Here is a 57,671-nt window from a genome sequence, read left to right on the forward strand (position 1 = left end):
CGTTCCTTGACGGCGGCGGCCAGCTCCCTGGCCGCCGGCTTGGGCTGGTGGTCCACGGTGAACAGGCCGAGGTCGTACTCGCGCTCGGGGAAGTCGGCGAGCGAGCGGTCGAGGTCGTGGGAGCACCACCAGGTGACACCCCACAGGGCGGGGTTGGGGGTGACGGCGTCCAGCAGCCCGCGCACGAACGCGGGCGCGTCGGGCTCGGGCACGTCGGGCGCGGGCGCGCCGACCTCCTGGAGCCAGACCGGCCTGGCCGGGTCGGGAGAGGTGGCCGCGGCCAGCTCCACCAGGTAGTCGGCGTGGGTGACGGTGGCGGGACCGAGCGGGCCGTCGACGGCGGACACGCCGTTGAACACCCACGAGTGCACGGTCGTCAGGTCGCCGAGGTCGACGTTGTCGGCCGGGTGGAAGGGGTGTTCCGGGTCGTACCAGGTGGCGTCGTACAGGGAGTGCAGGTGGAGCAGGCGGGGGGCGGCGGCGCGGGCCACGCCGAGCAGCTCGGCGGCCCAGCTTCTGGAGTCGCCGAACGTGGTCGGGTTGGCCGGGTAAAGGTTGTTGACCTCGTTGCCGAGGGTCACCGCGAAGACGTTGTCGCGGGTGGCGGCCTCCCGGGTGAGCGTGTCCACGTACGACACCAGCCCCGCGCGTACGTCGGGGTCGGTGAACAGGCCGCGCCGGTGCCAGGTGAGCACCCACGACGGCAGGAAGTCGAAGCTGGACAGGTGGCCCTGCAGCAGGTCCACCGCCACGGACAGCCCGAACTCGGCGGCGGCGTCGATGACGGCGAGCAGGTCGTCGAGCCCACGCCGCCTGATGAGCGCGCGGTTGGGCTGGATCCACGGCCAGATCGGGAACACCCGGACGTGGTCGAGCCCGATCCCCGCGAGGTCCTCGAAGTCACGGCGGGCGGCGTCGGCGGGCTGGTCGAGCCAGCCGTAGAACCAGCCGGACGAGGGCACGTAGTTCGCGCCGAAGCGGAGCGGGCCGGGGCTGTGGTGCGGCTGGGGCACGCGGGTCCTCCATGGGGTGAACCGTCCCCGCGAGGACGTTCCCCCGGCGGAGGGGCGTCCCCGGCGGGGGTTGAGCCGATCATCGAGACCCTAAACCGCTTTAGTCCGCTTGCCAAGAGCGGGCGGCGCGGTGCTCTGCCGGACGACCAGCCGCGGCGTGCCGGTCTTGAGGTCGCGCCTGGCCCCCGGGTCGGCGATGACCTCGAGCAGCACCTCGGCCACCTGGCCGCCGAGCGCGAAGGTGTCGCGCGACAGCGAGGTGATGCTCGGGTGGGTGACCCGGGTCAGCACCGAGTCGTCGAAGGCGACGATCGACAGCTCGGCCGGCACGGCCACGCCCATCTCCCCCGACACGCCCAGCCCGGCCAGCGCCATCACGTCGCTGTCGTAGACGATCGCGGTCGGGCGGGAGGCGCGCGACAGCAGCGTCCTGGTCGCCGCCGCCCCTTCGGCGTCGCTGAAGTCGGTCGGCAGGGAGACCGCGTCCACCAGGCCGAGCCGCTTGACCGAGTCGCGCAGCGCGCGCATGCGGCGCTGGGTGTGGCGGAGGCCGGGCAGCCCCGCGACGTGGGCGACGCGGCGGTGCCCGAGCGCCGCCAGATAGTCGACGACCGACACCATCGCCTCGCGGTCGTCGGCCCACACGCTGGCCAGCGCCCCGTGCCTGCCGGGCCCGCCGAGCACGACGGCGGGCACGCCCAGCTCCTCCAGCGCGGCGAAACGGGGATCGCGGACCTTGGGGTCGACGAGGATGAACCCGTCCACGCGGTGCGCGGAGGTCCACTCCCTGTAGACCTCGATCTCGGCCTCGGAGTCCTCCACCACCAGCAGGTGCATCGCCACCTGCTGGCGCGACAACCTCGCCTGCAGGCCGGACAGGAGCTGGGCGAAGAACGGCTCGACGCCCAGCGTGCTCGCGGGCCTCGCGATCACCAGGCCCACCGCCTCGGCCCTGGCGCCGCCGAGGGCCCTGGCGGCGCTGTGCGGCCGCCAGTTCATCTCCCTGGCCACCTCGATGATGCGGGCCCTGGTCGCCTCGCTGACGCCGGGACGCCCGTTCAGCGCGAACGACACCGCGCCCTTGGACACCCCGACCCGCTGCGCGATGTCGGCGATCGTCGGTCGGCCCACGCGGCCGCTCCTTTCCTCACAGTCCGGCCACACCCTATTGACAGCGGAGTCTAGCCCGGTGGATAGTCCCGCAACTAGAGCGGTTTAGTACCCGCCGGCCACGAAGGAGAGCGCCATGCGAAGGTACTGGGCAGGACTGGCCGTGCTGGCCGTCACGATCGCGGGATGCGGGCTGGGTGGCGCCGAACCGGACCAGGCCGCGCCGGTCACGGGCGCCACCGGCGAGGTGAAGGGCAAGGTCAGCCTGCAGACCTGGGCGCTCAAGCCGAAGTTCACCGACTACGTGCAGGGCGTCATCGACGGCTTCGAGAAGGAGTACCCGGGCACCGAGGTCGAGTGGCTGGACCAGCCCGCCGAAGGTTACTCGGAGAAGGTGCTCACCCAGGCGGCCGGCGGCTCGCTGCCCGACGTCGTCAACCTGCCGCCCGACTTCGCCTTCCCGCTGGTCAAGCAGGGCGTGCTGCTGGACGTCGGCCCAGCCGACCAATGGGCCGATCAGCAGGCCGACCAGAAGCTGGCCGACGTCTACGTCCCCGGTGGCCTGGAGGCCTACCGCTACCCCGGCGTCCAGGGCACGTACGGCTTCCCGTGGTACCTCAACACCGACGTCAACTACTGGAACGCGGAGCTGCTCACCGAGAACGGCCTGGACCCGGAGAAGCCGCCGGCGAGCCTCGACGAGCTCATCGCCCAGGCCAGGACGGTGAAGGAGAAGTCGGGCGGCAAGGTCTATCTGATGAGCCGCAAGCCGGAGCTGGGCGACCTGGCCAACGCGGGCGTCCCCATGATGACGCCCGACGGGACCCGCTTCGCCTTCAACACCCCGCAGGCGGTCGCGCTGCTGGACCGGTATCGCGAGGCGTACAAGGAGGGGCTGCTGCCGCGCGACGTGCTCACCGACACCTACGCCGGCAACGCCAAGCTGTTCACCGAGGGCACGGTCGCCTGGACGACCGCCGGCGGCAACTTCATCACGAGCCTGGCCACCGACAATCCGACGCTCGCGCCCAAGGTGGTGCCGTCGCCCGCGATCGGCACTCCGCCGCTCTACGTGCAGGGCCTTTCGATCTCCAAGCGTACGGGGAACGCCCCGGCCGCGCTCGCCCTGGCCCGCTGGGTGACCAACGCCGAGAACCAGGCCGCCTTCGCCCATCTGGTCAACATCTTCCCCAGCACCAAGGCCTCGGCGGACGACCCGTTCTTCAGCAAGAGCGACGGCACCCGCTCGGGCGACGCCAAGGTGATCGCGTTCACCTCGCTCGCCAAGGCCAAGGTGCTCGAGCCGGTCCAGGTCACCGAGGCGATGAAGAAGTTCGTCCGGCAGCAGTTCGCGCTGGCGATCAGCGGTGAGGCCACCTCCGAGGAGGCGCTGGACGCCGCCGTGGCCAAGTGCGACGAGCTGCTCAAGAGCTGATGACCCACCACCGCTGGTTCACGCCGTGGCTGCTGGTGGCGCCCGCCGCGGTCTGGTTGTGCGTCTTCTCCGTCTTCCCGTCGATCAACACGCTGGTCCTGGCGTTCACCGACGCCAAGCCGCTCGGCGGCGGCCACTTCACCGGCCTGGCCAACTTCGGCCGCGCCCTGGACGACGACCAGCTCGCCGACGCGCTGGTCAACAGCATCGTCTACATGCTGGTGTGCCTGCCGCTGCTCACGCTGCTGCCGCTGCTGATCGCGATCCTGGTGGAGAAGAAGCTGCCCGGCATCATGTTCTTCCGCACCGCCTTCTACACCCCGGTGGTCGCCTCGGCCGTGGTGGTCGCGCTGATCTGGGGCTGGCTGCTCGACGACCGCGGGCTGGTGAACGGCTTCGCGCAGTGGCTGGGCGTGATCGCCGCGCCGGTGCCGTTCCTGACCGACCGGTGGCTGCTGCTGTTCAGCGCGATCAGCCTGACCGTCTGGAAGGGGCTGGGCTACTACATGATCATCTACCTGTCGGCGCTCGGCAACGTCCGGCGCGAGCTGCACGAGGCCGCTGCCGTGGACGGCGCGGGCCCGGTGCGGCGCTTCTGGAGCGTCACGGTGCCCGGCGTGCGCAACACGATGTTGCTGATCTCCGTGCTGGTGTCGGTCTCGGCGCTGCGCGTGTTCTCCGAGCTGTACGTGCTGTCGAACGGCACCGGCGGCCCCGGCGGCAGGGACATGTCGCTCGTGATGCTCATCCAGCTCTACAGCCGCGGCTTCACCGGCCACCTCGGCTACGCCTCCGCGCTCAGCCTGGTGCTGCTCGTCATCACCATCGGGCCGATGCTCCTGCTGCTGCGGCTCAACAGGAAGGCGGCCTGACATCAACACCGTCTCCGCCCGCGAGAAGGCGCTGCGTTACGTCCTGCTCCTGCTCGCGCTCGCCCTGACCGTCTCGCCGTTCCTGTGGCAGCTGTCCACCTCGCTCAAGAGCGTCCAGGAGGACATCTACACCCGGACGCCGAGCTTCCTGCCCCAGCAGCCGACGCTCGCCAACTACGCCGAGGTGGCCGAGACCGTCCCCGTGTGGTCGTACGCGGCCAACTCGCTGGTCGTGGCCGCCATCGTGGTCGCGGGCAACGCCGTGGGCGCCACGATCGCCGGGTTCGCCCTGGCCAAGCTCCGCTTCAGGGGCGCGAAGCTGCTGCTCGGGCTGTTCCTGGCGACGCTGGTGCTGCCCGGCGAGGTGACGATCGTCTCGCAGTACGTCACCGTCCGCTCGCTCGGTCTGGCCGACACCCTGCTCGGGGTGGCGTTGCCGGGCGCGATCGGGATGCTTAACGTGCTGTTGATGCGTACAGCGTTTCAGGCGATCCCCCGGGAGATGGACGAAGCCGCGATCATCGACGGGGCGACGGCGTGGCAGCGGCTGCGCCACATCGGCCTGCCGAACGTGCGCGGCATGCTCAGCGTGGTCACGATCTTCGCGTTCATCGGGGCCTGGGACGACTTCCTGTGGCCGCTCATCGTCCTGACCGACCCCGCCAACTACACTCTCACGGTCGGCCTGCAGTATTTGAACGGCACGTTCATCGCCAACCCGCGGTTGATCGCGGCAGGCACGATGATCTCCTTCCTGCCGATCGTGATCGTCTTCGCGGCACTCCAGCGCTTCTTCTTCAGGGGCGTGGAGGAAGGCGCCATCAAAGGCTGACAATCCCCCCTTTGTGTAAGGAGTCCCTGATGCACGACGACCGCGACCTGGTCGAAGCCCGCCTGAAGCGTGTGCTCAACGAGCGGATCCGCCCCGCCCTTCACCCCGATTCGGTGCCGCTGGAGGTGGCCGTCTGGCATGCGCCGGACGAGCCCGTACCGGTCGCCGAAGGGCTGGCCGCGACGCCTGAGCCGATCGCGGTGGGCGACGCGTGGGGCGCGCCGTGGGGCACCAGCTGGTTCACCGTCACCGGCACGGTGCCGGAGCGGTGGGCGGGCCGGACCGTCGAAGCCCTGCTCGACCTGGGCTTCGACGAGGACATGCCCGGTTTCCAGTGCGAGGGCCTGGTCTACCTCCCCGACGGCACCCCGGTGAAGGGGCTCAACCCGCGCAACCAGTGGGTCCGCGTCGGCGCCCCCGTCAAGGGCGGCGAGCGGGTGCGCCTGCACGTCGAGGCCGCCTCCAACCCCGTCATCCTCGGCCGCCACCCGTTCCAGCCGACCCGGCTCGGCGACAAGGAGACGGCCGGGAACGACCCCCTCTACCGGCTGACCCGCATGGACCTGGCCGTCTTCGACGAGACCGTGTGGCAGCTCGTGATGGACCTGGAGGTGCTCGGCGAGCTGATGCACGAGCTGCCCGTCGACGGCGCCCGCCGCTACGAGGTGCTGCGGGCCGTCAACCGGGCGCTGGACGCCGTGGACCTCCAGGACGTCAACGGCACGGCCGCCGCCGCCAGGGCCGAGCTGACCGGCGTGCTGTCGGCCCCCGCCGTGCCGTCGGCGCACCGCGTCAGCGCCGTCGGCCACGCCCACATCGACTCGGCCTGGTTGTGGCCGCTGCGCGAGACCGTGCGCAAGGTGGCCCGCACCGCGTCCAACATGACGGCGCTGCTGGAGGACGAGCCGGACTTCGTGTTCGCCATGTCGCAGGCGCAGCAGTGGGCGTGGATCAAGGAGCACCGGCCCGAGGTCTGGGCGAAGGTGACCAAGGCGGTGGCCTCCGGCCGCTTCGTCCCGGCGGGCGGCATGTGGGTGGAGTCCGACACGAACATGCCCGGCTCGGAGGCGATGGCCCGGCAGTTCGTGCACGGCAAACGTTTCTTCATCGACGAGTTCGGCGTCGACAACGAGGAGGTGTGGCTGCCCGACACGTTCGGCTTCGCGGCCGGGCTGCCGCAGATCATCAAGGCGGCCGGGTCGAAGCGGCTGCTCACGCAGAAGATCTCGTGGAGCCAGACGAACACGTTCCCGCACCACACGTTCCTGTGGGAGGGCCTCGACGGCACCCGGATCTTCACGCACTTCCCGCCCGTCGACACCTACAACTGCTCGATGACGGGCGGCGAGCTGGCCCACGCGGCCCGCAACTTCAAGGACAAGGGCGTCGCCCGGCACTCGCTCGCGCCGACCGGCTGGGGCGACGGAGGCGGCGGCACGACGCGCGAGATGGTCGCCAAGGCCGCCCGGGTACGCGACCTGGAGGGTTCGCCCGCCGTCACGTGGGAGACGCCGGCCGCCTTCTTCGCCAAGGCGGAGGCGGAATATCCCCACCCGCCTGTCTGGGCCGGCGAGCTCTACCTGGAGCTGCACCGGGCGACCCTGACCAGCCAGGCCAAGACGAAGCAGGGCAACCGCCGCAGCGAGCACCTGCTGCGGGAGGCCGAGCTCTGGGCGGCGACCGCGGCCGTGCGCGCCGGTGCGCCCTACCCGTACGCGCAGCTCGACCGGATCTGGAAGACGGTGCTGCTGCACCAGTTCCACGACATCCTGCCCGGCTCGTCGATCGCGTGGGTGCACCGGGAGGCGCGCAGGACGTACGAACTGGTCGCGGAGGAGCTGAACGCCGTCATCGACACCGCGCAGCGCGCGCTGGCCGGCGACGCCTCCGGCGGCACGCTCGTCTTCAACGGCGCCCCGCACGCCCGCCGCGGCGTCCCCGCGGGCGGCGCGGCACGGCCGGAGGCCGGCGTGCGGACCTCCGCGGGCGAGCGCGACGGCGGCGGTTACGTGCTGGACAACGGCCTGCTGAGGGTGGAGGTCGACGCCCGCGGCCTGATCGTGTCGGTCCACGACGTGGCCGCCGACCGGGAGACGGTCGCCCCGGGCCAGGTGGCCGGGCTGCTGCAGCTGCACCCCGACTTCCCCAACAAGTGGGACGCCTGGGATGTCGACGAGTTCTACCGCAACACGGGCACCGACCTGACCGAGGCCGACGAGGTGAGCCTGGCGGACGGCTCGGTCCGTGTCCGCCGCTCCTTCGGCTCGTCGAGCGTGACGCAGGTCTTCACGCTGTCCGGCCGGCGGCTCGACATCGACACCGAGGTCGACTGGCACGAGACGGAGAAGTTCCTGAAGCTGGCCTTCCCGCTGGACGTGCACGCCGACCGGTACGCCTCCGAGAGCCAGTACGGCCACGTCTTCCGCGCCACGCACACCAACACGAGCTGGGAGGCGGCCAAGTTCGAGGCCTGCAACCACCGCTTCGTGCACGTGGAGGAGCCGGGCTGGGGCGTCGCGCTCGTCAACGACTCGACCTACGGCCACGACGTCACCCGCACCGCCGGTGACGCGGGCACGACGACGACCGTACGCGTCTCGCTGCTGCGCGCCCCCCGCTTCCCCGACCCGGAGACCGACCAGGGGGTGCACCGCTTCCGCCACGCGCTGGTGCCGGGCGCCACGATCGGCGACGCGGTCCGCGAGGGCTATGTCGTCAACCTGCCCGAGCGCCGCGTGCCCGGCGACGCCGAGGTGGCGCCGCTGGTGACGGTGGACGACGACGCGGTGGTGGTGACCGCCGTCAAGCTGGCCGACGACGAGAGCGGCGACGTGATCGTGCGCTTCCACGAGTCGAGGGGCGGCCGGGCGCGGGCCACGCTGACGCCGGGCTTCCCGGTGGCGCAGGTGGTCGAGACGGACCTGCTGGAGCGTCCCACGGCCGAGCCGCGGCGCCACGACGGCCCGGTGCCGCTGACGCTGCGCCCGTTCGAGCTGGTGACCTTGCGGCTCAAGCGCGCGTGATCAGGCCGAGTGATCAGGCCGCGTGATCACGTCAGGGCCGCCCGGCGAGGGCCGGGCGGCCCGCTCAGCCGCTGAGCAGCGCCCCCAGGCGGGGCGCGTAGGTGGCGTGGAAGACCAGCGAGGCCGCGCCGATCGCGGCGGCGTCCGCCGCGATCGGCGAGGTCTCCACCTGGACCGCGTGCAGCCTCCTGGCCAGCGACCTGCTCGACACGGCCGCCGCGACCACCTCGCGGTAGATCCCGCCCACCTCCCTGAGCGCGGGCCCGCCGAGCACGAGCAGGTCGATGTCGAGCATGTTCACGACGCTCACGGCGGCGTCGGCCAGCCGCCCGGCCACGCGTTCGATCACGGCGCGGGCCTCGGGCTCGCCGCGCGCGGCCGCCGCGCAGATGGCGGCGTGGTCGGATCCGTTGCCCAGCGCCGCCTCGATGGCGCTCGGGCAGCAGACGGCCTCGACGCATCCCCGGTTGCCGCAGTAGCACTCGGGGCCGTCCGGTTCGACCGTCATATGGCCGAACTCGGCGGCGTTGAGCGACCGCCCGCGATAGACCTGGTTGTCGAGGAAGATCCCGCCCCCGATGCCCGTTCCCAGGTAGAGGTAGGCGAAGCTGGGCGTGGACCGCGCCGTTCCGGCCCACCGCTCCCCGATCGCCGCGGCGGTCGCGTCGTTGTCGACGGTGACGGGAAAGCGGGTGTGCTCCTCCAGCAGGCTCTTGATCGGCACCTGGTCCCAGCCGGGCAGCCGCGGCGGCGACATCATCACGCCGTCGCCGTCCAGCGGCCCGGGGCAGGCCAGGCCCACCCCCAGCACCTTGCCGTCGGCGACCCCCGCCTCCCTGAGGATGCGCCGCGCGGCCCTGGCCATCTGCCGCACCACGGCGTCCGGCCGGCGTCCCGGCCGCACCGGCTGACGCAGCCGCGCGACCGGCCGCCCGGCCAGGTCGGCGAGCACGCAGGAGATCTCCCCGGGGTCGAAGTGCACGCCGATGGCGTAGCCGGCGCCCGGGTCGACCCGCAGGATCGTGCGCGGCTTGCCCCCGTTGGACGGTGTGGAGCCGTCCTCGATGACCAGCCCCTCCTCCAGCAACCGGCGGACGATCACCGACACGGTCTGCGCCGTCAACCTGGTGCGGGCCGCGATCTGGACGCGGCTGATCCCGTCGGAGGCCTGGATCGCCTCCAGCACCACGGCGCGGTTGTAGCTCCCCACCTTGGGCAGGTTCGTGCCCAGCTGCATGTCGCCAATATCACACAAACTGTTGACTTTGTAAATCAAATAGATTTAGCTTCTCGGCAACCCCAAGGAAACTTCCCTGGCAACCCAAGAACCACCGGGAGCCCGTGATGAGACGTATGCTGGCCGGTTCCCTCCTGCTGCTGACAGCCGTGGCCGCCTGTGGCGCCGACACCGAGCAGAACGCCTCCGGCAGCAAGGAACTCGAGGTCCTCTACAAGGTCGAGCCGACGTGGCCGCATCTGGAGAAGATGCTCACGGACGCCAAGAAGCAGTACGAAGCCGCTCACGCCGGCGTCACCATCAAACTCACGCCCGTCCAGGGCAACAACGAGGCCTACTACACCAAGCTGGCCCTGCTCAACCGGTCTCCTGACTCGGCTCCCGACGTCTACCTGCACGACACGTTCCAGGTGAACGCCGACGTCGCGGCGGGCAAGCTGGCCCCCCTGGACGACTACCTGGCCAAGTGGCCCGACTGGAGCGAGCAGTTCCCCGACTCGGTCAAGCAGGCCGCCAAGGGTGGCGACGGCAAGATCTACGGCGTCCCGATCAGCACCGACACGCGCGGCCTCTGGTACCACAAGGACGTCTTCGCCAAGGCCGGCCTGCCCGTCCCGTGGGAGCCGAAGACCTGGAACGACGTCCTGACGGCCGCCCGCACGATCAAGCAGAAGCTGCCCGGCGTCCTGCCCTTCACCATGTACTCGACGAAGATCCACGGTGAGGCGTCGACCATGCAGGGCTTCGAGATGCTCCTGTACGGCACGCCCGGCGGCACCCTCTACGACGAGGCGCAGAAGAAGTGGGTGGCCGGCGGCAAGCAGTTCACCGACGCGCTGACGTTCGTCAACACCATCTACCGCGAGGAGCTCGGGCCCAAGCAGGCCGACGCGCACAACGCCAAGCTGGCCGACAAGGTGAACTACGAGTGGTTCCCCAACGCCAAGCTGGGCATCGCGCTCGACGGCGCGTGGACCGCCTCGGCGTGGAAGCCGACCAGCACCAAGCCGTGGGCGGAGTGGAAGGACAAGATGGGCTGGACGGCCATGCCGACGCAGAACGGCGAGGAGCCGGGCGCGGTCAGCATGTCGGGCGGCTGGGTGATGGCGATGAGCTCCTACGCCAAGAACAAGCAGGAGGCGTGGGACTTCATCGCGGTGGCCACCAACAAGGAGAACTCGCTGACGTACGCGCTGGGCTCGGGTGACCTGGCCCCCCGCAAGGACGTCGCGGCCGACCCGAAGTACACGGGCGACAACCCGAGCGTGAAGTTCTTCACCGAGCTGGCCTCGGTGACCCACTACCGGCCGGCGTTCGAGGAGTACCCGAAGGTGTCGGCGCAGATCCAGGAGGCCCTGGAGTCCGTGACCACGGGCGCGCGGACTCCTGAGGAGGCCACCGCCGCCTACGCGAAGGCGCTGCCCACCGCCGTGGGCGGCCCCGACAAGGTGCTGGCCAAATGACGGTCGCCACGGCGCCGGCCCCGCCCGTGACGAGCACGCCCCCCGGCGGCTCGTCGCGGCGCGGGGTGCTGCGCTGGCTGCTCCCCCTGGGGCCGGCCATCGTCCTGCTGGCGCTCTTCCTCGCCGGCCCCATCCTGTGGAGCGTCTACGTCGCCTTCACCAACGAGACGCTCACCGGCTCGGCCTCGGTCAACTCCGAGTTCGTCGGCGTGGCCAACTTCACCAGGCTCTTCAACGACCCGAACTTCATCAACTCGTTCGTCCTCACGTTCGTCTTCGTGATCGGGTCGGCCGTCATCGGCCAGAACACCCTGGGGCTGATCATCGCCCTGCTCCAGCGCGGGCGCGGCCGGGTGACGCGCAGCGCCGTCAACGGCGTCGTCATCGCCGCCTGGGTGGTGCCCGAGGTGGTGGCGGCGGCCTGCTGGTTCTCGTTCCTGGCCGAGGAGGGCACGCTCAACTCGGTGCTCGGCATCTCCCAGGAGTGGCTCTACACGGCCCCGATGCTGGCGGTGATCCTGGCCAACGTCTGGCGCGGCACCGCGTTCTCCATGCTGGTGTACTCGGCCGCCCTCTCCGAGGTGCCGAAGGACCTGGTGGAGGCCGCCGCCGTGGACGGAGCGGGCCCGGGCCGCCGCCTGCTGCACATCACCCTGCCCCTGATCCGCAGATCCATCATGGCCAACCTCATGCTGATCACCCTGCAGACCCTGGCGAGCTTCGGCCTCATCTACGCCCTCACCGGAGGCGGGCCGGGCACGGCCAGCCAGACCACGCCGCTCTACATGTACGAGCAGGCGTTCCGCTACTTCGAGATCGGCTACGGCTCCGCGATCGCCCTCGTCATGCTGGTGATCGGCGCCCTGTTCTCGCTGATCTACCTGCGCCTGATCAAAGTGGAGGACGCGTGACCAGGCTCGCGGCCCGCGGAGCGGCGGGGTTGTCGCTCCTCATCATCTGCCTGGCCTTCCTCGGCCCGTTCCTGTGGGTGGTGATCTCGTCGGTCCAGCCGGAGGCGACCCTCGCCGCTCAGCCGACCCTGAACTTCTCGCTGGACAACTTCACGGCGGTGCTGACGTGGGAGACGCTGATCCTCCCGCTGATCAACTCCATCGTGATCTCGGGGTCCACGGCGATCCTGACCGTGCTCGTCGCCGGCCTGGCCGCCTACCCGCTCTCCCGCTACCAGCTCCGCTACCGCCGGCACTTCATGCTGACGCTGCTGTTCACCACCGGCCTGCCGATGACGGCGGTCCTGGTGCCGGTCTACGCGATGTTCTTCCGCTTCAACCTGTACGGCTCCGTGCCGGCGATGGTGCTGTTCCTGACGGCCAGCTCGCTGCCGTTCTCGATCTGGATGATGAAGAACTTCATGGACGGGGTGCCGGTGAGCCTGGAGGAGGCGGCATGGGTGGACGGCGCCGGCTGGATGCGGTCGCTGACGACCGTGGTGGGCCCGCTCATGGCGCCGGGCATCGCGGTGGTGGCGATCTTCGTGTTCGTCGGGCAGTGGGGCAACTTCTTCGCCCCGTTCGTGCTGATGGACACGCCGGAGAAGCAGCCGGCCGCGGTGACCATCTACACCTTCTTCTCCCAGTACGGGCAGGTCGCCTACGGCCAGCTGGCCGCGTTCTCCATCCTCTACACGGCCCCGGCGGTGATCCTCTACGTGGCGGTGAACAAGTATCTGGCCGGCTCGTTCAGCTTCGCCGGCTCGGTGAAGGGCTGAGGTCCGCCGGGCGTACGATCCGGCCTGCGGAGGGCCCGACCTCTTGCCGAAAGTCTGACTGAACGTTAGACATAAATGTCACCATTCGGCTGAGAACGGAGCTTTCATGCCCTCGCAGGCCAGTTCGCGTCCGAACCCCCGCCTCCCGCGAGCCCTCGGGGTCACGGCGGCCACGGCGGCCGGGATGCTCGCCCTCGCCGCGACGTTCTCTCCCGCGGCCGCGCTGGCCGCGCCGCCCTCCCCCTCGTCGGTGCTGGTCTGCCTGCCGGACACGCCCGTCTGCCAGGAGGTCCGCGGGGCGCCCGGCGACTTCCGCCTCTGGTTCAAGATCAACAACGCGACGGCTCCCGTGGGCCTGTCCTTCACCGTCAACGGCTCCCCCGCCTCCGGCTCCGTCTCCACGCAGGACCTCGGCGAGGCGATCGAAGGAGAGTTCCGGCCCGTGACGCCGCTCGTCAGCGGCGACGAGGCATGCCTCAGCTACGCCGGCGGCAGCGGCGAACACTGCGCCACCGCCCCGTGACGAGCGCCACCGGAAGGACATTCTGCCCCAACAGGGATGGTTGAAAGGCGTACGGTTGTCGCATGGCTGCGACCCCCGCAACGGTGCACTGGCGCGGCGTGCACCACCTCGCCCTGGTGACCGCGGACATGGACGCCACCGTGCGCTTCTGGCACGGCGTGCTCGATGCCCGGCTGGTCGCCACCCTCGCCGTCCCCGCGTTCAGGCACTACTTCTTCGAGGTGGGGCCGGGCAACACCGTCGCCTTCTTCGAATACACCGACCAGCCCATCGACAGCTTCGCCAAACCCGCCGGCGTGCCGTACGCCAGGGCGGCGCAGTTCGACCACCTGTCCCTGCACCTGCCGGACGAGGACGCGCTCAACCGGATGCGCGACCGGCTCAAGGCGCACGGCTGCGAGGTCACCGACGTCATCGACCACGGCTTCCTGCGCTCGATCTACTTCAGCGACCCCAACGGCATCGCCCTCGAGGCCTCCTGGTGGACGCTCGACCCGACCGGCCGCCCCGCGGATCACGCCGACGAGCGGCTGTTCGCCGACCCCGACCCCGTACCCGCCGTCCGCGAGCTGCGCGACGGCGGCCGCCTCCACCACACGGCCGCGACGAAGCTCGTCGACGGCATCATCGAGGACCTCCGGCGCGAAGGCGTCACTCTGGAGCCCTGACCGCCCCGGCTCCGGCACGGCGGCGGCACGGCGGCAGGCGATCCCCCGGGGGCCTCCCCGGGGGATCGCCGTGACCGTCAGGCGCAGGTGTAGCCGGACGGCGTCTGCGTGTTCCCGTTCGGACGGGTGACCTGGAAGCCGAAGCTGGTGCTGGCGTTCGGCGCCAGGGTGCCGTTGTAGCCGGCGTTCCTGGCGGTGACGGTCTGCCCGCTGACGGTCACGGCGGCGTTCCACGAGCCGGCCAGCGTGTGCCCGGACGGCAGGGTGAAGGTGACGGTCCAGCCGGAGATGCCCGACGTGCCGGTGTTGGTGACGGTCACAGGCTGCACGACGTACCCGTTGCCCCACTGGGTCTGCACGGTGCCGGCGGCGGTGCAGCCGCCCCCTCCGCTGCCGCCCTCGGCCGTGGTGAACGTGGTCGTGGACGAGTTGCCGGACAGGTTGCCGGCGCCGTCGCGCGCCCGCACGTACACCACGTACTCGGTCTCGGGGCTCAGCCCGGTCAGGGTGATGGAGTTGGTGGTGGTCGTGCCGAGTTGCGTGTCGCTGGCTCCCTGCTCGCGGTAGACGTTGTACCCGGCCAGCCCGCTGCCCCCGCTGTCGGTCGAGGCGGTCCACGTCAGCCTGGCGGAGTTGGCGGTGACGTTGCTCGACGACGGCGTGCCGGGCGTGCTCGGCGCCGTGGTGTCGTCGTTGCTCGAGCCGTCGTCGAGCGCGTCGTGCACGGCGTCGTAGGCGGGCTTCTTCTGGTAGTTCTCGTCGTAGATGAGCGCCGCGCCCTCCCCCTGGAACGTGTCCGGCACCCACGAGTGCTTGTCGGTGAAGCCCCAGATCGTCACGCCCGCGCAGGCGCTGACGGCCAGGCAGGCGTTGACGGCGTTGCGGTAGTAGGTCGCCTGGGTGGCGTCCTTGGAGGAGTTTCTGGGCATCTGCATGCGGATGTCCAGCTCGGTGATGCGCACCTGGACGCCGAGGGCGGCGAAGCGCTCCATGTTCTGCTGCAGGTCGTTCGGGAAGCCGTACTGGATGGCGAGGTGGCCCTGGAAGCCGACGCAGTCGACGGGCACGCCCTGCTGGCGCAGCGACCGGACGAGGTTGTACATCGCGGTGCTCTTGGCGTTGATGCCCTCGACGTTGTAGTCGTTGATGCACAGCCGGGCGTCGGGGTCGGCCTCGCGCGCGGCCCTGAAGGCGTCGGCGACGAAGCTCTCGCCGAGCCTATTGTACCAGAACGACGAGCGCCAGCTGCCGTTGTCCTCGAAGATCTCGTTCACCACGTCCCACGAGACCACCGCGGGGTTGTCGGCGTAGCGCCCGACGACCTGGGCGATGTGGTTCTCCATCGCGTCACGCATGGCGCCGGCGCCGAGGCCCTGCACCCATCCGGGCGTCTGGTTGTGCCAGACGAGCGTGTGGCCGTGGACCTGCTGGTTGTTCTGCGTGGCGAAGTTGACGATGGCGTCGGCGCCGGAGAAGTTGAACTGGCCCTGGTTGGGCTCGGTGGTGTCCCACTTCATCACGTTCTCAGCGGTGATCTGGTTGAACTCGGTGGCCGCGATGGTGCGGTACGCGGTCTCGTTGGACAGCGGGCTGGTGGCGAGCGCCGCACCGATGAACTTGCCCCGGCTCTGCGCGTGCGTCCGCAGGGGGGCGGACGCTTCGGCCGAGGTGACGGGGAGGAGGAAGGTCAGAAGCATCCCCACCAGGGTGAGGGCTCTGATGAGCGAGGACGAACGCACGGATATCTACCTCCGGAGGCAGGCACTCGGTCCCGAAAGTTTTCGACCCGAACAGGATCGCACCGGAGACGGTATGGAGATGCACCCACGCGGTCAACGCCGAGCCCGTGCCCGACGTATAAGGGCAGCTGGGAGCCAGAAACTATCGGCTTGAATGTGAAACTTTCATCATCCGGAGGCGCCGCACTCCGATGCCCGGCCGCCACGGCATCAGGCAGCCTTCCCCGATCGGGCCGCCGCGGAAACCCCCGATCTGCCTATTTTTCCTGGTCTAGCGTGACGTACCTACCGGTCGGTACTGTGTTTTCCGGAATAATCGTCCACTGCGGGAGTTCTGCGCATGTCTCTTTCGCACGCCCAGGCCCAGGACCAGCTCACCGGCCCCGGCCAGCTGTTCGAGATCGAGGAGATCGGCGACACCGGGATCCGCACCTGGAAACACGCTCCAGGCCACTTCCGCGCACTCCTGCGGACGAGCAGGCTCCACGGCGAGAAGGACTTCCTCGTCTACGAGGACGAGCACATGACGTTCGAGGAGCACTTCCGCCGCGCCGCCACCCTCGCCCACCGCCTCGTCGACGATTACGGCGTGCGCAAGGGCGACCGGGTGGCGGTGGCCATGCGCAACTACCCGGAGTGGGTGGTCTCGTTCTCCGCAGCGCTGGCGGCCGGAGCCGTCGCCGTACCGCTGAACGCCTGGTGGACGGAGGCCGAGCTGGCCTACGGCGTACGCGACTCCGGCGCCAAGGTGCTGATCGCGGACGGCGAGCGCGCCGCCAGGCTGGCCTCGACCGGCGTGCCGATGATCGTCACCAGGGGCGAGGCGCCGGAAGGGGCACGCGCGTTCGCGGAGGTGCTCGGCGAGGTCGCCGCCGGCGTCGAGCTGCCCGACGTCGAGCTGTCCCCCGAGGACCCGGCCACGATCTTCTACACCTCCGGCACCACGGGCAGCCCCAAGGGCGCACTGGGCAGCCACCGCAACCTGGGCCAGTCCCCCATGACGGTCGGGTACGGGCACATGCGCGCGCTCGCCATGGCCGGCAAGGACCCCGCCGCCTCGGCGGGCGTCCGCCGGGTCACCCTGCTGACGGTTCCGCTCTTCCACGTCACCGGCTCCTTCTCGGCCCTGACCACCTCCATGTTCAGCGGCGGCGGCCTCGTGCTCATGTACAAGTGGGACCCCGGCAAGGCCCTGGCCCTGATCGAGCGGGAGAAGATCACCGGGATGATCGGGGTGCCGACGAACGCCTGGCAGCTGATGTCCCACCCCGACTTCGGCGCGTACGACCTGTCGTCCCTGGCCAGCCTCGGCTACGGCGGCGCCCCCGCACCGCCCAGGCTGCTGGAGCGCATCGGCGAGAACCTGCCCGACCGCGCGCCCTCCAACGGCTACGGCATGACCGAGACGAGCGCCCTGGCCATCGGCAACGGCGGCGCCGACTACCAGGCCAGGCCCGACAGCATCGGCCGGCCGCTGCCCGTCGTCGACGTGCGGGTGGTCGACCCCGCGGGCGGCGAGCTGCCGCCCGGCGAGGTGGGCGAGCTCTGCGTCCGCGGTCCCAACGTCATCCTGGGCTACTGGAACAAGCCGGAGGCGACGGCGCAGACGTTCATCGACGGCTGGCTGCACACCGGCGACCTGGCCAGGATCGACGAGGAGGGTTTCGTCTACATCGTCGACCGGGCCAAGGACATGGTGATCAGGGGCGGCGAGAACGTCTACTGCGCCGAGGTGGAGGCGGCCATGTTCGAACATCCGGCGGTGGACGACGTGGCCGTGATCGGCGTGCCGCACGACGAGTTGGGCGAGGAGGTCGGCGCGGTCGTCCGCCTGGCGCCGGGCGCCTCGGCCACGGCGGAGGAGCTGCGGGCGTTCCTGACCGGCCGGATCGCCACGTTCAAGATCCCGGTGCACGTGTGGTTCCGTGACGGCGAGCTGCCCCGCAACCCCGGCGGCAAGATCCTCAAGACCCGCCTGCGCAGGGAGATCCTGGGAACCTGACCGGCCCGCCCGGCCGCCCTCCTCCGGGGGCGTCCGGGCGCTTTCCGATCACGTCCGGCGCCGACGTGACGGTCCTCACAGAGACGGAGTCTCCGCAGGTCGTACCGCCTCCACGGAGCCCGCTCGCGTGCCCGCTTACCTCGCGCGTAATCGCGGCCCCTATCCCGTGGCTGACATCGTTCAGGTGTCGCACCGACCCACTGGAGGAGCTGAGATGACCGCTCTGACCGTCACCACCGACCGGACGAGGTTCCTGCGTCTCGTCCTGGCCGCCGACGCCGTCGTCACCGGCGGCAACGGGCTGGTCTACCTGGCCGCCGCCGAACCCGCAGGCGCTCTGCTCGGTCCTGACGCGGCCCTGCTGCGCGGCGTCGGCGCCTTCCTCCTCGTGTACGGCGCCGCGGTCGGCCTGCTGGCCGGCCGAGCGCCGCGCCGCACGATCAGCCCGGCCGCCACCAGGGCGGTCATCGCCCTGAACATCGGCTGGACCCTCGCCGGCATCGCCGTCGTCGTCACCGGCGCGCTGGACCTCACCACCGCCGGCGCCGTCTGGGTCATCGCCCAGGCGCTGCTCGTGGCCGTGTTCGCCGAGCTCCAGATCGTCGGCCTGCGCAAGACCCGCACCACCTGACCAAGGAGAAGACATGACCCTCGTGGAACGCTACATCGCCGCCTGGAACGAGACCGACCCGCAGGCCCGCGCCGAGGCCGTGGCCGAGCTGTGGACCGAGGACGCCACGTACACCGACCCGCTCGCCGACGTGGCGGGGCACGCCGGGATCGCCGCCGTGATCGAAGGCGCGCAGGGCATGTTCCCCGGCATGGTGTTCACACCCGGCGAGCTGTACGACGCGCACCGCCACCTCGCCAGGTTCACCTGGCACCTGGGCCCGGCGGACGGCGAGCCGGTGGCGGTCGGCTACGACGTAGTGGAACTGGCGGAGGACGGCCGGATCCGCAAGGTGCTCGGCTTCCTCGACCAGGCACCCGCCGCCTGACCCGGCGCCTCCGAGGCCCTCGGCTCCGCCGGGGGCCTCCCGCCGCGCCCCGGAGAAGGTGCACCCCGGCCGCGTGCGTGCCGCGGAAAACGGTTTGCCCGGCCACGACGTTCGCCCGGACAATTCACTCTCGTGCTCGCCGCAGTGAAACGCCTTCTTCGCCACCTCACCCTCGACGTGAGTCCGCTGCGCGACTCCCGCGACTACCGCCTGCTCTTCGTCTCCGGCGTCATCACGATGTTCGGGACGTTCATCACCATGGTGGCGATCCCGTTTCAGATGAAGGAACTGACCGGCTCCTACCTCGCCGTCGGGCTGGTGAGCCTGGCGGAGTTCGTGCCGATGGTGGTGTGCGGCCTGTGGGGCGGGGCGATGGCCGACGCGCACGACCGCCGCACGATCATCCTGTGGAGCGAGGTCGGCCTGCTGGTCACCTCCGCCGCGCTCATGGCCAACGCGCTGCTGCCCACGCCCCAGGTGTGGGTCCTGTACGTGGTCGGCGCCGTCTCCACCGGCCTCGCCTGCCTGCAACGGCCCAGCATGGAGGCCGTGTTCCAGCAGGTGGTCAGGCACGAGCAGCAGGGCGCGGCCGCGGTGCTGACCAGCCTGCGCTGGAACTTCGGCGCCATCGTCGCCCCGGCGCTCGGCGGCCTGCTCGTGACCACCTACGGCTCGGCGGTCGCGTACGGGCTCGACACGCTGACCTTCGTGCTGTCGCTGCCGCTGCTGTGGCGGATCCGGTCGTTGCCGCCGGCCGAGGACGCCGCGCCCGCGTCGCTGACGTCGCTGGTCGACGGGTTGCGCTACGCGGTGGGGCGCAGCGACCTGATGGGCACGTACCTGGTGGACATCGCCGCGATGGTGTTCGCGATGGCGACGGCGCTGTTCCCGTTCCTCGCCGACGAGCTGGGCGCGCCCCAGGCGCTGGGGCTGCTCTACTCCGCGGGCGCGGTGGGCGCGCTGATCGCCTCGCTCACCGGCGGGTGGGCGGCCAACGTGCGACGCCACGGCCTCGGCGTGATCATCGCCGCCGCGCTGTGGGGCGCCGCGGTGGCCCTGGCCGGCCTGGCCACGAACGTCTGGCTCATCGTCGTCTGCATCGCCCTGGCGGGCGCCGCCGACATGATCAGCGGCATCTTCCGGATGACCATGTGGAACCAGACCATCCCGCGCGAACTGCGCGGCCGCCTCGCGGGCATCGAGCTGCTCTCCTACGCCAGCGGCCCGATGCTGGGCAACGCCAGGGCCGGCCTGATGGCCAACCTCGGCGGCACCCGCTTCTCGCTCGGGGCCGGCGGCGTGTTGTGCGTCGCCGCCGTCCTGGGACTCGCCGCCGCCCTGCCGAAGTTCCGCGGGTACGACGCCCGTACGGACGAGCACGCCCTGGCGGAGAAGGCCCGCAGGGAGGCGGCCACCCCGGAACCCACCCCCTGACCAGCCGCTCCCCCACCCGCGCAGCGAGCCGGACCTCACCGCCGACCGGCTGCCCATCCGTCGGATGGGCAGCCGTACGCGGTGTGTGCGCCCATTCACCTGGCGTGAGCACATTAGATTGGTAGCGTTAAGCCATGACTGCCGAAGCGGTGATCGAGATGACGTCGTCCTCGCTGCCCGACTGGGTTTTCCCCCCTCCTGAGGGGTTCACCGCAGAAGACCTCGATCACATTCCGGATTTGCCTGCGCACACAGAGTTGATTGACGGAAGCTTGGTCTTCGTGAGCCCTCAAGCCTCCTTCCACATGCGTGTCACCTCGCTTCTCGAAAGCGAAGTGCGCCGCGCGACACCGGCAGATCTCAGGGTGCGCCGGGAGATGAGCGTCATCCTCGACAGGGACCAGCGCCCCGAGCCGGACCTCTGTGTCATCTCCGCCGGCGCCGAGGAGCACGCCGAACAGACCTTCTATCACGCGCGGGATGTCCTGCTGGTGGCGGAAGTGGTCTCACCGGAGTCCAGAACGCGCGACCGCCAGCGCAAACCGCAACTCTATGCAGGTGCTGGCATCCCCAACTTCTGGCGTATAGAGAACCATTCAGGCAAGGCGGTCGTCTACGTGTACGAGCTCGACCCCGCCACCCAGTCCTACGCCCTCACCGGGATCCACCACGACAGGCTCAAGCTCACGATCCCCTTCGACCTCGACATCGACCTCGACGACATCGACCGCATCTGAGCCTCAACCCGCCTCCCGCCACCCCTCATACCGCGCGACCAGCTCATCCACCCTGGCCAGCGAGCGGTCGTCCATGCCTTCGACGACGACCAGCCACTGGGCGTCCTCGGCGTCGTCCTCCCCGGCCAGCGTCTCCCGCACCACCCGCGGCACCCCCGACGAGGGGAACCACTCCCCCAGCGTCTCGGCGACCTCTTCGGCGTCATCCCGCTCGCCGAACACCAGAAGCACACTCATAGCCTGATGATCGCATCCCGCACCCTGCGCGCAGGCGGGGATCCCCCACTCGACCTCACCACGCTGGACGCGAGCGGAACCGGGCAGAGGGCCGGCACGGCGCCCCGCCGCACCGGCCCTCTGCCAACGATCACCCGCGGAGCTGGGCACCCACGCGGTCGGCCGCCATCGCCACCGCCGCGTCCCGCGCCGCCGTGGTCTCCTCGACCGTCAGGGTCCGGTCGGCCGCACGGAACCGCATCGAGTAGGCGAGCGACTTGTTGCCCTCGCCCACCTGCGCGCCTTCGTAGACGTCGAACAGCCGGATCGACTCCAGCAGCTCACCGGCGCCGTCGCGCAGGGCCGCCTCGACGTCGGCCACCGGCGTGAAGTCGGGAACGATCAGCGCGACGTCCTGGGTGGCCACCGGATAGGCGGAGACGGGAGGCGTCTCGACGGGGCCCGGCATGGCCGCCTCCAGCCGCGACAGCTCCAGCTCCATCGCCGACGTGCGGGCCGGCAGGCCGTAGGCCTCGATGACCCGCGGGTGCAGCTCGCCCGCGTGGCCCACCAGCGTGTCGCCGAGATAGAGCGCCGCGCACCTGCCGGGGTGCCACGGCTCGTGCTGGTCGGCGCTGATGGACAGCTCCGCCCGCGCCTCGGCCGCCACCAGCCGGGCGGCCTGCACCGCGTCGGCCCAGGTGGCCGGCCGGCCGGCGCCCCACCAGCCGGACCGCTCGAACTCGCCGGTCAGCACGACCGCGACGCGCAAGGGCTGGTCGGGCAGCGCCGCCTCGATCGAGGCGAGCTCCTCGGCCGTCGGGCGGCGCTCCACCCCGAGCGCCGGCGCCGCCTCGGGAGCTCCCTCGCGCGGCCGGTAGACCGGCCCGCTCTCGAACAGAGCCACGTCGGCGAACCCGCGCCCGACGTTGCGCACCAGGGTCTTGAGCAGCCCCGGCAGCAGCGTCGTGCGCATCAGCGGCTCGTCCTCCGACAGCGGGTTGGCCAGCCGCATGGCGTTGCGGCGCGCGTCGTCGGCGGGCAGCTGCAGGTGGTCGAAGTCGGCGGCGCTGACGAACGGGTAGCTGAGCACCTCGACGTAGCCGCCCTCGGCCAGTGCCCTGCCCACCCGGCGGCGCAGCCGCTGACCCTCGGTGAGCCCGGCGCCGGCCGGGGCGGCGGGCAGCACCGACGGCAGGCTCTCGTAGCCCTCCAGCCGGATGACCTCTTCGGCCAGGTCGTTGGGGTCGGTGAGGTCGGGCCGCCACGACGGCGGCGTCACCGTGATCATGTCGTCGCCCGTCACGGCCAGCTTGGCCGCCAGCTCGCCGCCGGTCACGACCCCGGTCGGGTCGACACCGCCCTGGCGCACGGCTGCGTCGTCACCGTCGACGACGACGCAGCCGACCTGCTGCAGCCGCGCGACCACGGTCTCCTTGGAGTAGGTGGTGCCGGCCACGGCCCCGGGGTGGCCCGCCGGGATCGCGATGCGCGCCGGCGACACCTCGACCTCGGCGTGCGTGACGCCGGGCTGCACGGTGGCGCCGCCCAGCTCGGCCAGCAACTGCACGGCCCGCCACGAGGCGACGAGCGGCAGCTCCCGGTCGACGCCGCGCTCGAACCGCTTGGACGCCTCCGACACGAGCCCGTGCCTGCGGGACTCGCGGGAGATGCCGGTCGCGGAGAAGTGAGCGGCCTCGATGACGATGTCGGTCGAGCCGTCGGAGATCTCGGTCTCCAGGCCGCCCATCGTGCCCGCCATCGAGATCGGCCCCGACTGGTCGGTGATCAGGATGTCGTCGGGGTCGAGCTCGCGCACCACGTGGTCGAGCGTCTCCAGCCGCTCACCGGGCCGGGCCCGGCGCACCACGATCTCACCGCTCAGCCTGCCCCGGTCGAACGCGTGCAGCGGCTGGCCGAGCTCCAGCATCAGGTAGTTGGTGATGTCGACGGCCAGCGACACGGGACGCATGCCGGCACGTGCCAGGCGTACCCGCATCGGGAGCGGGGTCTGCGCGGCCGGGTCGAAGCCGCGCACCTCGCGCAGCACGAACCGGTCGCACGCCGTCGGGTCGGCGATGGAGGCCGGCCACGACGGCCCCGTCGCGGCGGGCGGCTCGACGTCCGCGGGGTCGCGGAAGGCCACGCCGAACGCGGTCGCCACCTCGCGCGCCACACCCCTGATCGACAGCGCGTAGCCGATGTCGGGGGTGATCTCCAGCTCGATCACCTCGTCGCGCAGGCCGAGCAGCTCGACCACGTCGCCGCCGATCGGGGTGCCGGCGGGCAGCACCATGATGCCGTTGTGGTCGTCACCGAGCCCGAGCTCGCGCTCGGAGCAGATCATGCCCTCGGACATGCGCCCGTAGGTCTTGCGCGCCACGACCTCGAACCCGCCCGGCAGCACCCCTCCGGGCAGCACGACGGGCACCCGGTCACCGGCGGCGAAGTTGGTGGCGCCGCAGACGATCTCGCGCGGCGTCGCCTCGCCCGTCTCGACCTTGCAGTGCCTGATCGGCTTCTTGAAACCGGTCAGCTCCTCGATGGCGAGCACCTCGCCGACCACGACGTTCTTGACGTCGTGGCCGTGCGAGGTGATCGACTCGAGCTTCAGCCCGGCGGCCGTGAGCTTGTCGGCCACCTCGTGGGCGGTGACCGCCGGGAGATCGACATACTCCCGCAGCCAGGAAAGCGGGACCTTCATCAGATCTCCATTCCGAACGGGAGCGTGAAGCGCACGTCTCCCTCGACCATGTCACGCATGTCCTCGGCGTTGTGGCGGAACATCAGCGTGCGCTCGATGCCCATGCCGAACGCGAACCCGGAGTATCGCGACGGATCGACCCCGCACGCGATGAGCACGCGCGGGTTGACCATGCCGCAGCCGCCCCACTCGATCCAGCCCTCCGACTTGCAGGTGCGGCAGGGCGGGTTGCCCGGGATCGCCGATGCGCCGCGGCAGACGAAGCACTTGAGGTCCATCTCGGCGGACGGCTCGGTGAACGGGAAGTAGTTGGGGCGGAACCGGGTCGAGATGCCCTTGCCGAACATCACCTCCGCGAACCGGTCGAGCGTGCCCTTGAGGTGGGCCATCGTCAGGCCCTCGTCGACGGCCAGCCCCTCCGTCTGGTGGAAGACGGGGGTGTGGGTGGCGTCGAGCTCGTCGGTGCGGAACGTCTTGCCCGGTGAGATCACGTAGACCGGCAGCTCGCGCTGGAGCAGCGCGCGGATCTGCACCGGCGAGGTCTGCGTGCGCAGCACCATGCCGGACTCCGTTGAGCCCACGAAGAACGTGTCGTGGTCGGAGCGCGCCGGATGGTCCTTGGCGATGTTGAGGGCGTCGAAGTTGAACCACTCGCCTTCGAGCTCGGGCCCTTCGGCCACTTCGTAGCCCATGGCGACGAACGCGTCGGCGATGCGCTCCTGCAGCGTGGCGAGCGGGTGGCGGGCGCCGCGTGGCCGGCGGTCCCACGGCAGGGTGACGTCGACGCTCTCCTCGACGAGCACGCGCGCGTCGCGCTCGGCCTCGAGCTCGGCCTGGCGTGCGGCCAGCGCCTCGTTGATCACCTTTCGGGCGGCGCCGACGCGTTTGCCGGCCTCCGCGCGCGCGGCCGGCGGCAGGGCGCCGATCTCCCGGTTGGCCAGGGCGATGGGCGAGCGGTCACCCGCGTGCGCCAGCCTGGCCTGCTTGAGTGCGTCGAGGTCGTCGGCCGCCTTGATCGCCGCGACGGCGTCGGCCTCCATGCGGGACACCTCGTCGGCATGCAACGGTGTCACCTCGACGGGGTCGTAGTCAGACAAGAGTGAGCTCCGTATCCAGGGCTTGAGCGGAAATGAGTCTAGTGGGACCCGCCCACCGGGCCCGAATCGCTCGCTACGGGGTCGCGAAGTCAGGCGTGCCGGTGGGCACGGTAAATCGGAACTCCGCCCCGCCCTCGGGGGCCCGCTGCACGGCGATCGTGCCGCCGTGCGCTTCGACCAGGCCTTTCACGATGAACAGGCCGAGCCCGGTGCCGCCGCGCCTGCGGCTGTTTCCGCCGCGCCAGAACTGCCTGAAGACGCGCGGAGCCAGCTCGGGCTCGATGCCCTCGCCCTCGTCGCGCACCGACACGGCAACTCCCCATCCAACGGACTCGATCTCTATGGTCACAGTGCCGCGCCCATGGCGCAGCGCGTTTTCCACCAGGTTACCCAGGATCTGGTCGATCTTGTCCTGGTCGAGCCACATCTCCGGCAGGTGGTCGCCGGACACCAGGCGGAACCGGTGTTCGGCCTCGCCGGCCGCCACCCGCCCGGCGATGAGCCTGCGCGCCCTGGCGGGAAGGTCGACGACCTGGCGGCGCACCTCCAGCCGCCCCGACTCGATGCGGGAGACGTCGAGCAGCTCGGTGATGAGCCGTGTGACACGGTCGGCGTCGTTGTTGACGGTCTCGAGCATCACGCGCTTCTGCTCGTCGGTGAAGCGCGTCCACTTGGCCAGCAGGGTCGCGGTGAACCCCTTGACGCTCGTCAGCGGCGAACGCAGCTCGTGGGCCACCGTGGAGACCAGGTCGGCCCGGCTGCGCTCCAGCCGGGCCCGGGCGCCGCCGTCTCTGAGGGTGATCGTGATGCGCTCGACCTCGCCGCCGCGCTCCGGCTCGCGGATGAACCGGGCCGTGACGTAGAGCTCCTGGCCGCCCGGCAGGTGCAGCGGCCGCTCCGGCACCCTGCTCCGCGTACGCAGCCCGCCCTCGAGGTCGAGGGCCTTCCACCAGTCACGCCCGTCATGGTCGCGGAACGGGAACACGTCGGTCATGTGCCGGCCGACCGCGCGCTCCATGGCGATGCCGGTGAGCCGCGCGGCGGCTCGGTTGACGGCGACCACGCAGCCATGCCGGTCGGCCACGATGAGGCCGTCGGGGAGATCGTCGATGGCTATCGTGCACGCGGCGGCCACAACGCGCCCGTCGGTGTCTGCGCCGTGCACGACCTCGCCTCCTCCGCCTACATCGCCGACAATAGCGGGTTTCCCGCCGCCTAGGACACTCGCTGAGCCCTGGCGGAAGAGTAAAGGCACACCGCCGCCGCGGTGGCCAGGTTGAGACTTTCAGCCTGTCCGTAGATGGGCACCCTGACCACGTCGTCCGCCTCGGCGAGGATCTCCTCCGGCAGACCCCAGGCCTCGTTGCCGAAGATCCACGCGGTGGGGCCGGACAGATCGACGTCGTCGAGCGTGCGCTTGCCCGTGCCGTCGGCCGCCAGCACGCGCAGCCCCCGCTCCTTGAGGTGACGCACGGCGGCGCCCACCGGAGCACCGATGACGACGGGAAGATGGAAAAGACTGCCCGCGCTGGCGCGTACGCACTTGCCGTTGTACGGGTCGACGGAGGCGTCGGTGAAGATCACCGTGTCGGCCCCGGCGGCGTCGGCGGCGCGCATGACGGTGCCGGCGTTACCCGGATCGCGCACATGCGCGAGCATCGCCACCAGGCGCGGCGTGCCCTCCAGGGCCCGCTCCAGGGGGACGTGCACGAGCCCGCAGACCGCCACCAGCCCTTGCGGGGTCACGGTCTGGGAGAGCTCGGACATGACCTCGCCGCTGGCCCGGTGCACGGGGACGCCCTTGAGAGTGGCCTCGGTGATCAGCTCGGGGTGGCGCAGCTCGGCCTCGGCCGTGCTGAACAGCTCGAGGACCACGTCGTCGAGCTTGAGCGCCTCGCGCACCGCCTGCGGCCCTTCGGCCAGGAATCTACGGTCCTGCTCCCTGAAGGCCCGCTTGGTGAGCCGCCGGGCCGCCTTGACCCTCGGCGACCGCACGTTGGTCAGCTCGGACCCCGCCATGCTCTCCCCCACGCCCTTGCCCGCGTCCTTGCCCGCGCCCGGCGGGCCACGTCCCGCGGCCCGCGCGCTGGACGCGCTTCGTGTGCGTCCACAGCAAAGGGCCCACCGTCATCGGTGGGCCCTCGTTCAAAGCAACTGCCTCAGCCCGCGGCCGGAGCGTTCACGTCGGCCGGGAGCGCCTTCTTGGCGGCCTCCACGAGCGTGGCGAAGGTCTGGCTGTCGTTGACCGCGAGGTCGGCGAGGATCTTGCGGTCGACCTCGATGTTGGCCAGGCGCAGACCCTGGATGAGGCGGTTGTAGGTCATGCCGTTCTGGCGGGCGGCGGCATTGATCCGCTGGATCCACAGACGGCGGAACGCACCCTTACGGTCCTTGCGGTCCCGGTAGGCGTACGTCATCGAGTGGAGCATCTGCTCCTTGGCCTTGCGGTAGAGACGCGACCGCTGGCCACGGTAACCGCTCGCCCTCTCGAGGACGACCTTGCGCTTCTTCTTGGCGTTGAGCGCCCGCTTCACGCGTGCCATGATTCTTCTCCCCGGGGGTTCGCGCTACTTGGCGAGCAGCTTCTTGATCTTCTTGTGGTCGGCGTCGGAAAGGACGACCTCGTTCTTGAGACGGCGCGTCAACGTGGACGACTTCCACTCGTTGTAGTGCGCGCGATTGGCACGGCGACGCTTGATCTTGCCGGTGCCGGTGAGCCGGAACCGCTTCTTCGCACCGCTGTGCGTCTTCATCTTCGGCATGTCGCCGTCTCTCCTCGTTTCGGTCGTGCCACTGGCCGGGCCGGTGCTGGCCGACCCGGTAGCGGCGTCTTCGTCTGCCGGTGGCTTGGCTGGGGCCGCGCTTGTAAGGCTAACCCCAACTGCGGGTCACGCTTCCTGTGCGGAAGGCTCCTCGCCGCCACGCTGCGCCTTGGCTGCGGCCTTTTCGGCCTTGGCCTCGGCTTTCTTCTTGTGCGGACCGATCACCATGATCATGTTACGGCCGTCCTGCTTGGCGTGGGACTCCACGAAGCCGAGCTCCTGGACGTCGTCCGCCAGCCGCTGCAGCAGCCGGAAGCCGAGCTCCGGCCGGGACTGCTCGCGACCACGGAACATGATCGTGACTTTGACCTTGTCTCCCGCCTTGAGGAACCGCACCACGTGACCCTTCTTGGTCTCGTAGTCGTGCGGGTCGATCTTCGGCCGGAGCTTGATCTCCTTGATGATCGTGTGCGCCTGATTCTTGCGCGCCTCGCGCGCCTTCATCGCGGACTCGTACTTGAACTTGCCGTAGTCCATGAGCTTGCACACGGGCGGTCGAGCCGTTGCCGCGACCTCGACGAGGTCGAGGTCGGCTTCCTGGGCGAGCTTGAGCGCGTCGTGAATGGAGACGATGCCTACCTGCTCGCCGTTCGGGCCCACGAGGCGAACCTCGGGAACTCGGATACGCTCGTTGATGCGGGGCTCAGTGCTGATGGGGCCTCCTAGGTTTGCGATCCCTACGTGCTCGTCGTGCCGAGAGCCCCTCGCGCTGCGAACGCGAAAAGCCCCGCACGTCGCGCATGCGGGGCCACTGAGCTCTGTGGCTTCGTGGCCTCGAGCTCCCCGGAGTAGTCCGGCGTGATCCTGGACCCGGCCGCCTTTCGGCGACTCAGGTGGGAGGGAGACCTCCGCTTGCGCGTCCAGCAAGGCATGCCGGACCGATCAGAGAGCTACATTACCACAACCACGACGCCTCCCCGAATCATCCCGGCCGGCCATCGCCTGCCGGTAAACATCTACCCAGAAATGGCCATACGGCCACGGCTGCCGCCGTCGTGAACCGGGCGCCCCCACCGGTGCGGGCCGTCTCCGTGCCCCGATTCCCGGACAGCGCCGCGCCTCTTCGTCAACCGGTGCCGGTGGTGGCTACGACCGCCGCAGGAGTTCGGCTTCCCCGGCCGCGCGCATCGCCTCCACCGGCACATCCGTCCGGCCGGTCATCAACTCCACCTGCCGCACCGCCTGGTGCAGCAGCATCGCGAACCCGCCGACCACGGTGCCACCCGCCTCCTTGACGGCGGTCGCGGCCCGGGTCGGCCAGGGCGAGTAGACCACGTCGAACAGCGCGGGCACCCGCGCCAGCCGATCGGCGAAGGCGTCGGCGGCACCGCCGGGCAGCGTGGACACCGCCAGGTCCACCCGCGTCGCCACCTCGAGCTTGTCGAACGTCTCCACCGCCAAGGACACGCCCAGCCGTTCGGCGACCTGCGCCGTCTCCCCCGCTCGCGCGGGGTCGCGCACCAGCAGCGTCGCCTGGAACAGCCCGAGATCGCGCAGCGCCGCCAGCGCGGAGGCCGCCGTGGCTCCTCCGCCGAGCACGGTCGCCGAGCCCGGCGCGGCCACCCCGGCCTCGGCCAGCGCCTGCTTGATGCCATGGACGTCGGTGTTGTCGCCGTGCCGGAGACCGTCACGGAACACCACGGTGTTGGCGCCGCCGACCTCGACGGCCACCTCGGACACCGTGTCGAGCAGCGGCAGCACGGCACGCTTGAGCGGCATGGTCAGCGACAACCCCGCCCAGGCGTCATCGCCGCCGCGCTCCCGGCCCCGCACCGGCACCAACCCGGCCAGCAGCCCGGGCAACCGCGCCTCGTCGCACTCGAACGCCTCATAGCTCCACCCGTCGAGCCCCATCGCCTGGTAGGCGGCCCGGTGCAGGTAGGGCGAGAGCGAATGACCGATGGGAGACCCCAGCACCGCAGCCCGCATCCACACTCCTTCACCCACGAACACGACGACCCTATCGCCCGCGCGTGGCGGCACCGTACGGCACGGGCCAGAGCCGAAGCTCCCGTCGACGAACCTTGCCCTACGGCCGTCCGCCCCGGCTCAGGGCCCGGGCTTCGTACGGCCGCCCGCCCTCGGCGCGGTGCGGGCGGACGGCGCCGAACCCAGGTGCCGAACCCAGGTGCAGCCGCAGACGTCAGCCGCCGCAGCCGCCGTTGCTGCGGCACTCCGCGAGCAGCGCCTGACGCTCGGCCTCCGTGGTGGCGAACTTGGTCACGTTGCTCTTGAGGTCGGTGGCCACGAAGAACAGCCATGGCCCCTTGGCCGGGTTGAGCGCCGCCTCGATGGCGTGGTCACCCGGGTTGGAGATCGGGCCCGGCGGCAGCCCTTCGTACTTGTAGGTGTTGTAGCGGGACTTGGTCTGCAGCTCGGCGTGGGTGGCGTAGGTGCGGAACTTGCCGAGGGCGTACATCACCGTGCTGTCCATCCCCAGCTTCATCGGTGGCTTGCGGTCCAGCCGGTTGTAGATGACGCGGGCGATCTTCGGCATGTCCTCCGCGCGCCCGGCCTCGGCCTGGATGATGCTGGCGATGGTGATGATTTCGTGCGGTGTGTGCCCGAGATCCCTGGCACCGCTCTCGAGGTCGACCGACTCGGCCGTCTTCTTGTAGCGGTCGACCATGGCCGCGAGGATCTGCCGGGGCGTGGTCTTCGGCTGCACCTCGAACGTGGCGGGGAAGGCGTAGCCCTCCAGCTTGCCCTTGGCATAGGACGGCAGGTCCAGGGCGTCGACGTCCTTGGCCGCGGCCTTGAACTCCTTGAGCGGCATTCCGGTCTCCTTGGCGAGCGTGGCCAGGGTTTGGGACAGCCGCAGACCTTCCTTGATCGTCACTGGCACGCGCAGCCGGTTGTCCGGGTCGAGCAGCGCCACGGCGTTCTTGGCCGACATGCGCTTGCGCAGTTTGTACGAACCCGGTTGCAGCGAGGCGCTCGTCCCGGCGTTGCCGATCGCGTTGGTGAAGGCCCTGACACTGGCCACCACGCCTTGGCGCTCCAGCTCCACCGCCACATCGGAGGCGCTCTGGCCGCTCTTGATCTCGATGACGACCTCGCCGGCGCCCTGGCCGGTGTAGTCGTCGGGCACGAGCGCGTCGTTGAGCCACATGTAGCCGTAGTAGCCGCCACCGCCGATGATGCCGGCCAGCACCACGAAGGCGAGCAGTGGTGCGATGAACCGGCCGCGGTTACGGCGCCTGCGCCGCCTGCGGCTGTTGCCGCGCCTGCCGCCACGGCTGCGGCGCCGCGCGGGACCTTCGTCGTCCTCGGCGCCGAGCAAGGAGTTGAGATCGAGATCGCTCATGGGTTCGCTGGCCAATCTCCCGGCACGCCCGGCCAGGCGTCAAGCGGAACTGCCCAACCGGCTGGGGTCACCGAGCGGAACTGGGGGGTCCGCCGGACGTGCTGCCACGGCCAGCGGAGATCACACTGGGTAGCCATGCTAAGGGACGGGAAGAGGACGCATGCCCCGTTTTGGGGCTTTTGCGCGGTGATAGCGGGGGGTCCACCGAACATCAGCTCGTCCCGAGGTTCTTGTTCAACTCTTCCCGGTATCTCACGAACTCGCTCTCTTTGTTGGTGAATTTGGTGATTCTATGGGCTGGATCAGTGGTGACAAACCAGTGCCAATCACCCTCCGCCGGGTGCAGCGCCGCCATCAGCGCCTTCTCTCCGGGGTTGGCGATGGGGCCGGGCGGCAACCCTTTGTGGCGATAGGTGTTGTAGGGCGAATCGACCTTGGTGTCGCTCTCCGTGATCCTCAGCGTCCGGCGTTTCTGGGCGTACAGAACGGTGCTGTCGATCTCCAGCGGCGTGTCCTTCGCGAGGCGGTTGTAGATCACTCTGGCGATCTTGGGGTAGTCGGCGTCGGTGCCGCCCTCGGCCTGGATCAGGCTCGCCACCGTGACGGCCTCCAGCGGCGTCAGATGCACTTTCGCGGCCTCGGCCGCCAGACCCACCTGCCGGGCGGCGGCGCGGAACCGCTCCACCATCGCCGCCAGCACGTCGACCGCCGTGTCGCCCGGCTCCACCTCGTACGTCGCGGGGAACAGGAAACCCTCGATCCCCGGCGCGTAGTCGGGCAGCCCGACCAGCGCGCTGTCGACGCCCCGCAACTCCTCGAGCGGCAGCCCGGTCTGCTGGGCCACCCGGGCCAGCACCTCGGCCGCGCGCAGGCCCTCGGGCACGGTGACCCGCTTCACGATCCTGGACGAGGGCGCGAGCAGCAGGTCGAGGGCCGCCCCTGCCGCCATGCCCTTGCGCATGCGGTAGTGGCCGGGACGCAGCCGCCCGGTCACCGCGCGGTCCTCCGACACCTTCACGAACGACCGCGCGCTGGCCACCACCCCGGCGTCGGCCAGCGTCGAGCCGATGGACTCCGCGCTCGACCCGGGCGCGATGCGCACGGTCACCGAACCGCTGCCCGGCCCTTCGAAGTCGTCAGGACTGATGTACGGCTTGAGCACCGCGATCGCTCCGGCGCCCACGGCGACCAGCGAGACGAGCAGCCCGGTCGAGAGCAGCCCTGCCCGGCGCAGAGCGCGGCGCCGCTGGGACGGCGACCCGGCGGCCCCCGCCCCGGTGCCCAGCACGGAACCCGGCTCTGAGCCCGGCTGAGAACGTGACCCAGAACCCGGCCCGGCATCCGGTCCGGAGCCCGCCTGGGAGCCAGGCGCGGAAGCCGCTTCTGAGCCCGGCCCGGACTTCGCCGCGGAAGCCGCCTCGGAGCCCGGCCGGTCTGCCGTGGAAGCCGGGTCAGGGTCCGGCCCGAACGCCTCCTCGGGCCTCGCTCCGCAAGCCGCTCGCGTCCCCGGTTCCGGAGCCTGGTGCGGCCGGGCGTCGCTCCCCCCGCCGATCACCGGGTCAGCGTCGTCGTCCGCGTCGCGGAACGGGATCACGTCGTCGTCCTCGGGCGTACCGTTCACGAGGCCACCTCGCCACGCGCGCCCGTGACGGGAGCACACCTTCGCTCCGCCGCAGCGGACCCCGCGCACGGGGCGGCCACGCATGCGCGCCGGTCACGGCAGGGGCCCGTCGATCGGCCGCTCATGAGGCAGGTCCGCCGGCCGCCGGTGGCGGTTCGGCGGGCCTGCCTGGTGGTCTTTCCGTGGCGCGTTCGGAGTCGAGGGCATCCTGGAGCAGCACGACCGCGGCCGCCTGATCGACGACGCCGCGCTGCTTCTTCGCCCGCACGCCGCTGGCTCTGAGCCCTTGCTGGGCGGTCACCGTGGTCAGCCGCTCGTCGAACAGCCGCACCGGTGTCGGCGCCACCCGGGCAGCCAGGGCGGAGGCGAACTCGCGTGCCAGCGCGGCCGCCTGCCCCTCACGCCCCGACAGCGAGGTGGGCAGCCCGACCACGACCTCGATCGCCTCATGCTCGGCGACGATCGCGGCGATGCGGTCGAGGGTGCCCTTGCCTCGTCTGACGGTCTCGACCGGCGTGGCCAGCATGCCCGAGGGGTCGCTGCGGGCCACGCCCACGCGTACGGAGCCGACGTCCACGCCGATCCGCGCACCGAATCTCATGCCGGCCGGGCTATCGGCTGACCTGGTCAGCAACGGCCTGCTCGACCAGGCGCAGCGCGTCGCCGATCGCCTCCGGTCGCGTGCCGCCGCCTTGCGCGACATCGTCCTTGCCGCCACCGCCACCCCCAAGAGCCTTGGCGGCGACGCCGACCAGTTGCCCGGCCTTGAGCCCTCGCTCGCGCCCCGCCTCGTTGACCGCGGCAACCACCACGGGCCTGTCGGTGGGGGCGCCGGCGATCACGATGACCGCCGGTCTGTCGGCCGGGAACCTGCCACGCACATCAAGCGCGAGCTTACGCAGATCATCCGCGCCGGTGCCATCAGGCGCGCGGTGTGTCACCACGGAGACTCCGTGCAGGTCACGAGCCTGAGCGGCCAGGTCGCCCGCCACCTGGAGCACCTGGGCGGAGCGGAGCTTGTCGAGCTCCTTCTCGGCCGTGCGCAACCGGGTGACGATGCCGTCGATGCGCTCGGGGAGCTCTTCGCGGCGCGCCTTGAGCTGCTCGGTGAGCTGCGCGACCAGCACGCTCTCGCGCGCCAGGAAGCGGAAGGCGTCGATGCCGACGAGGGCCTCGACACGGCGCACCCCGGCGCCGACCGACTGCTCGCCCAGCACCTTGACCAGGCCGAGCTGTCCGGAGCTGTGCACGTGGGTGCCACCGCACAGCTCTCGGGAGTAGTCGCCGATCTCGACCACGCGGACCTCGTCGCCGTACTTCTCGCCGAACATCGCCAGCGCGCCCATCGCCCTGGCCTCCGCCTGGGAGGTGTAGAAGGCGTTGACCTGGAGGTCGTTGACGAGCACGGCGTTGACTTCGTCCTCGACGTCGCGCAGCACGCTCTGCGGCACGGCGCCCGAGGCGGTGAAGTCGAAGCGGAAGCGGCCGGGCGAGTTCTCCGAGCCGGCCTGCGCCGCCGTCTCGCCGAGCGCGTTCTTGAAGCCGCGGTGGACGAGGTGGGTGGCGCTGTGGCTGCGCGAGATCGCGCGGCGGCGCTCGACGTCGATCTCCGCCTGCGCCTCGTCGCCGACCCTGATCTCGCCCTTGCGGACCTTGCCCCGGTGCACGACGAGCCCCGTGAGCGGCGTCTGCACGTCGACGACCTCGACTTCCGCGCCGCTGGTGCGGATCACGCCCTGGTCGGCGAGCTGGCCGCCGCCCTCGGCGTAGAACGGGGTGCGCGCGAGCACGATCTCGACGCTCGAACCCGCGCCCGCCGCCGGCACGGACACCCCGTCGGCGAGGATGCCGACCACGCTGGTGTCGGCCTCGGTCTGGTCGTAGCCGAGGAAGTCGACCTTGCCCGACGCCTCGAGCAACTGCCCGAAGACGGAGATGTCGGCGTTGCCGGTCTTCTTCGCCGCCGCGTCGGCCTTGGCCGCCTGCCGCTGCTCCTTCATGAGGCGGCGGAAGCCCTCCTCGTCGACCTTGAGCCCGTGCTCGGCCGCCATCTCCAGCGTCAGGTCGATGGGGAAGCCGTAGGTGTCGTGGAGCTTGAACGCCTGCTCGCCGGGGAGCGTGGTGGCCGACCTGCGCTTGGTCTCCTCGACCGCCACGTCGAAGATGGCCGTGCCGGTGCGCAGCGTGCCGAGGAAGGACGCCTCCTCGGCGTCGATGATGCCGTGGATCTGCGGCGCGTCCGCCTTCAGCTCGGGGTATTGCTCGCCCATGACGTTGATCGCGACGTCGGTCAGCTCGTGCATGTAGCGGTCGTCGCCGGAGCCGAGCAGGCGCAGGTTGCGCACCGTGCGGCGCAGGATGCGGCGCAGGACGTAGCCGCGGCCCTCGTTGCCGGGCAGGACGCCGTCGGCGACCAGCATGGTGCCGGTGCGCACGTGGTCGGCGATCACCCGCAGGCTGACGTCGGAACGGTGGTCGCGCCCGTAGCGGGTCTTGGTGAGCTCGGCCGCGCGGTCGAGGATCTTGTAGGTGGTGTCGATCTCGTAGAGGTTGTCGACGCCCTGCAGGATCGTCGCCATGCGCTCGAGGCCCATGCCGGTGTCGATGTTCTTCGAGGGCAGCTCGCCGGCCACGTCGAAGTCGACCTTGGAACGGACCTGGCTGAGCTGGTACTGCATGAACACGAGGTTCCACACCTCGAGGTAGCGGTCCTCGTCGGCGACGGGACCGCCCTCCTTGCCGTATTCGGGGCCGCGGTCGTAGTAGATCTCCGAGCACGGGCCGCCGGGCCCGGCCACGCCCATGTGCCAGTAGTTGTCCTCCAGGCCGCGGCGCTGGATGCGCTCCTCGGGCAGGCCGACGCTGTTGCGCCAGATGTCGTACGCCTCGTCGTCGTCGAGGTAGACGGTCGCCCAGAGCCGGTCTTCGGGGAAGCCGAAACCGCCCTCGGACTCGGACCTGGTGAGCAGCTCCCACGCGAACGGGATCACTTCGGCCTTGAAGTAGTCGCCGAAGGAGAAGTTGCCCAGCATCTGGAAGAAGGTGGCGTGCCGCGTGGTCTTGCCGACCTCTTCGATGTCGGGGGTGCGCACACACTTCTGCGCGGTGGCCAGCCGGGACGCCGGAGGCTTGCGCTGCCCCAGGAAGTACGGCTTGAACGGCACCATACCGGCAGGAACCAGGAGTAGCGTGGGGTCCTCAGCGATCAGGCTGGCCGAGGGCACTATCTTGTGCCCACGCTCCTCGAAGAAGCGCAGGAAGCGGCGGGCGATCTCTGCCGACTCCATGGTGGCCATCCTTTGCGTTGGTTGTGGAAATCACTTGTCTTCAGCGTCGTCGAGCCCGAAGCGCGCCCGCAACTCTGTTTCGCGGCCGGCCGCCTCGCCGAGCGCGTCGGAAGTAAAGTCTCTCACCTGCCGGAGCATGCCCGCCGCGCCGTCGGCGGTGCGGCGGGCGACGTGGTCGGGGTGGAGCGCCTGCAGCCTGCGCATCACCCAGAAGGCGAGGAACGCGCCGAGCGAGAGGTAGAACAGCCGCCTGATCATCTCGGCCGCCTCCGCACCGTATCCCGGACCGTCCCCCGCGACCCCTGCCTCGGCCTGGCCGGCGTGCGGGCCTCGATGGCGCGCCGCACGCCGTAGCCGAGCGACGAGACCTTGATCAGCGGCCCGGTGAAGATGGTCTGCGTCACCGCGCTGAGCTTGGCCGCGTGGCCGCTGACCTGCTTGACGTCTCTGGCGATGGCCTCGACGGCGACCAGCTGCCTGTTGGTCTCGTTGACCGTGACGCTCATGTCGTCGAGCAGCGGCGTCAGCCGGTTGTTGAGATCGGAGACCGCCTTGGTGGTCTCGGTGAGCAGCCTGGCGACCTTGACGAGCACCATGGCCAGCACGCAGACCAGGACTATCCAGCCCGTGGCCGCGATCAGCCCGGCGACCTCTCCAGCGGTAAGCATCCGCGCATCTCCCTCGTACGCTGGGCCGGAACGGCAAGACCCTATCGCGTTCGAGCGACCACATTAGTGGGGAAAGCGACCTTGATCAGGCCGCCACGTCGGCCCCCGGCACTTCCGTGACCCCCCGCGTGAGACCGCGTGCCGCCACGATCCCGGCCCGATCCCGGGCACGAGCCGCCGCTCGGGCGTCAGCGGGAACGCGCCGACGCGCTCGCGGCGTGTCCCGCCGTCACTGCTGTAACCGTACATCCGCCGGGCACGCTCGCGGACCTCAGGCGCCGCGCAGGAAGGCGCGGATCCTGGCCCAGCGCTCGGCCACGGGCCCCTCGGCGCCGTGCCTGGTCGGCTCGTAGTAGCGCTTGTCGCGCACCTGCTCGGGCGCGTAGTCCTGGCGCACCAGCCCGTGGTCGAAGTCGTGGGGGTATTTGTAGCCGTCGCCGTGGCCCAGCTTGGCGGCGCCGGCGTAGTGGGCGTCGCGCAGGTGGCCGGGCACCTGGCCGATCAGGCCCTTGCGCACGTCCCCGACGGCCGCCCCGATGGCCTTGACCACGGCGTTGGACTTGGGCGCCGTCGCGCAGTGGATGACGGCCTGGGCGAGGTTGATCTGCCCCTCGGGCAGCCCGATGAGCTGCACCGCCTGCGCGGCGGCCACGGCGGTCTGCAGGCAGGTGGGGTCTGCCATGCCGACGTCCTCGGAGGCGAAGATGACGATGCGCCGGGCGATGAACCGAGGGTCCTCGCCGGCCTCGATCATGCGGGCGAGGTAGTGGAGCGCCGCGTCGGCGTCGGAGCCGCGCATCGACTTGATGAAGGCGCTGATCACGTCGTAGTGCTGGTCGCCCTGCCGGTCGTAGCGCACGGCGGCCTTGTCGACGGCCTTCTCCACCACCTCGACGGTGATGTCGTCGCCCAGCAGCGCCGCCGCTTCCAGGTAGGTCAGCGACCGGCGCGCGTCGCCGCCCGCGAGGCGTACGAGATGCTCCAGGGCCTCCGGGGCCAGCGTCGCGCGCCCGCCCAGGCCGCGCGGGTCGGACACCGCCCGCTCCAGCACCACGCGGACGTCGTCGTCGGTCAGGGACTCCAGCGTGAGGAGCAGCGAGCGCGACAGCAGCGGCGAGATGACCGAGAAGAACGGGTTTTCCGTGGTTGCGCCGATGAACGTGACCCAGCGGTTCTCCACGGCGGGCAGAAGGGCATCCTGCTGGGCCTTGTTGAAGCGGTGCACCTCGTCGACGAACAGCACTGTCTGCCGGCCGGTCATGCCCAGCTCGCGCCGGGCGTTGTCGATGGCCGCCCGCACGTCCTTGACGCCCGCCGACACGGCGGAGATCTCGACGAAGCGGCGCTTGGTGACGTTGGAGACCACGTAGGCGAGGGTCGTCTTGCCGGTGCCCGGCGGCCCCCACAAGAACAGCGACATGGGCGCCTCGCTCTCGACCAGGCGCCGCAGGGGGGTGCCGGAGCCGAGCAGGTGCCGCTGGCCGATCACCTCGTCGAGGGTGCGCGGGCGCATGCGCACCGCGAGCGGCTGCGGCGTGGCCTCCTCGGCCGCCGAGTCGAACAGGCTGTCCACAACGCGAGGCTACAGGGTCCGCCGGGTCTCGAAGCCCGCGCGGCGACGGTCTGCGCCCTCTGCGCGCGGGCCATGGGGAACGCGGGCGAGGCGGCGGCGGTGTGCAGCGATCACACCCGTAGCATCAGCGGCTTTCGCCACTTACGTCCGGCACATATCGGAGGCCGGTAGCATGCGCGGAGTTGTTTGGTCATGCGTGGGCAAAAGCGAGAGGACATAGCGGTGAGCGGCGACGACCGCCAGAACGAAGAAGACCGCCAGAGGAAGCTGGCGCGGGAGCACAAGGAACGGCAGGTCAAGCGCGCCGCCGACCAGACCTCCAAGGGGAGGCGGAACACCTTCCTCGGCGCCGGCGTGGCAGTGGTCGTGGTGGCGGGCGGGATCTTCGCCGCGACCACGATGGTCAACAAGGAGCCCGGCGAGGCCACGGCGCAGAGCACCCCCTCCGCCAGCGCGTCCATCACCCCGCCGGCGACGCCGAGCCCGACCAAGACAGGGCCGGTGACCTGCACGTACAAGCGGGACAAGTCGCTCCCGCACAAGTTCGTCGGGCTGCCGGGCAAGAAGCCCGACATGAAGCTGAAGAAGATGACGGTCGCCACCAACCGCGGCAGCTTCACCGTCGACCTCATGACCGACGCGGCGCCGTGCGCGGTCAACTCGATGCGCTTCCTCGCGAAGAAGAAGTTCTACGACGACATGAAGTGCCACCGGCTGGTCACACCCGACGTCGCCGGCGTGCACATGCTGCAGTGCGGCGACCCGCAGGCCAAGGCCGACGGCAAGAACCCGACCGACGGCCAGGGCACCGCGGGCTACGTCTACGGCGACGAGAACGCCGGGATCCCGCTGGGCAAGGGCGTGGTGTTCATGACCCAGCCCAGTGAGGCGGCCGGCCGCAACAACAGCCAGTTCGCCGTCTCGCTGTCGGACGAGAACCTTCAGGTCGGCGCGGGTTACTCGGTCATCGGCACGGTCGGCGAGGGCATGGACATGCTGCTCGGGCTGGCCACGAGCGGGCAGGACCTGCTCCTCAACAACGCCGACATCACCGGCGACGGCGGCACCACCGCGCCCAAGAAGCCGGTGATCATCAAGGAGATCACCTTCTCCTGACCGCTCGTGAACGGGTGACGGCAGGCGCCGTGCGGCGCCTGCCGTCACCCGTTCTCCGGCCTGTTACGGCTTGGGCGGCGCGTCGACGCCCGCCTCCTTGCGCTGGCCGGCCGTGATCGGCGTGGGCGCGCCCGTGAGCGGGTCGAAGCCGGAGGCCGTCTTCGGGAACGCGATCACGTCACGGATCGACTCGCCGCCGGACAGCAGCATGCAGATGCGGTCCCAGCCGTAGGCGATGCCGCCGTGCGGCGGCGGGCCGTACTTGAACGCCTCCAGCAGGAAGCCGAACTTGCTCTCCGCCTCCTCCTTGGAGATGCCGAGCACGTCGAACACGCGCTGCTGCATCTCGGCCCGGTGGATACGGATCGATCCGCCGCCGATCTCCATGCCGTTGCAGACCATGTCGTACGCGTAGGCCAGTGCCTCACCCGGGTGGTCCTGGAAGTTGTCGGCCCACTCCGGCTTCGGCCCGGTGAACGGGTGGTGCACGGCCGTCCAGCCGCCCTCGCCGCCGGACTCATCGGACACAGGCTCGAACATGGGCGCGTCGACGACCCACAGGAAGGACCACTGCGACTCGTCGATGAGGTCGCAGCGGCGCCCGATCTCCAGCCGGGCCGCGCCCAGCAGGTCGCGCGCGGCGTTCCTGGCGCCCGCCGCGAAGAACACCGCGTCGCCGGGCTTGGCCCCGACCTTGCCGGCCAGCCCGGAGATCTCCGCCTCCGACAGGTTCTTCGCGACGGGGCCGCCGAGCGTGCCGTCCTCCTGGACGAGCACGTAGGCCAGGCCCTTGGCGCCACGCGAGCGGGCCCACTCCTGCCAGCCGTCGAGCTCCTTACGGGTCTGCGAGGCGCCGCCGGGCATGACGACCGCGCCGACGTAGTCGGCCTGGAAGACGCGGAAGGAGGTGCCGGAGAAGTAGGCGGTCATCTCGACGAGTTCCTGGCCGAAGCGCAGGTCCGGCTTGTCGGAGCCGTAGCGGTCCATCGCCTCCGCGTACGTCATGCGCGGCAGCGGCGTCGGCAGTTCGTAGCCGGCGATCTCCTTCCAGAGCCGGCCGATCAGCGTCTCGCCGACCTGGATCACGTCCTCCTGGTCGACGAAGGACATCTCGACGTCGATCTGGGTGAACTCCGGCTGCCGGTCGGCCCGCAGGTCCTCGTCGCGGTAGCACTTCGCCAGCTGGTAGTAGCGCTCCAGCCCGGCCACCTGCAGCAGCTGCTTGAACAGCTGGGGCGACTGCGGCAGCGCGTACCAGTTGCCGGGCTGCAGGCGCACCGGGACCAGGAAGTCACGCGCGCCCTCAGGCGTGGAACGGGTCAGCGTCGGCGTCTCGACGTAGACGAATCCGAGCTCGTGCATCACCTCGTTGGCGAGGTAGGTGGCCTTGGACCGGGTGCGCATCGCCGTGGCGACCTGCTGGCGGCGGATGTCGAGATAGCGGTATTTGAGCCGCGCCTCCTCCGACACCCCCACGCTGCCCTCGATGGGGAACGGCAGCGGCGCCGACTCGCTGAGCACCTCGACCCGGTCGGCCACCACCTCGATCGCGCCGGTCGGCAGGTCGGGGTTCTCGTTGCCTTCCGGGCGCACCCTGACCTGGCCGACGACCTGCACGCAGTATTCGGCGCGCAGGTCGTGGGCGTGGTCTTCCTCGCGGAAGACCACCTGCGCCGAGCCGGAGGCGTCACGCAGGTCGATGAAGACGACGCCGCCGTGGTCACGGCGGCGGGCCACCCATCCTGCGAGCGTCACCTGCTGCCCGGCGTGCTCCTCACGGAGCGACCCGGCGGTATGCGTGCGGATCACTGCACTTTCCCTTCGTACGGATAGGAGGGGCGAAGGGACGGCGGCGACCCGGCATGAACCGGCCGGAGGATCACCGCGCCTTCCCTTCACACGGATGGAAGAGGCGAACGGACGGAGGCGACCCGGCACGTGCCGGCCGGCGGATCACCGCGCCTTCCCTTCGCACGGGCAGGAGAGACGACGATGCGACGGCGACGACCCGGCCGGTCACTGCACCTTCCCCTTCAGAACGTCGACGACCTGGGCCAGCGGCACCTCGGTCTGCTCGGCGTCGGTCAGGTTCTTCACCTGCACGACCTCGGCCGCGAGGTCACGCTCGCCCAGGATCAGCGCGAACCCGGCACCCGAGCGGTCGGCACCCTTCATCGCGCCCTTGAGCCCCTTGCCGCCGAAGGCCATGTCGGCGCTGACGCCCGCCGCGCGCAACTCGCTGACGATCAGGAACATCCGGCGGCGGGCCTCCTCGCCCAGCGGGACACCGTACACCTGGACGCGCGACTGCGCGTGGTCGTCCAGCAGCCCTTCGGCCTCCATGGCCAGGAAGGTGCGGTCGACCCCGAGCGCCCACCCGACGCCGGGCAGCGGCGGGCCGTCGAGCATCTCGCTCAGCCCGTCGTAACGCCCGCCGCCCCCGACGGCCGACTGGGAGCCGAGCCCGCCGTGGACGAACTCGAACGTGGTGCGCGTGTAGTAGTCGAGCCCCCGCACCAGCCGCGGGTCGTCGTCGAACGCGACCCCGGACGCGGCCAGCAGGGAACGGACCTCCTCGTGGTAGGCCTTGCAGGCCGCGCACAGGTGGTCGACCACCAGGGGCGCGCCGGTGAGCTGGGCCTGGACCTCGGGGCGCTTGTCGTCGAGCACCCGCAGCGGGTTGATCTCGATGCGGGCCCTGGTGTCGGCGTCGAGGTCGAGGCCGCGCAGGAACTCCTGCAGCGCCGCCCGGTAGGCGGGCCTGCAGACCTTGTCGCCGAGCGAGTTGAGCAGCAGCGTGACGTTCTTGAGGCCGAGCGAGGCGAACCCGCGGGCGCCGAGCAGGATGAGCTCGGCGTCGAGCGCCGGGTCCTCCGACCCGAGGGCCTCGGCGCCCACCTGCCAGAAGTGGCGGTAGCGGCCCTTCTGGGCGCGCTCGTAGCGGAACTGGCTGCCGGAATACCACACCTTCACGGGGAGCTGGCCGGTGTGCAGGTTGTGCTGCAGCACCGCGCGCACGACGGAGGCCGTGCCCTCGGGGCGCAGCGTCAGGGAACGGCCCGCCTTGTCGGGGAAGGTGTACATCTCCTTGGAGACGATGTCGGTCGACTCGCCTACGCCCCTGGCGAACAGCTGGGTGTCCTCGAAGACAGGCGTCTCGATGTAGCCGTAGCCCGCCCCGCGCAGCGGCGCGGCGAGGGCCTCGCGCACGGCGAGAACCCGCTCGGAGCGGGGAGGCAGCCAGTCGAAGGTGCCTTTCGGTGCTTGGAAGCTCATTAGATCCCTCGTGTGGGACCGGCGTGCGGCGCCGCCTCTTTCAGGTACGGATTGACGGCGCGCTCGCGGCCCATCGTTGTCTGTGGTCCGTGGCCCGGCAGGACGACCGTATCGTCCGGCAGCGGCAGACACTTGGTAGCCAGGCTGCGCAGAATGGTGGCGTAGTCGCCGCCGGGAAGGTCAGAGCGGCCGACGGAGCCGGCGAACAGCAGGTCGCCCGAGAACATGACCTCGTCGCCCGGCGACCGGAAGCTCACCGACCCCCTGGTATGGCCCGGGGTGTGGTCGACCACGAGCTCGAGGCCGGCGAGCCGGAGCACGGCGCCGTCGGACAGCTCGCGCACGTCGTCGGGCTCGCTCAGCGTCAGGCCCCCGAACAGCTGGGCGCTCGTGTCGGACCAGCCGGCGGCGGGGTCGCTGAGCAGGTGGCGGTCGTCGGGGTGGATCCACGCGGGGACGTCACGCGCGCCGCAGACCGGGGCCACCGACCACACGTGGTCGAGGTGGCCGTGGGTGAGCAGGACCGCGACGGGCTTGAGCCGGTGCTCGCGCAGCAGCTCGTCGACGCCCTCGGTCGCGTCCTGGCCTGGATCGACGATCACGCACTCCTCGCCGGCGGCAGGCGCGACGACGTAACAATTGGTCTGGAAGGCCCCTGCGGGGAAGCCGGCGATGAGCATCTGCCTCAGGTGATCTCGTCGAAAAGCCAATGGGAATGTAACCGAAGGGTACCGGTGCGGGTCGCCGGGCTGCGAATCATTACCCGTTGGCCGATACGATTCGCCCACCTCAGTTGATTCACTATGGGAGGCAAAGCGGTGGCCACGGGGAAGGACCGGCAGAAGCAGCTGGCGCGTGAGCACTACGAGCGGCAGATGCAGCGCCGTCTCGAGCGCGAGCAGAAGGCCAGGCGCACGGCGATCATCGGCTCCACCGTGGGCGTGGTGGTCGTGGTCGGCGGCATCGTGGCCGCGATCGCGTTCATGGGCGGCGGTGACACGCCGACGGACGCGGCCGCGTCCCCCACGGCGGCGCCCCAGGACACCGCCTCGGCGGCGGAGTCCACGGGGCCCAAGCCCTACGACGCGGCGGCGGGCACGTGCGACTACGCCGCCGACAAGACCGGCGGTCAGGTCAAGGACGTCGGCATGCCGCCGAAGAAGGTGAAGACCAAACCGGCGACGAAGACGATGACGTTCGAGACCAACCGCGGCGACATCGTGATCGAACTCGACAACGCCAAGGCGCCGTGCACGACCAACTCGCTCGAGCACCTGGCCAAGAAGAACTACTACGACGGCAGCAAGTGCCACCGGCTGGGCAGCGACCAGTTCCCGATGCTGCAGTGCGGCGACCCGTTCGCCAAGGCCGACGGCAAGAGCCAGGACGGCTCGGGCGGCCCCGGCTACGTCATGGCCGAGGAGAACCTGGAGGGTGCCGCGTACAAGCGGGGTGTGATGGCGATGGCCAAGACCCAGGCGCCCGGCACCACGGGCAGCCAGTTCTTCCTGGTTTTCGGAGACATCAACCTCCCCCCGCAATACACGCCGGTGGGTACGATCACCAAGGGGCTGGACATCCTGGACAAGGTGAACAAAGCAGGCGTCGTCGCAGACGCGGGAGACGGGACCGGAGCGCCGAAGCAAAGCGTCGAAATCAAAGACGTGACATTCGCCGGCAAGAGCTGACGTAATACAAACTAGGGACGAAGTAGTCCCGAAGGGTCTGATGGATAGTGCGGGAGGACACGGTGAGCACCGACCCGTGGGGCCGGGTAGACGACGACGGCACCGTCTACGTGCGTACGGCTGAGGGAGAGCGAGCCGTCGGGTCCTGGCAGGCCGGTGAACCCGAAGAGGCACTGGCCTACTTCCATCGCAAGTACGACGAGCTGGCCGGCCAGGTCCAGCTGCTCGAACAGCGCGTCAGGAGCACCGACCTGGCTCCGGCACAGGCCGAGGCGAGCATCGTCAAGCTGCGCGAGGCCGTCGCCGACGCCCACGCGATCGGCGACCTCGCCGCGCTGACGGCCAGGCTCGACGGCCTGACGGAGCTGGTCGCCCAGCGCCGCGAGGAGGTCAAGGCCGCTCGCGAGCAGGCGCGGGCCGAGGCCAGGGCGGTCAAGGAACGCATCGTCGCCGAGGCCGAGCGCATCGCCGACGAGACCACCCACTGGAAGTCCGGCGGTGAGCGGCTGCGCCAGCTCATCGAGGAGTGGAAGGCCGCCGACCGCATCGACCGGGTCACGGAGGCCGCGCTGTGGAAGCGGCTGTCGGCCGCGCGCACGGCGTTCGCCAAGCGCCGCAAGCAGTACTTCGCGGGGCTCGACGAGCAGCGCGAGGAGGTGCGCGCGGCCAAGGAGCGCATCGTCGCCGAGGCCGAGGCGCTGTCCGACTCGACCGACTGGGGCGGCACCGCGGCGATCTACCGCGACCTGATGCAACAGTGGAAGAGCGCCGGCCGGGCCTCGCGCGAAGCGGAGGACGAGCTCTGGGCCCGCTTCAAGGGCGCCCAGGACCAGTTCTTCCAGGCCCGTTCCGCCGTGTTCGCCGAGCGTGACGCCTCGCTCGCGGCCAACGCCACGGTCAAGGAGCAGCTGCTCACCGAGGCGGAGAAGATCCTCCCCGTCACCGACGCACGCACGGCCAGGGCGGCGCTGCGGCACATCCTGGAGCGCTGGGAGGCCGCCGGCCCCGTGCCGCGCGACCAGCGCGACCGGCTCGAAGGCGGGCTGCGCAAGGTCGACGACGCGGTGCGCAAGGCCGAGGACGCCGAGTGGAAGCGCTCCAACCCCGAGGCGAGGGCCCGCGCCCAGAGCACGGTCGACCAGTTGCGCACCTCCATCGACCAGCTGGAGAAGCGGCTGTCCAAGGCGCAGGCCGCCGGTCGCGCCAAGGACGTCAAGGAGGCCGAGGAGGCGCTGACCGCCCGCCGGTCGTGGCTGGAGGAGGCCGAACGCACGCTGGCCGAGTTCAGCTGAGCTGAGCCGCGTCCCCCGCGGAGCAGGAGTCCGAATCGGGCGGCGCGCGCCGGCACCTGGGATCTAGGCTGACGCCATGGATCCCGTCACCGACGCGCGCGCCCTGGTCGAGGAGATGTTCCCGGGGGCGCTGTACGCCTTCGTCGGCGGCAGCGTGCTCACCGAGCGCCGCACCAGCACCTCCGATCTCGACGTCGTGGTGGTGCTCGACGGCCTGGCCGCCCCCTACCGCGAGTCGCTGCGCTGGCGCGGGTGGCCGGTGGAGATGTTCGTGCACAGCGAGACCAGCCTGCACGCCTACTTCGACAAGGACTTCGGCAGGCGCAGGCCGAGCCTGGCGCGCATGTGCGCGGAGGGCGCGGTGCTGGCCGACAGGACGGGCGGGCGGGCCAGCGACCTGCAGAGCGCGCTCGGCGAGCGCCTGGCCGCGGGCCCCGGCGGGCTGACGCCCGACCAGGCCGAGCGGGCCCGCTACGTGCTGTCCGACCTGCTCGACGACCTGGCGGGCGTCACCGACGCCGGCGAGCAGGCGTTCATCCGCTGGGAGGTGGTCCAGGAGGCCGCCAGGACCGCGCTGGGCGTGGGGCGCAGGTGGCAGGGAAGCGGCAAGTGGCTGCTGCGCGAGCTGCGCGCGCACGACCCCGAGCTGGCCGGCGAGCTGCTCGCCGCGCACGACGACCCCGTACGCCTGGCCGCCGTCGCCTCAGGCGTGCTGGAACGGGCCGGAGGGCGGCTCTGGGAGGGCTACCGGGCCGAGGGCGACCCGTTCCACCAGCCGCTGCGTCACGTGCCCGCCGGAAGGCTCTCGGGCGACACGGCGCAGAGCTCCGGCATGCGACGGCTGGCCGCCATCAGCGGCGCCACGGCCGGCTCCACGCGGTTGTGGATGGGCCAGACGCACGTCGCGCCCGCCACCCGCTCGTCCGACCACCACCACGGGGCGTCCGAGACGGCCATCTACGTGGTCAGCGGCACGCCGGCGTTCGTCTTCCTGGAGGACGCCGAGGAGGTGCGCATCGAGGCGGGGCCCGGCGACTACATCTACGTTCCGCCGTACGTGCCCCACCGGGAGGAGAATCCGGACCCGTCGCAGGAGGCGGTGGTGGTGATCGCCCGCAGCACCCAGGAGGCGATCGTGGTCAACCTGCCCGGCCTGGCGGGCTGACCGCCCCATCCGACGGTGCCGGCTCAGCCGCCCGCGCCGCTCACCCGGTAGACGTCGAAGACGCCCTGGATGCCGCGTACGGCCTTCAGCACGTGCCCCAGGTGCTTGGGGTCGCCCATCTCGAACGTGAACTTGCTGACCGCCACCCGGTCGCGCGAGGTCGTCACCGAGGCGCTGAGGATGTTGACGTGCTGGTCGGAGAGCGTCCGCGTGACGTCGGACAGCAGGCGCGGCCGGTCGAGCGCCTCGACCTGGATGGCCACCAGGAAGACGCTGTCGTCGCTCGGCGACCAGCTGACCTCCACCAGCCGGTCGGGCTGCGCCTTGAGCTGCTGCACGTTGGTGCAGTCGCCGCGGTGCACCGACACGCCGTGGCCGCGGGTGACGAAGCCGACGATCTCGTCGCCGGGCACCGGGGTGCAGCACTTCGACAGGCGTACCCACACGTCGGCGTCGCCCGCGACGACCACGCCCGCGCCGCCACCGCCCCGGGGACGGCCGCGCAGCCGGGTCGGCAGCGAGGTCTCGGCGATGTCCTCCTCCGCGCTGTCGACGCCGCCGATCGAGGCCACGAGCTTCTGCACGACGTTCTGGGCCGCGACGTGGCCCTCGCCCACGGCCGCGTAGAGGGCGGACACGTCGGGATAGCGCAGGTCGCGGGCCAGGGCCAGCAGCGCCTCACCCGACATCAGCCGCTGCAGCGGCAGGCCCTGCTTGCGCATGGCCCGCCCGATGGCCTCCTTGCCGGCCTCGATCGCGGTCTCGCGGCGCTCCTTGGAGAACCACTGCCTGATCTTGTTGCGGGCCCGGCCGGACTTGACGAACTTCAGCCAGTCACGCGAGGGGCCGGCGTCGGGCGACTTCGAGGTGAAGATCTCCACCGTGTCGCCGTTGCCGAGCCGCGACTCCAGCGGCACCAGGCGCCCGTTGACCCGCGCGCCGATGCAGCGATGACCCACCTCGGTGTGCACGGCGTAGGCGAAGTCGACCGGCGTCGCCCCCTCGGGCAGCGCGATGACCTGCCCCTTCGGGGTGAAGACGTAGACCTCCGACACCGACAGGTCGAACCGCAGCGACTCGAGGAACTCGCCCGGGTCGGAGGTCTCCTTCTGCCAGTCGAGAAGCTGGCGCAACCAGGCCATGTCGCTGCCCGGCTTGACCTTGCCGGGAGGGCCGGGGCTGCCGACCTCCTCCTTGTACTTCCAGTGGGCGGCCACGCCGTATTCGGCCCTGTGGTGCATCGCGTGGGTGCGGATCTGCAGCTCCACCGGCTTGCCCTCGGGACCGATCACCGTCGTGTGCAGCGATTGGTACATGTTGAACTTGGGCATCGCGATGTAGTCCTTGAACCGCCCCGGCACCGGGTTCCACCGGGCGTGGATCGTGCCGAGGGCGGCGTAGCAGTCGCGCACGCTGTCGACCAGCACGCGGATGCCCACCAGGTCATAGATGTCGTCGAACGCCACGTCCCTGGCGATCATCTTCTGGTAGACCGAGTAATAGTGCTTCGGCCGGCCCTTGACCACGGCGCGGATCTTCGCCTCGCGCAGGTCGCCGGAGACCTTCTCGATGACCTCCTGCAGAAAGAGGTCTCTGCGCGGCGCCCGCTCCGACACCATGCGCGCGATCTCGTCGTAGCGCTTGGGATAGAGCATGGCGAAGGCCAGGTCTTCGAGCTCCCACTTGATGGTGTTCATGCCCAGGCGGTGGGCCAGCGGGGCGAAGATCTCCAGCGTCTCGCGCGACTTCTGGTGGCGCTTGTGCTCGGGCAGGTAGCGCATGGTGCGCATGTTGTGCAGCCGGTCGGCCAGCTTGATGATCAGCACGCGGATGTCGCGCGACATGGCGACGACCATCTTGCGCACGGTCTCGGCCTGCGCCGCGTCGCCGAACTTGACCTTGTCGAGCTTGGTGACGCCGTCGACCAGGGAGGCTATCGTCTCGCCGAAGTCGCCGCGGAGCTCGTCGAGGCTGTAGGCGGTGTCCTCCACCGTGTCGTGCAGCAGCGCCGCGCACAGGGTCTCGTCGTCGGTGCCGAGCTCGGCCAGGATCGTCGCCACCGCCAGCGGGTGGGTGATGTAGGGGTCGCCCGACTTCCGCTTCTGGTCACGGTGGTGGTAGGCCGCGACATCGTAGGCACGCTCGATCAGACGCAGGTCGGCCTTGGGGTGGGTGGCGCGGACCGTACGGAACAACGGCTCCAGCACCGGGTTCATGGCCCCACCCCCAAACCGCCTTCGGCGCACCGCCGGAACGCCGGGCGCTTCGGCGTTGCCGGATTCGGTTACGTCAGGCGCGACCACATCACGGGGCACACAGACTCCTCACGCAATGACTCCTCACGTTCGAGTCCAGATCCCCCAAGTGTATCCAGGCAGCCAACTTGAGCAGTCGCGGGGCGGTTCACACGATCACGAGCGAATGCAACGGCACCCCCGTCAGCCGCTCACGTCCGTGCAGGAACGCCAGCTCCATCAGCACCGCCACACCGGCCACCTCGGCTCCCGTCCGCCTGACCAGTTCCACGGCCGCCGCGGCGGTGCCGCCCGTGGCCAGCACGTCGTCGACGATGAGAACCCGCTCGCCGGACGCGAGGGCGTCACGGTGGACCTCGATGCTCGCGGAGCCGTACTCCAGATCGTAGGACTCCTCGAGGGTTTCGGCGGGCAGTTTCCCCTTCTTGCGCACCGGCACGAACCCGGCGCCCGCGCGGTACGCCACCGGAGCGGCGAGGATGAACCCGCGTGCCTCGATCCCCACGATCTTGTCGACCTGGTGCAACCCGGCCAGCTCGTCCACCACGGCGGCCATCGCCACGGGATCGGCCAGGAGCGGGGTGATGTCCTTGAACAGGACGCCCTGCTTCGGGTAGTCGGGAACGTCCCTGATCCGCTCCAGGATCAATGTGTCCAGCTCGCTCATGGTGTTTCCTCGCATTCCTCACCGGCCGTCTGCCGCGCTCCATGATGGTGCATAGCGGGCCCTGGCCGGACCTCCTCACACCGGCCCTCCGTACGCACCCCTGCGCGCCTCAGAGCGTTCCTGGCGGCATGACGACGGCCGTGGTGCCCTTCCGCGCAACGGCCGTACGCCCTCGCCAGGAGCGCTCTCAAGGCCGCGCCGGGTCGCTCACGAGGCCCGGGGACACGACCGCGCCCTCGCCCGATGCCGGGCGAGGGCGTCACGAAAGGCGGTGGGCAGCTATCCCTTCGCCGCCGCGGCCTTCTTGGAGTTCTTCGTTCCCCTGGCGCCGCCCGTGGAGGCCAGCCGCTTGGCGATGGCCTGGTATTTCGGCTCGCGCTCCTTCAGCGTCACCAGCAGCGGCGTGGCCACGCACAACGAGGAGTAGGTGCCGACGACCATGCCGACGAACAGCGACAGCGACAGGTCCTTCAGCGTGCCGGCGCCGAGCACCGTGGTGCCGATGAACAGGATCGCCGCCACCGGCAGGATCGCGACCAGCGAGGTGTTCAGCGATCGGATCAGCGTGTGGTTGAGCGCGTCGTTGGCGGCCATCGAGTAGGTCTGCTTGGACGTGTGCCCCAGCTTGGCCGTGACCTCCTTGATCATGTCGAACACCACGACGGCGTCGTAGAGCGAGTAACCGAGGATGGTCAGGAAGCCCAGCAGCGTCGCCGGCGTGACCTCGAAGCCCGACCAGGCGTAGATGCCGGCCGTGATGACGAGGTCGTGGATGAGCGCGACGATCGCGGCCAGCGCCATCTTCGGCTCGAACGCCATCGACAGGTAGAGGATGATCGCCAGCATGAACACGCCCAGGCCGATCCAGGCCTTCTGGGAGACCTCACCGCCCCAGGACGGACCGATGGCCTGGATGCTCACCTGGTCGAGCGGGACCCCGAAGTCCTTGGCGATCTCGCTCTGCACCTGGGCCCGGGTGTCCTCCGGCAGGCTCTCGGTGGTGGCCCGCCAGCCGTCCGTGCCCGCCTGCTGGACGATCACCTGGTGCACGCCCTGGTCGAGCACGGACTCACGCACCTGCTCGACCGTGGTCTGCGAGGACTTGAACGAGAAAATCGTGCCGCCCTTGAACTCCACGCCCAGGTTGAGCCCGTTGACGAGCAGCCCGGCCAGCGAGACGGCGAGCAGCAGGCCGGACAGGCTGTACCACAGCCGCCATTTGCCGACGAAGTCAACGTCGATCTCGCCGCGGTAGAGGCGACGCCCCAGTCCCATCTCAGGCCTCCTGCGGAGTGGTCGTGCGGCCGGTCGAGCCGACCTCGCTCATACGCTCGGCGTCGAGGCCGGACAGCGGGTGCCCCTTGGCGAAGAACTTCACCCTCGCCAGCGAAGCGATGAACGGCTTGGTGAACAGGAACACCACCACGACGTCGATCAGCGTGGTCAGGCCCATCGCGAACGCGAATCCGGCGACACCGCCAACCGCGAGGAAATACAGCACGATGGCGGCGATGAACATGACGGCGTCGGCGATCAGGATCGTCCGCCTGGCACGGACCCAGGCCACCTCGACGGCCGAGCGGAGCGTGCGCCGTCCTTCCTTCATCTCGTCACGGATGCGTTCGAAGTAGACGATGAAGGAGTCGGCGGTGATGCCGATGGAGACCACCAGGCCGATGATGTGCGGCAGGGAGAGGCGGAAGCCGGCGTTGTGCCCGAGCACCACCACGGACGTGTACGTGATGACCGTGGCCACCACGAGGCTCAGCACCGCCACGATGCCGAGGCCGCGGTAGTAGAGCAGGCAGTAGACGACGACGAGGGCCAGGCCGATCAGGCCGGCGATCAGGCCGCCCTCGAGCTGGTCCTGGCCCAGGGTCGAGGAGACGGTGTCGACGGAGCTGCGGTTGAACTTCAGCGGCAGCGCGCCGTATTTGAGCTGGTCGGCCAGCGTGGTGGCGCTGGCCTGGTCGAAGCCGCCGGTGATCTCCGCCCGGCCGCCCGGGATCGGGCTGATGATGTTGGGGGCGGTGATGACGACGCCGTCGAGCACGACGGCGACCTTGTTGCGCGGTTCCTGGGAGTTGTAGGCGGCGGTGGTGAGCTTGCTCCACTCACCGGCGCCCTTGCTCTTGAAGTCGAGTTGGACGACCCACTCGGTGGTGCCCTGGCGGACGCCCGCGGAGGCGGTGTCGATGTCGGTGCCGACGACCTTGGCGACGTCGAGGACGTACTTGAAGCTGCCGTCGCTCTCGCAGCCGGCGTACTGCTTGTTGGGGTCGTCCTGGACGCCCTGCCCGCGGTTGGCGGGGTCGGCGCAGTTGAGCTTCTTGAACTGGGCCAGCACCGCTGGGTCGATGCCCTCGGTGTTGACGCCCGTGGCGTTGGGGTCCGCCGCCGGGGGTTGGCTGGGGTCGTCGCTCGGCGCGGGCGTGGATTTCCCGTCCTTGGTGCCCCGCTTGTCCTGGCCCTTGGGGCTCTGCGTGGCCGTGGGCTCGGCCGAGGCGCCGGGCGTCGGCGCGGTCAGCGCCGACGACAGCGCCTTGCCCGTGGGCGACGTGCTCGGCTGCGGCGCTCCGGCCGGCTGAGACGCCGGCGGCCTGACCGGCTCTGAGGCCTTCGGCTTGGCCGGGTCGGAGGCCGCGGGATCGCCCGACTTGCTCGCGGGGTCCGAGGGCTCGGCGGACTTGCCGCCCGAGGGCGAGGCGCTCGGCGTCGGCGCGTTGGTCGCCAGGTCTGCCGGGGCCTGCGTGGCCTCCATGGCGAGCACCTGGCGGAAGCGCAGCTCCGCGGTGGTCGCGACCAGCTTGATGGCCTCGTTCTGCCCGACACCCGGAATGGAGATGATGATGTTGTCGCCGGACTTGGCGACCTCCGCGTCCGAGATGCCGGTGCCGTTGACCCGGTCGCGGATGATGTTGACCGCCCGGTCAAGGATCTCCTCTGGAGGAGCCGCGTTGTTCTGGGTCACGGGCGACAGAGTCACCGTCGTGCCGCCGGCTAGGTCGAGCCCCAGCTTGGGCGTGTACGCCTGCTGCAGGAACATCGTCCCGCCCAGGGCGAGGAAGAGCGCCAGGAGCACCAGGAGCGTACGCCCCGGTCGGCTGTGGCGGCTGGTCGGTCGGGCCACTGGTCGTCAGTTCTTTCAGATAGAGGTTTGTCGCAGAGCTTAGTCAGGACTGCTTGGTGCTGGAGTCCTGGTCTCCGTTGCGATCCACGGCGGCCTCGGACTCGTTCTTGCCCTCCTCGTCGGACGCGGCCTCGTCACCTGCGGAAGCGTCTCCGGGCGTGACGACGCGGCCGATGGCGGCCTTCACCCAGCGGGTCTCGACACCGGGGGCGACCTCGAGGACGACGTCCTCATTGTCCACCGCGACGACGGTGCCGAACAGGCCCGTCGTGGTCATGACGCGCGCACCCGGGGTCAGAGAGTTCTGCATCCGGATCGCCTCTTGCTGGCGCTTGCGCTGAGGGCGGATCAGCAGGAAGTAAAACACCACCACCAAGAGAATGAGCGGCAGGATGCTTCCGAGTTGTCCCATGTCCATAAGGGGCGACCTTCCATTGTCGTACAAGGAGTTGACACCGGCCTCGCGCCGGAAATTCCGTGCGTCGCGTCGGACCGCGCCACTCGGGCCGTCAGCCTACACAGCCAGCCAAGCCACGGAGTGTAGGCGCTTGTCGCGAAACGCGGCAACGAAGCAGCGTTTCGGCGCGCGGGGAAGTTCCCATATTGAAACGGTTGCAACCGTTCTGTGATCAGTCGAAAAGCGGGGCTCCGAATGCGTCCGGTGGTGGAGTCATGCCGAGATGGGTCCACGCGGCCGCGGTCGCCACCCGGCCGCGCGGCGTCCTGGCCAGCAGACCTTGGCGTACGAGGAACGGCTCGGCCACCACTTCGACCGTCTCCGGCTCCTCGCCCACGGCGACCGCGAGGGTCGACAACCCCACGGGACCGCCGCCGAACTTCTTCAGCAGCGCGCCCAGCACCGCTCTGTCGAGCCGGTCGAGCCCTTCTGCGTCAACTTCATAAAGGTTGAGCGCCGCCGCCGCGACGGAGCGGTCGATCACCCCGTCGGCGCGCACGTCGGCGAAGTCGCGCACCCGCCGCAGCAGCCGGTTGGCGATGCGGGGCGTGCCCCTCGACCGCCTGGCGATCTCGTGGGCGCCGTCGTCGGGCAGGCCGACGCCGAGCAGCCTCGCCGACCGGTAGAGCACCTGCTCCAGCTCGCCGACCTCGTAGAAGTCCATGTGGGCGGTGAACCCGAACCTGTCGCGCAGCGGCGCGGGCAGCAGCCCGGCCCTGGTCGTGGCGCCGACCAGGGTGAACGGCGCGATGTCGAGCGGGATGGCGGTGGCCCCCGGGCCCTTGCCGACGACGATGTCGACCCGGAAGTCCTCCATCGCGAGGTAGAGCATCTCCTCGGCGGGCCTGGCCATCCGGTGGATCTCGTCGATGAACAGCACCTCGCCCTCGGCCAGCGTCGACAGGATCGCCGCGAGGTCGCCCGCGCGTTCGAGAGCCGGACCCGAGGTGATCCGGAGCGGCGCGTTCAGCTCGGCCGCGATGATCATCGCCAGGGTCGTCTTGCCGAGCCCAGGAGACCCGCTCATCAGCACGTGGTCGGGTGGCCGCTGCCGGCGCAGAGCACTTTCGAGCACGAGGGAGAGCTGCTCGCGCACCCGGCCCTGGCCGATGAACTCGCCGAGCCGCTTGGGCCTGAGCGCCGCCTCGATCTGCAGCTCCTCGCCCTCGGCGTCGGGTGAGACGAGCTCCCGATCAGAGCTCACCGTGGCACCTCCTCACGCCGTCGACGGCCCTGCGCACCGCATCCAGCCCGCGGGACCCGGCATGGCACCGCCCGTCGCGACCCGGAGGGGCCAACCTATCGAAAGTGCGGCAGGCCACGTCGGCGCGTGCGGTGACGCCGGCTCCGCCGTCATGACTCATCGCACGCTCAGCGATCGCAGCGCGGCCTTCAGCAGCGTGGCCACCCGCGGCTGGCGCCCGGCGGCGAGGTCGGCGTCGGCCTCGGGCTCCACGGCGGCGATCGCCTCGTCGGCGTCCTTGCTGGAGTAGCCGAGCCCCACCAGCCCCGAGTGCACCTGCTCGCGCCAGGCCGCGGCCTTCCGCTCGCCGTTGAGCGCGGCGTCGACCGCCGTCTCCGGCGTGCCGAGCCGGTCCTTCAGCTCCAGCACGATGCGCTGGGCCCCCTTCTGCCCGATGCCCGGCACCTGGGTGAGCGCCTTCAGATCGGCGCCGGCCACGGCCACCCGCAGCGCGTTGGGCGTGTGCACGGCCAGCATCGCCAGCGCCAGCTTCGGCCCGACGCCGCTGGCCGTCTGCAGCAACTCGAACACCGCCCGCTCGTCGTCGGTGGCGAAGCCGAAGAGGGTGAGGGACTCCTCGCGCACGACGAGCGACGTGGCCAGGCGCGCCTCCTCGCCGAGGCGCAGCGTGGCGAGCGTGCCGGGGGTGCAGTGGGTGAGAACCCCGACGCCGCCGACCTCGATCACGGCTCCGTCGGGCGCGATCGCCGCCACCTTCCCCGCCACCGACGCGATCACAACCCGCCTCCTGTCTTGGATCCGATCACAACCCTGCCCTCCGCCTCGGGACCCAGCCTGCCGGAGGCCGGCCCCGCACGTGGCGCGAACGCCCCCAGGAACCGCCCAGGAAGCGGCCGGAGCCGCCGCGCCAGGACCACCTGGCCCTCCGGGTGGAAACGGCCGCCCCGGCGCCCTCACGAGGCGGCGGGAGACGGCCCGGCGCCCGAGAAGCCGGCTCCCCCGCCGGACCGTCCGGCCCGGGGGCGACGCGTGGACGAGGCGCACGGCGCTCCGGGGCGCCGTGGGCCGTGCTGCTCCACTGCGCCGTCACGGCCCGGCCTTCCTGGCCTTGGCGAGGGCCGCGGCGAGGCGGTGCTGGGCGCCGCCGCGCCAGACGTGGCAGATGGCCAGTGCGAGCGCGTCGGCGGCGTCGGCGGGCCTGGGCATCTCGGCGAGCCGCAGCAGCCGCGTGACCATGGCGCCGATCTGCTTCTTGTCGGCCGTGCCGCTGCCGGTGATGGCGGCCTTCACCTCGGACGGCGTGTGCAGCGCCACGGGCAGCCCGCGCCGGGCCGCGCACAGCACCGCGATCCCGGCGGCCTGCGCCGTGCCCATGACGGTGCGTACGTTGTGCTGGCTGAAGACCCGCTCGACCGCGACCGCGTCGGGACGCACGTCGTCGAGCCACTTCTCGATGCCGGCCTCGATGCCCACGAGCCGGGCCCCGAGCTCCTCGTCGGCGCCGGTGCGCACGACTCCGACGGCCACGAGCGTCAGCGGCGCGCCCGGACGCCCTTCGACGGCGCCCAGACCGCACCGGGTCAGCCCCGGATCGACGCCCATCACCCGCACCGGCATGCCCTCCCGCGTACGCCGAACATCTGTTCGGCACGAGACTCTACTCCGCCCGCGGTGGCCGCGCACCGGGAAACGCCCGTCAGAAGTCCTCGAGCATGTACGGCCTGGCGGCGAAGGCGGCGTCGAGTGTCTCGTCGTATCGGTCATCTCCGGACATGAGCCCGCTGAGGCGGAGGGTGGCCGCCGGGATCCCGGCGTACAGGGCGGAGAGGCCGTTCACGCTGAGCCTCACCCCGGGCTGCTCGGCCGGGATGACCGCGGCGGAGCCGCCGGCGAACTCCAGCCGCCACGTGCCGCCCCCTCCGAGAGGGTCGTGCACGGTGACGACGGCGTCGCCGGCAAGGCGCGCCGGGTAGCCCCTGCGCTCGGCCGCCGCGGCGACGTCGAGCACCCTGAACATCCACCGCCGCTGCGTGACCTGCTCGACCGTCCGCTCGCGCAGCAGCCACAACACCGGGTCGTCGGGAGCCACGTGCGCGACGACCTCGTGCGCGATCGAGGACGCGCTGCCCACCAGGGACCACAGTGCCCTGAGCGTCTCCCCCGATCCGGCGACGAGGCTGTCGACCAGCATGTCCTCGCCGTGCCACCGGTAGACCACGAAACCGTCGTCGGCGACGTAGAGGAAGTCGTCCTCACTCTCGAGCCACAGGCTCCAGGTCTGCTCGTCCCAGGAGACGGGCCCGCTGGCGCGGGCGGCGCCGTGGACGCGGTGCAGGATGGAGACGACCTCTCCGGCGTCGCCAGGGCCCATCCTGCGCAGCTTGACCTGGCCGGACGGCCGGATCTGGCGCAGCAGCTCGGCGGGGAGCCTGACGCTGTGCTGGGCTCCTGCGTGCTCATAGCCGAGCGAGCGGTAGATGCCGGTGGTGGCCGGATAGAGCACGGAGACCGCGTCGCCGAGCGCCCTGCCGCGTTCGACGACGGCCCGCATGATCGTGCTGCCGCAGCCGCGGCCGCGGTCCTCCGGCGCCACGGTGACCCCGGCGATCCCGGCCATCGGCTGCGGCCTGCCGTGCCACCACTGCGTGAACTGACGCAGCCGCGCCGCGGCGGCCAGCCTGGTGCCGTCGAAGGCACCCAGATAGCGGCCCTCACCGAGGGATGGGAGCACCGCCCTGCGCCACCTGTCCCGGTCGGAGGCGGACAGCGGGCCGAAGGCGCGTCTGCGAAGGTCAAGGACGTCGTCGAGGTCTTCAGGGGTGAGGTCGCGTATTTCCACAGTCAGCCAACTTATGCGGCGGGAGTACGCGCTCGCGAACCGGTTAGCGTGAGATCGAGCCTGCCGGGACAGGGCAGCTGCGCGGCGGCCGTGGCCACGGCCGGCCGCCGGCGCCACGGCGACGACGGTCGCGGCATCCGATCACGCCCGGGATCGCCCCTGTGACGGTCGCGACGGCCGCTCGGCGCCTGCTCGGCATTCCCCTGAAGGCATAGGCTCGCGAGCGTCTCTGTGGAGCGCTCAGGCCCGCCACACCCGAGGTGCCCGGACGCACCCGGCCTTCGCCGGGCAGGAACGCTAGTCCAGCGCCGCCAGCACGTCGTCGGAGACGTCGAAGTTGGCGTAGACGTTCTGGACGTCGTCGCTGTCCTCCAGCGCGTCGATGAGGCGGAAGACCTTCTTGGCCCCCTCCTCGTCGAGCGGCACGCTCATCGTCGGCAGGAAGCTCGACTCCGCCGAGTCGTAGTCGATG

The 57,671-nt window shown here is 70.6% G+C and carries 51 protein-coding genes (2 of these 51 cut by a window edge); 18 read left to right on the forward strand and 33 right to left on the reverse strand.

Annotation, left to right across the window (positions count from 1 at the left end; all coding sequences use genetic code 11):
• A protein-coding gene (locus ABGB14_RS38950) for a glycosyl hydrolase (RefSeq protein ID WP_347648879.1) crosses the window boundary here: on the reverse strand, window positions 1-1,013 show its 5' portion. It extends 217 nt beyond the left edge of the window; 1,013 of the gene's 1,230 nt are visible here — the first part of the coding sequence; it begins with the start codon at window positions 1,011-1,013; its stop codon lies off the left edge, out of view.
• Window positions 1,014-1,103: 90 nt separating this feature from the next.
• Window positions 1,104-2,144, reverse strand: coding sequence for a LacI family DNA-binding transcriptional regulator (locus tag ABGB14_RS38955; RefSeq protein WP_347648880.1), 1,041 nt, complete (start codon window positions 2,142-2,144; stop codon window positions 1,104-1,106).
• A gap of 115 nt (window positions 2,145-2,259) precedes the next feature.
• Between ABGB14_RS38955 and ABGB14_RS38960 the strand changes: the two genes are divergently transcribed.
• The 4 genes from ABGB14_RS38960 (at window position 2,260) to ABGB14_RS38975 (ending at window position 8,285) form a co-directional block, all read left to right on the forward strand.
• Window positions 2,260-3,558 carry an extracellular solute-binding protein gene (locus tag ABGB14_RS38960; protein WP_347648881.1) on the forward strand — a complete coding sequence of 433 codons (1,299 nt, stop codon included), beginning with the start codon at window positions 2,260-2,262 and terminating at the stop codon, window positions 3,556-3,558.
• Window positions 3,558-4,430, forward strand: coding sequence for a sugar ABC transporter permease (locus ABGB14_RS38965; RefSeq protein WP_347648882.1), 873 nt, complete (start codon window positions 3,558-3,560; stop codon window positions 4,428-4,430). The genes ABGB14_RS38960 and ABGB14_RS38965 overlap by 1 nt, the downstream gene beginning before the upstream one ends.
• A 184-nt stretch (window positions 4,431-4,614) precedes the next feature.
• Entirely contained in the window at window positions 4,615-5,262 is a 648-nt protein-coding gene (locus tag ABGB14_RS38970; protein ID WP_347648883.1) for a carbohydrate ABC transporter permease, read from the forward strand.
• A gap of 29 nt (window positions 5,263-5,291) precedes the next feature.
• Window positions 5,292-8,285, forward strand: coding sequence for a glycoside hydrolase family 38 C-terminal domain-containing protein (locus ABGB14_RS38975; RefSeq protein WP_347648884.1), 2,994 nt, complete (start codon window positions 5,292-5,294; stop codon window positions 8,283-8,285).
• 64 nt (window positions 8,286-8,349) lie between these two features.
• Here the strand turns inward: ABGB14_RS38975 and ABGB14_RS38980 are convergent, their stop codons facing one another.
• Window positions 8,350-9,522 carry an ROK family transcriptional regulator gene (locus ABGB14_RS38980; protein ID WP_347648885.1) on the reverse strand — a complete coding sequence of 391 codons (1,173 nt, stop codon included), beginning with the start codon at window positions 9,520-9,522 and terminating at the stop codon, window positions 8,350-8,352.
• 107 nt (window positions 9,523-9,629) lie between these two features.
• On the opposite strand from ABGB14_RS38980, the gene ABGB14_RS38985 reads away from it, so the two are divergent.
• The 5 genes from ABGB14_RS38985 to ABGB14_RS39005 all read left to right on the forward strand — a co-directional run bounded on the left by ABGB14_RS38985 (window position 9,630) and on the right by ABGB14_RS39005 (window position 13,905).
• Window positions 9,630-10,985, forward strand: a complete 1,356-nt coding sequence (locus ABGB14_RS38985) for an extracellular solute-binding protein (protein WP_347648886.1) — start codon at window positions 9,630-9,632, stop codon at window positions 10,983-10,985.
• Window positions 10,982-11,896 carry a sugar ABC transporter permease gene (locus ABGB14_RS38990; RefSeq protein ID WP_347648887.1) on the forward strand — a complete coding sequence of 305 codons (915 nt, stop codon included), beginning with the start codon at window positions 10,982-10,984 and terminating at the stop codon, window positions 11,894-11,896. Before ABGB14_RS38985 ends, ABGB14_RS38990 begins: the two co-directional genes overlap by 4 nt.
• The gene (locus ABGB14_RS38995) at window positions 11,893-12,714 is read left to right on the forward strand and encodes a carbohydrate ABC transporter permease (RefSeq protein ID WP_347648888.1); all 822 of its coding nucleotides are present in this window, start codon (window positions 11,893-11,895) and stop codon (window positions 12,712-12,714) included. Before ABGB14_RS38990 ends, ABGB14_RS38995 begins: the two co-directional genes overlap by 4 nt.
• Before the next feature lie 106 nt (window positions 12,715-12,820).
• Complete coding sequence (locus ABGB14_RS39000; protein WP_347648889.1) at window positions 12,821-13,237, forward strand: hypothetical protein; 417 nt, start codon at window positions 12,821-12,823, stop codon at window positions 13,235-13,237.
• A 62-nt stretch (window positions 13,238-13,299) separates the two neighbouring features.
• Window positions 13,300-13,905 carry a VOC family protein gene (locus ABGB14_RS39005; protein ID WP_347648890.1) on the forward strand — a complete coding sequence of 202 codons (606 nt, stop codon included), beginning with the start codon at window positions 13,300-13,302 and terminating at the stop codon, window positions 13,903-13,905.
• 77 nt (window positions 13,906-13,982) lie between these two features.
• Here ABGB14_RS39005 and ABGB14_RS39010 read toward each other — a convergent pair whose 3' ends face one another.
• Window positions 13,983-15,602 (reverse strand): endo-1,4-beta-xylanase, encoded by a 1,620-nt coding sequence (locus ABGB14_RS39010; protein WP_347648891.1) that lies wholly within the window; start codon window positions 15,600-15,602, stop codon window positions 13,983-13,985.
• Between the two features lie 382 nt (window positions 15,603-15,984).
• On the opposite strand from ABGB14_RS39010, the gene ABGB14_RS39015 reads away from it, so the two are divergent.
• The 5 genes from ABGB14_RS39015 to ABGB14_RS39035 all read left to right on the forward strand — a co-directional run bounded on the left by ABGB14_RS39015 (window position 15,985) and on the right by ABGB14_RS39035 (window position 20,815).
• Window positions 15,985-17,646, forward strand: coding sequence for an AMP-binding protein (locus ABGB14_RS39015; protein WP_347648892.1), 1,662 nt, complete (start codon window positions 15,985-15,987; stop codon window positions 17,644-17,646).
• 214 nt (window positions 17,647-17,860) lie between these two features.
• Window positions 17,861-18,277: a hypothetical protein gene (locus tag ABGB14_RS39020; protein WP_347648893.1), complete on the forward strand. Its 417-nt coding sequence runs from the start codon at window positions 17,861-17,863 to the stop codon at window positions 18,275-18,277.
• A 13-nt stretch (window positions 18,278-18,290) separates the two neighbouring features.
• Window positions 18,291-18,644 (forward strand): nuclear transport factor 2 family protein, encoded by a 354-nt coding sequence (locus ABGB14_RS39025; RefSeq protein ID WP_347648894.1) that lies wholly within the window; start codon window positions 18,291-18,293, stop codon window positions 18,642-18,644.
• Between the two features lie 132 nt (window positions 18,645-18,776).
• Window positions 18,777-20,078: an MFS transporter gene (locus ABGB14_RS39030; protein ID WP_347648895.1), complete on the forward strand. Its 1,302-nt coding sequence runs from the start codon at window positions 18,777-18,779 to the stop codon at window positions 20,076-20,078.
• Between the two features lie 134 nt (window positions 20,079-20,212).
• A complete protein-coding gene (locus tag ABGB14_RS39035; RefSeq protein ID WP_347648896.1) occupies window positions 20,213-20,815 on the forward strand; it encodes a Uma2 family endonuclease in 603 nt (200 codons plus the stop codon).
• A gap of 3 nt (window positions 20,816-20,818) precedes the next feature.
• Here the strand turns inward: ABGB14_RS39035 and ABGB14_RS39040 are convergent, their stop codons facing one another.
• The 16 genes from ABGB14_RS39040 to ABGB14_RS39115 form a co-directional block, all read right to left on the reverse strand.
• Window positions 20,819-21,052 (reverse strand): hypothetical protein, encoded by a 234-nt coding sequence (locus ABGB14_RS39040; protein ID WP_347648897.1) that lies wholly within the window; start codon window positions 21,050-21,052, stop codon window positions 20,819-20,821.
• Between the two features lie 130 nt (window positions 21,053-21,182).
• The gene (locus ABGB14_RS39045; protein ID WP_347648898.1) at window positions 21,183-23,735 is read right to left on the reverse strand and encodes a phenylalanine--tRNA ligase subunit beta; all 2,553 of its coding nucleotides are present in this window, start codon (window positions 23,733-23,735) and stop codon (window positions 21,183-21,185) included.
• On the reverse strand, window positions 23,735-24,775 hold the full coding sequence (gene pheS, locus ABGB14_RS39050; protein ID WP_347648982.1) for a phenylalanine--tRNA ligase subunit alpha: 1,041 nt from the start codon (window positions 24,773-24,775) through the stop codon (window positions 23,735-23,737). Before pheS ends, ABGB14_RS39045 begins: the two co-directional genes overlap by 1 nt.
• A gap of 130 nt (window positions 24,776-24,905) precedes the next feature.
• Entirely contained in the window at window positions 24,906-25,997 is a 1,092-nt protein-coding gene (locus ABGB14_RS39055; protein ID WP_347648899.1) for an ATP-binding protein, read from the reverse strand.
• Between the two features lie 50 nt (window positions 25,998-26,047).
• On the reverse strand, window positions 26,048-26,851 hold the full coding sequence (locus ABGB14_RS39060; RefSeq protein WP_347648900.1) for an RNA methyltransferase: 804 nt from the start codon (window positions 26,849-26,851) through the stop codon (window positions 26,048-26,050).
• 140 nt (window positions 26,852-26,991) lie between these two features.
• On the reverse strand, window positions 26,992-27,375 hold the full coding sequence (rplT, locus tag ABGB14_RS39065; RefSeq protein ID WP_347648901.1) for a 50S ribosomal protein L20: 384 nt from the start codon (window positions 27,373-27,375) through the stop codon (window positions 26,992-26,994).
• A 24-nt stretch (window positions 27,376-27,399) separates the two neighbouring features.
• Entirely contained in the window at window positions 27,400-27,594 is a 195-nt protein-coding gene (gene rpmI / locus ABGB14_RS39070; RefSeq protein ID WP_132503691.1) for a 50S ribosomal protein L35, read from the reverse strand.
• A gap of 126 nt (window positions 27,595-27,720) precedes the next feature.
• Window positions 27,721-28,308 carry a translation initiation factor IF-3 gene (gene infC / locus ABGB14_RS39075; RefSeq protein ID WP_220448520.1) on the reverse strand — a complete coding sequence of 196 codons (588 nt, stop codon included), beginning with the start codon at window positions 28,306-28,308 and terminating at the stop codon, window positions 27,721-27,723.
• Window positions 28,309-28,740: 432 nt separating this feature from the next.
• Window positions 28,741-29,583 carry a shikimate dehydrogenase gene (locus tag ABGB14_RS39080; protein WP_347648902.1) on the reverse strand — a complete coding sequence of 281 codons (843 nt, stop codon included), beginning with the start codon at window positions 29,581-29,583 and terminating at the stop codon, window positions 28,741-28,743.
• 214 nt (window positions 29,584-29,797) lie between these two features.
• A complete protein-coding gene (mltG, locus tag ABGB14_RS39085) occupies window positions 29,798-30,961 on the reverse strand; it encodes an endolytic transglycosylase MltG (RefSeq protein WP_347648903.1) in 1,164 nt (387 codons plus the stop codon).
• A gap of 211 nt (window positions 30,962-31,172) precedes the next feature.
• Window positions 31,173-32,249: an endolytic transglycosylase MltG gene (gene mltG, locus ABGB14_RS39090; protein ID WP_347648904.1), complete on the reverse strand. Its 1,077-nt coding sequence runs from the start codon at window positions 32,247-32,249 to the stop codon at window positions 31,173-31,175.
• Between the two features lie 454 nt (window positions 32,250-32,703).
• Window positions 32,704-33,183 (reverse strand): Holliday junction resolvase RuvX, encoded by a 480-nt coding sequence (gene ruvX, locus ABGB14_RS39095; RefSeq protein ID WP_347648905.1) that lies wholly within the window; start codon window positions 33,181-33,183, stop codon window positions 32,704-32,706.
• A gap of 10 nt (window positions 33,184-33,193) precedes the next feature.
• The gene (alaS, locus tag ABGB14_RS39100; RefSeq protein ID WP_347648906.1) at window positions 33,194-35,869 is read right to left on the reverse strand and encodes an alanine--tRNA ligase; all 2,676 of its coding nucleotides are present in this window, start codon (window positions 35,867-35,869) and stop codon (window positions 33,194-33,196) included.
• 30 nt (window positions 35,870-35,899) lie between these two features.
• The gene (locus ABGB14_RS39105; RefSeq protein WP_347648907.1) at window positions 35,900-36,127 is read right to left on the reverse strand and encodes a hypothetical protein; all 228 of its coding nucleotides are present in this window, start codon (window positions 36,125-36,127) and stop codon (window positions 35,900-35,902) included.
• Entirely contained in the window at window positions 36,124-36,537 is a 414-nt protein-coding gene (locus ABGB14_RS39110; protein WP_347648908.1) for a DUF948 domain-containing protein, read from the reverse strand. The genes ABGB14_RS39105 and ABGB14_RS39110 overlap by 4 nt, the downstream gene beginning before the upstream one ends.
• Before the next feature lie 271 nt (window positions 36,538-36,808).
• A complete protein-coding gene (locus ABGB14_RS39115; protein ID WP_347648909.1) occupies window positions 36,809-38,110 on the reverse strand; it encodes a replication-associated recombination protein A in 1,302 nt (433 codons plus the stop codon).
• Window positions 38,111-38,332: 222 nt separating this feature from the next.
• On the opposite strand from ABGB14_RS39115, the gene ABGB14_RS39120 reads away from it, so the two are divergent.
• Window positions 38,333-39,226, forward strand: coding sequence for a peptidylprolyl isomerase (locus tag ABGB14_RS39120; RefSeq protein ID WP_347648910.1), 894 nt, complete (start codon window positions 38,333-38,335; stop codon window positions 39,224-39,226).
• Between the two features lie 63 nt (window positions 39,227-39,289).
• Here ABGB14_RS39120 and aspS read toward each other — a convergent pair whose 3' ends face one another.
• The 3 genes from aspS to ABGB14_RS39135 form a co-directional block, all read right to left on the reverse strand.
• A complete protein-coding gene (gene aspS, locus ABGB14_RS39125; protein ID WP_347648911.1) occupies window positions 39,290-41,035 on the reverse strand; it encodes an aspartate--tRNA ligase in 1,746 nt (581 codons plus the stop codon).
• 207 nt (window positions 41,036-41,242) lie between these two features.
• On the reverse strand, window positions 41,243-42,502 hold the full coding sequence (gene hisS, locus ABGB14_RS39130; protein WP_347648912.1) for a histidine--tRNA ligase: 1,260 nt from the start codon (window positions 42,500-42,502) through the stop codon (window positions 41,243-41,245).
• Window positions 42,502-43,182, reverse strand: a complete 681-nt coding sequence (locus tag ABGB14_RS39135; protein ID WP_347648913.1) for an MBL fold metallo-hydrolase — start codon at window positions 43,180-43,182, stop codon at window positions 42,502-42,504. Before ABGB14_RS39135 ends, hisS begins: the two co-directional genes overlap by 1 nt.
• A gap of 138 nt (window positions 43,183-43,320) precedes the next feature.
• Between ABGB14_RS39135 and ABGB14_RS39140 the strand changes: the two genes are divergently transcribed.
• The 3 genes from ABGB14_RS39140 (at window position 43,321) to ABGB14_RS39150 (ending at window position 46,647) form a co-directional block, all read left to right on the forward strand.
• Window positions 43,321-44,190, forward strand: coding sequence for a peptidylprolyl isomerase (locus tag ABGB14_RS39140; protein ID WP_347648914.1), 870 nt, complete (start codon window positions 43,321-43,323; stop codon window positions 44,188-44,190).
• 62 nt (window positions 44,191-44,252) lie between these two features.
• Entirely contained in the window at window positions 44,253-45,482 is a 1,230-nt protein-coding gene (locus ABGB14_RS39145) for a DUF349 domain-containing protein (protein WP_347648915.1), read from the forward strand.
• Between the two features lie 76 nt (window positions 45,483-45,558).
• Window positions 45,559-46,647, forward strand: coding sequence for a cupin domain-containing protein (locus ABGB14_RS39150; RefSeq protein ID WP_347648916.1), 1,089 nt, complete (start codon window positions 45,559-45,561; stop codon window positions 46,645-46,647).
• Between the two features lie 23 nt (window positions 46,648-46,670).
• Here ABGB14_RS39150 and ABGB14_RS39155 read toward each other — a convergent pair whose 3' ends face one another.
• From ABGB14_RS39155 to ABGB14_RS39200, 10 genes are all read right to left on the reverse strand, one after another.
• A complete protein-coding gene (locus ABGB14_RS39155; RefSeq protein WP_347621225.1) occupies window positions 46,671-48,863 on the reverse strand; it encodes a bifunctional (p)ppGpp synthetase/guanosine-3',5'-bis(diphosphate) 3'-pyrophosphohydrolase in 2,193 nt (730 codons plus the stop codon).
• Window positions 48,864-49,050: 187 nt separating this feature from the next.
• Window positions 49,051-49,569, reverse strand: a complete 519-nt coding sequence (locus tag ABGB14_RS39160; protein ID WP_347648917.1) for an adenine phosphoribosyltransferase — start codon at window positions 49,567-49,569, stop codon at window positions 49,051-49,053.
• 279 nt (window positions 49,570-49,848) lie between these two features.
• A complete protein-coding gene (gene secF, locus ABGB14_RS39165) occupies window positions 49,849-50,844 on the reverse strand; it encodes a protein translocase subunit SecF (protein ID WP_347648918.1) in 996 nt (331 codons plus the stop codon).
• 1 nt (window position 50,845) lies between these two features.
• On the reverse strand, window positions 50,846-52,651 hold the full coding sequence (gene secD / locus ABGB14_RS39170) for a protein translocase subunit SecD (protein WP_347648919.1): 1,806 nt from the start codon (window positions 52,649-52,651) through the stop codon (window positions 50,846-50,848).
• Between the two features lie 91 nt (window positions 52,652-52,742).
• On the reverse strand, window positions 52,743-53,117 hold the full coding sequence (yajC, locus tag ABGB14_RS39175; protein WP_347648920.1) for a preprotein translocase subunit YajC: 375 nt from the start codon (window positions 53,115-53,117) through the stop codon (window positions 52,743-52,745).
• Window positions 53,118-53,328: 211 nt separating this feature from the next.
• Window positions 53,329-54,360, reverse strand: a complete 1,032-nt coding sequence (gene ruvB, locus ABGB14_RS39180) for a Holliday junction branch migration DNA helicase RuvB (RefSeq protein WP_347648921.1) — start codon at window positions 54,358-54,360, stop codon at window positions 53,329-53,331.
• Window positions 54,361-54,516: 156 nt separating this feature from the next.
• The gene (gene ruvA / locus ABGB14_RS39185; RefSeq protein WP_347648922.1) at window positions 54,517-55,137 is read right to left on the reverse strand and encodes a Holliday junction branch migration protein RuvA; all 621 of its coding nucleotides are present in this window, start codon (window positions 55,135-55,137) and stop codon (window positions 54,517-54,519) included.
• Between the two features lie 309 nt (window positions 55,138-55,446).
• Window positions 55,447-55,971, reverse strand: coding sequence for a crossover junction endodeoxyribonuclease RuvC (gene ruvC, locus ABGB14_RS39190; RefSeq protein ID WP_347648983.1), 525 nt, complete (start codon window positions 55,969-55,971; stop codon window positions 55,447-55,449).
• A gap of 85 nt (window positions 55,972-56,056) precedes the next feature.
• Window positions 56,057-57,199 (reverse strand): GNAT family N-acetyltransferase, encoded by a 1,143-nt coding sequence (locus ABGB14_RS39195; RefSeq protein WP_347648923.1) that lies wholly within the window; start codon window positions 57,197-57,199, stop codon window positions 56,057-56,059.
• A 297-nt stretch (window positions 57,200-57,496) separates the two neighbouring features.
• Window positions 57,497-57,671: the end of a YebC/PmpR family DNA-binding transcriptional regulator gene (locus tag ABGB14_RS39200; RefSeq protein WP_132503667.1), read on the reverse strand. Its footprint extends 575 nt past the window's final position; 175 of the gene's 750 nt are visible here — the last part of the coding sequence; its start codon lies beyond the right edge, outside the window; it ends in the stop codon at window positions 57,497-57,499.

It is taken from the genome of Nonomuraea sp. B10E15 (assembly GCF_039871615.1).
GTDB lineage: Bacteria > Actinomycetota > Actinomycetes > Streptosporangiales > Streptosporangiaceae > Nonomuraea.

Coding starts and splice junctions, on each gene's coding strand:
- ABGB14_RS38960 (WP_347648881.1), top strand. CDS start 2,260: ATGCGAAGGTACTGGGCAGGACTGGCCGTGCTGGCCGTCACGATCGCG.
- ABGB14_RS38965 (WP_347648882.1), top strand. CDS start 3,558: ATGACCCACCACCGCTGGTTCACGCCGTGGCTGCTGGTGGCGCCCGCC.
- ABGB14_RS38975 (WP_347648884.1), top strand. CDS start 5,292: ATGCACGACGACCGCGACCTGGTCGAAGCCCGCCTGAAGCGTGTGCTC.
- ABGB14_RS38980 (WP_347648885.1), bottom strand. CDS start 9,522: ATGCAGCTGGGCACGAACCTGCCCAAGGTGGGGAGCTACAACCGCGCC.
- ABGB14_RS38985 (WP_347648886.1), top strand. CDS start 9,630: ATGAGACGTATGCTGGCCGGTTCCCTCCTGCTGCTGACAGCCGTGGCC.
- ABGB14_RS38990 (WP_347648887.1), top strand. CDS start 10,982: ATGACGGTCGCCACGGCGCCGGCCCCGCCCGTGACGAGCACGCCCCCC.
- ABGB14_RS39000 (WP_347648889.1), top strand. CDS start 12,821: ATGCCCTCGCAGGCCAGTTCGCGTCCGAACCCCCGCCTCCCGCGAGCC.
- ABGB14_RS39005 (WP_347648890.1), top strand. CDS start 13,300: ATGGCTGCGACCCCCGCAACGGTGCACTGGCGCGGCGTGCACCACCTC.
- ABGB14_RS39010 (WP_347648891.1), bottom strand. CDS start 15,602: ATGCTTCTGACCTTCCTCCTCCCCGTCACCTCGGCCGAAGCGTCCGCC.
- ABGB14_RS39015 (WP_347648892.1), top strand. CDS start 15,985: ATGTCTCTTTCGCACGCCCAGGCCCAGGACCAGCTCACCGGCCCCGGC.
- ABGB14_RS39020 (WP_347648893.1), top strand. CDS start 17,861: ATGACCGCTCTGACCGTCACCACCGACCGGACGAGGTTCCTGCGTCTC.
- ABGB14_RS39025 (WP_347648894.1), top strand. CDS start 18,291: ATGACCCTCGTGGAACGCTACATCGCCGCCTGGAACGAGACCGACCCG.
- ABGB14_RS39035 (WP_347648896.1), top strand. CDS start 20,213: ATGACTGCCGAAGCGGTGATCGAGATGACGTCGTCCTCGCTGCCCGAC.
- ABGB14_RS39040 (WP_347648897.1), bottom strand. CDS start 21,052: ATGAGTGTGCTTCTGGTGTTCGGCGAGCGGGATGACGCCGAAGAGGTC.
- ABGB14_RS39045 (WP_347648898.1), bottom strand. CDS start 23,735: ATGAAGGTCCCGCTTTCCTGGCTGCGGGAGTATGTCGATCTCCCGGCG.
- pheS (WP_347648982.1), bottom strand. CDS start 24,775: ATGGAGGCCGACGCCGTCGCGGCGATCAAGGCGGCCGACGACCTCGAC.
- ABGB14_RS39060 (WP_347648900.1), bottom strand. CDS start 26,851: ATGGCGGGGTCCGAGCTGACCAACGTGCGGTCGCCGAGGGTCAAGGCG.
- rplT (WP_347648901.1), bottom strand. CDS start 27,375: ATGGCACGCGTGAAGCGGGCGCTCAACGCCAAGAAGAAGCGCAAGGTC.
- rpmI (WP_132503691.1), bottom strand. CDS start 27,594: ATGCCGAAGATGAAGACGCACAGCGGTGCGAAGAAGCGGTTCCGGCTC.
- ABGB14_RS39080 (WP_347648902.1), bottom strand. CDS start 29,583: ATGCGGGCTGCGGTGCTGGGGTCTCCCATCGGTCATTCGCTCTCGCCC.
- mltG (WP_347648903.1), bottom strand. CDS start 30,961: ATGAGCGATCTCGATCTCAACTCCTTGCTCGGCGCCGAGGACGACGAA.
- ruvX (WP_347648905.1), bottom strand. CDS start 33,183: ATGAGATTCGGTGCGCGGATCGGCGTGGACGTCGGCTCCGTACGCGTG.
- alaS (WP_347648906.1), bottom strand. CDS start 35,869: ATGGAGTCGGCAGAGATCGCCCGCCGCTTCCTGCGCTTCTTCGAGGAG.
- ABGB14_RS39105 (WP_347648907.1), bottom strand. CDS start 36,127: ATGATCAGGCGGCTGTTCTACCTCTCGCTCGGCGCGTTCCTCGCCTTC.
- ABGB14_RS39110 (WP_347648908.1), bottom strand. CDS start 36,537: ATGCTTACCGCTGGAGAGGTCGCCGGGCTGATCGCGGCCACGGGCTGG.
- hisS (WP_347648912.1), bottom strand. CDS start 42,502: ATGAGCTTCCAAGCACCGAAAGGCACCTTCGACTGGCTGCCTCCCCGC.
- ABGB14_RS39135 (WP_347648913.1), bottom strand. CDS start 43,182: ATGCTCATCGCCGGCTTCCCCGCAGGGGCCTTCCAGACCAATTGTTAC.
- ABGB14_RS39150 (WP_347648916.1), top strand. CDS start 45,559: ATGGATCCCGTCACCGACGCGCGCGCCCTGGTCGAGGAGATGTTCCCG.
- ABGB14_RS39155 (WP_347621225.1), bottom strand. CDS start 48,863: ATGAACCCGGTGCTGGAGCCGTTGTTCCGTACGGTCCGCGCCACCCAC.
- ABGB14_RS39160 (WP_347648917.1), bottom strand. CDS start 49,569: ATGAGCGAGCTGGACACATTGATCCTGGAGCGGATCAGGGACGTTCCC.
- secF (WP_347648918.1), bottom strand. CDS start 50,844: ATGGGACTGGGGCGTCGCCTCTACCGCGGCGAGATCGACGTTGACTTC.
- yajC (WP_347648920.1), bottom strand. CDS start 53,117: ATGGACATGGGACAACTCGGAAGCATCCTGCCGCTCATTCTCTTGGTG.